The organism is Atlanticothrix silvestris CENA357 (genome assembly GCF_016056295.1).
Classification (GTDB): domain Bacteria; phylum Cyanobacteriota; class Cyanobacteriia; order Cyanobacteriales; family Nostocaceae; genus Atlanticothrix; species Atlanticothrix silvestris.
This window is the reverse complement of the sequence record NZ_JAECZB010000015.1, coordinates 1-57671: the sequence shown is the minus strand read 5'-3', so window position 1 is coordinate 57671 and position 57671 is coordinate 1. Positions and strand designations below refer to the sequence as shown.

General features: G+C 40.7%; 54 protein-coding genes and 1 tRNA gene. 23 read left to right on the top strand and 32 right to left on the bottom strand.

Annotation, left to right across the window (positions count from 1 at the left end; all coding sequences use genetic code 11):
• The first annotated feature begins 11 nt into the window (after positions 1–11).
• Both I8751_RS09160 and menH read left to right on the top strand, forming a co-directional pair.
• Positions 12–350 carry a hypothetical protein gene (locus tag I8751_RS09160; protein ID WP_214438859.1) on the top strand — a complete coding sequence of 113 codons (339 nt, stop codon included), beginning with the start codon at positions 12–14 and terminating at the stop codon, positions 348–350.
• Positions 351–512: 162 nt separating this feature from the next.
• Positions 513–1322, top strand: a complete 810-nt coding sequence (menH, locus tag I8751_RS09155; protein WP_214438858.1) for a 2-succinyl-6-hydroxy-2,4-cyclohexadiene-1-carboxylate synthase — start codon at positions 513–515, stop codon at positions 1320–1322.
• Positions 1323–1545: 223 nt separating this feature from the next.
• On the opposite strand, the gene I8751_RS09150 is transcribed toward menH, so the two are convergent.
• The 3 genes from I8751_RS09150 to ndhC are packed head-to-tail and all read right to left on the bottom strand — an operon-like array spanning position 1546 to position 3156.
• Positions 1546–2073: an NAD(P)H-quinone oxidoreductase subunit J gene (locus I8751_RS09150; RefSeq protein ID WP_214438857.1), complete on the bottom strand. Its 528-nt coding sequence runs from the start codon at positions 2071–2073 to the stop codon at positions 1546–1548.
• The gene (locus I8751_RS09145; RefSeq protein WP_214438856.1) at positions 2066–2803 is read right to left on the bottom strand and encodes an NADH dehydrogenase subunit K; all 738 of its coding nucleotides are present in this window, start codon (positions 2801–2803) and stop codon (positions 2066–2068) included. The genes I8751_RS09150 and I8751_RS09145 overlap by 8 nt, the downstream gene beginning before the upstream one ends.
• Complete coding sequence (gene ndhC / locus I8751_RS09140) at positions 2794–3156, bottom strand: photosynthetic/respiratory NAD(P)H-quinone oxidoreductase subunit C (RefSeq protein ID WP_190702296.1); 363 nt, start codon at positions 3154–3156, stop codon at positions 2794–2796. The genes I8751_RS09145 and ndhC overlap by 10 nt, the downstream gene beginning before the upstream one ends.
• Positions 3157–3352: 196 nt before the next feature.
• Between ndhC and I8751_RS09135 the strand changes: the two genes are divergently transcribed.
• The 6 genes from I8751_RS09135 to I8751_RS09110 all read left to right on the top strand — a co-directional run bounded on the left by I8751_RS09135 (position 3353) and on the right by I8751_RS09110 (position 5656).
• Positions 3353–3688 carry a rubredoxin gene (locus tag I8751_RS09135; protein WP_214438855.1) on the top strand — a complete coding sequence of 112 codons (336 nt, stop codon included), beginning with the start codon at positions 3353–3355 and terminating at the stop codon, positions 3686–3688.
• Positions 3689–3800: 112 nt separating this feature from the next.
• Positions 3801–4820, top strand: coding sequence for a photosynthesis system II assembly factor Ycf48 (locus I8751_RS09130; protein ID WP_214438872.1), 1020 nt, complete (start codon positions 3801–3803; stop codon positions 4818–4820).
• Positions 4821–4939: 119 nt separating this feature from the next.
• On the top strand, positions 4940–5188 hold the full coding sequence (gene psbE / locus I8751_RS09125; RefSeq protein WP_214438854.1) for a cytochrome b559 subunit alpha: 249 nt from the start codon (positions 4940–4942) through the stop codon (positions 5186–5188).
• 9 nt (positions 5189–5197) lie between these two features.
• Positions 5198–5335, top strand: a complete 138-nt coding sequence (gene psbF, locus I8751_RS09120; RefSeq protein WP_015115279.1) for a cytochrome b559 subunit beta — start codon at positions 5198–5200, stop codon at positions 5333–5335.
• A 9-nt stretch (positions 5336–5344) separates the two neighbouring features.
• The gene (locus I8751_RS09115) at positions 5345–5464 is read left to right on the top strand and encodes a photosystem II reaction center protein L (RefSeq protein ID WP_214438853.1); all 120 of its coding nucleotides are present in this window, start codon (positions 5345–5347) and stop codon (positions 5462–5464) included.
• Between the two features lie 69 nt (positions 5465–5533).
• Entirely contained in the window at positions 5534–5656 is a 123-nt protein-coding gene (locus I8751_RS09110) for a photosystem II reaction center protein J (protein WP_190409178.1), read from the top strand.
• Between the two features lie 175 nt (positions 5657–5831).
• Here the strand turns inward: I8751_RS09110 and I8751_RS09105 are convergent, their stop codons facing one another.
• The 5 genes from I8751_RS09105 to I8751_RS09085 form a co-directional block, all read right to left on the bottom strand.
• Positions 5832–5942 carry a photosystem I reaction center subunit VIII gene (locus I8751_RS09105; RefSeq protein ID WP_214438852.1) on the bottom strand — a complete coding sequence of 37 codons (111 nt, stop codon included), beginning with the start codon at positions 5940–5942 and terminating at the stop codon, positions 5832–5834.
• Positions 5943–6050: 108 nt separating this feature from the next.
• Complete coding sequence (locus tag I8751_RS09100) at positions 6051–8618, bottom strand: hypothetical protein (protein ID WP_214438851.1); 2568 nt, start codon at positions 8616–8618, stop codon at positions 6051–6053.
• 253 nt (positions 8619–8871) lie between these two features.
• Positions 8872–9117, bottom strand: a complete 246-nt coding sequence (locus tag I8751_RS09095; RefSeq protein ID WP_214438850.1) for a hypothetical protein — start codon at positions 9115–9117, stop codon at positions 8872–8874.
• Between the two features lie 2 nt (positions 9118–9119).
• Entirely contained in the window at positions 9120–10001 is an 882-nt protein-coding gene (locus I8751_RS09090; protein WP_214438849.1) for a hypothetical protein, read from the bottom strand.
• Between the two features lie 162 nt (positions 10002–10163).
• Entirely contained in the window at positions 10164–10940 is a 777-nt protein-coding gene (locus tag I8751_RS09085; RefSeq protein ID WP_214438848.1) for an RNA polymerase sigma factor SigF, read from the bottom strand.
• A gap of 751 nt (positions 10941–11691) precedes the next feature.
• Here I8751_RS09085 and I8751_RS09080 point away from each other — a divergent pair.
• Entirely contained in the window at positions 11692–11877 is a 186-nt protein-coding gene (locus I8751_RS09080; protein ID WP_214438847.1) for a DDE transposase family protein, read from the top strand.
• A 43-nt stretch (positions 11878–11920) separates the two neighbouring features.
• Here I8751_RS09080 and ctpC read toward each other — a convergent pair whose 3' ends face one another.
• Both ctpC and ispG read right to left on the bottom strand, forming a co-directional pair.
• Entirely contained in the window at positions 11921–13207 is a 1287-nt protein-coding gene (ctpC, locus tag I8751_RS09075) for a carboxyl-terminal processing protease CtpC (protein WP_214438846.1), read from the bottom strand.
• A gap of 273 nt (positions 13208–13480) precedes the next feature.
• Positions 13481–14707, bottom strand: coding sequence for a (E)-4-hydroxy-3-methylbut-2-enyl-diphosphate synthase (gene ispG, locus I8751_RS09070; protein WP_214438845.1), 1227 nt, complete (start codon positions 14705–14707; stop codon positions 13481–13483).
• A 229-nt stretch (positions 14708–14936) separates the two neighbouring features.
• Between ispG and I8751_RS09065 the strand changes: the two genes are divergently transcribed.
• A complete protein-coding gene (locus tag I8751_RS09065) occupies positions 14937–15914 on the top strand; it encodes a phosphotransferase enzyme family protein (protein WP_214438844.1) in 978 nt (325 codons plus the stop codon).
• Between the two features lie 73 nt (positions 15915–15987).
• A complete protein-coding gene (locus I8751_RS09060) occupies positions 15988–17025 on the top strand; it encodes a cysteine hydrolase family protein (protein ID WP_214438843.1) in 1038 nt (345 codons plus the stop codon).
• A 63-nt stretch (positions 17026–17088) separates the two neighbouring features.
• Here the strand turns inward: I8751_RS09060 and I8751_RS09055 are convergent, their stop codons facing one another.
• Positions 17089–17979: a LysM peptidoglycan-binding domain-containing M23 family metallopeptidase gene (locus I8751_RS09055; RefSeq protein WP_214438842.1), complete on the bottom strand. Its 891-nt coding sequence runs from the start codon at positions 17977–17979 to the stop codon at positions 17089–17091.
• 267 nt (positions 17980–18246) lie between these two features.
• On the opposite strand from I8751_RS09055, the gene I8751_RS09050 reads away from it, so the two are divergent.
• Positions 18247–19458 carry an HhoA/HhoB/HtrA family serine endopeptidase gene (locus tag I8751_RS09050; protein WP_214438841.1) on the top strand — a complete coding sequence of 404 codons (1212 nt, stop codon included), beginning with the start codon at positions 18247–18249 and terminating at the stop codon, positions 19456–19458.
• A 72-nt stretch (positions 19459–19530) separates the two neighbouring features.
• On the opposite strand, the gene I8751_RS09045 is transcribed toward I8751_RS09050, so the two are convergent.
• The 4 genes from I8751_RS09045 to ispD form a co-directional block, all read right to left on the bottom strand.
• Entirely contained in the window at positions 19531–19878 is a 348-nt protein-coding gene (locus I8751_RS09045) for a DUF760 domain-containing protein (RefSeq protein WP_214438840.1), read from the bottom strand.
• A gap of 132 nt (positions 19879–20010) precedes the next feature.
• The gene (locus tag I8751_RS09040; RefSeq protein ID WP_214438839.1) at positions 20011–20202 is read right to left on the bottom strand and encodes a hypothetical protein; all 192 of its coding nucleotides are present in this window, start codon (positions 20200–20202) and stop codon (positions 20011–20013) included.
• Positions 20203–20244: 42 nt separating this feature from the next.
• On the bottom strand, positions 20245–20772 hold the full coding sequence (gene scpB, locus I8751_RS09035; protein WP_214438838.1) for an SMC-Scp complex subunit ScpB: 528 nt from the start codon (positions 20770–20772) through the stop codon (positions 20245–20247).
• Positions 20773–20911: 139 nt separating this feature from the next.
• Positions 20912–21595 carry a 2-C-methyl-D-erythritol 4-phosphate cytidylyltransferase gene (gene ispD, locus I8751_RS09030; RefSeq protein ID WP_214438837.1) on the bottom strand — a complete coding sequence of 228 codons (684 nt, stop codon included), beginning with the start codon at positions 21593–21595 and terminating at the stop codon, positions 20912–20914.
• 228 nt (positions 21596–21823) lie between these two features.
• On the opposite strand from ispD, the gene I8751_RS09025 reads away from it, so the two are divergent.
• Entirely contained in the window at positions 21824–22783 is a 960-nt protein-coding gene (locus tag I8751_RS09025) for a glycosyltransferase family 9 protein (RefSeq protein WP_214438836.1), read from the top strand.
• Positions 22776–23009 (top strand): hypothetical protein, encoded by a 234-nt coding sequence (locus I8751_RS09020; RefSeq protein ID WP_214438835.1) that lies wholly within the window; start codon positions 22776–22778, stop codon positions 23007–23009. The genes I8751_RS09025 and I8751_RS09020 overlap by 8 nt, the downstream gene beginning before the upstream one ends.
• A 78-nt stretch (positions 23010–23087) precedes the next feature.
• Here the strand turns inward: I8751_RS09020 and I8751_RS09015 are convergent, their stop codons facing one another.
• Complete coding sequence (locus tag I8751_RS09015) at positions 23088–23588, bottom strand: CRR6 family NdhI maturation factor (RefSeq protein ID WP_214438871.1); 501 nt, start codon at positions 23586–23588, stop codon at positions 23088–23090.
• Positions 23589–23964: 376 nt separating this feature from the next.
• Between I8751_RS09015 and I8751_RS09010 the strand changes: the two genes are divergently transcribed.
• Complete coding sequence (locus I8751_RS09010) at positions 23965–24414, top strand: Fur family transcriptional regulator (protein WP_214438834.1); 450 nt, start codon at positions 23965–23967, stop codon at positions 24412–24414.
• Positions 24415–24452: 38 nt separating this feature from the next.
• Here I8751_RS09010 and I8751_RS09005 read toward each other — a convergent pair whose 3' ends face one another.
• Positions 24453–27491, bottom strand: coding sequence for a pentapeptide repeat-containing protein (locus I8751_RS09005; protein ID WP_214438833.1), 3039 nt, complete (start codon positions 27489–27491; stop codon positions 24453–24455).
• A gap of 144 nt (positions 27492–27635) precedes the next feature.
• Here I8751_RS09005 and I8751_RS09000 point away from each other — a divergent pair, with 144 nt between their 5' ends.
• Both I8751_RS09000 and I8751_RS08995 read left to right on the top strand, forming a co-directional pair.
• Entirely contained in the window at positions 27636–29423 is a 1788-nt protein-coding gene (locus I8751_RS09000; protein ID WP_214438832.1) for a DUF3685 domain-containing protein, read from the top strand.
• 12 nt (positions 29424–29435) lie between these two features.
• Positions 29436–30149 (top strand): diacylglycerol/polyprenol kinase family protein, encoded by a 714-nt coding sequence (locus I8751_RS08995; protein ID WP_214438831.1) that lies wholly within the window; start codon positions 29436–29438, stop codon positions 30147–30149.
• Here the strand turns inward: I8751_RS08995 and I8751_RS08990 are convergent.
• From I8751_RS08990 to I8751_RS08935, 12 genes are all read right to left on the bottom strand, one after another.
• Positions 30144–31598, bottom strand: coding sequence for a dihydrolipoyl dehydrogenase family protein (locus I8751_RS08990; RefSeq protein ID WP_214438830.1), 1455 nt, complete (start codon positions 31596–31598; stop codon positions 30144–30146). The two genes, I8751_RS08995 and I8751_RS08990, sit on opposite strands and share 6 nt — an antisense overlap.
• A gap of 170 nt (positions 31599–31768) precedes the next feature.
• Positions 31769–32839: a threonine-phosphate decarboxylase CobD gene (gene cobD, locus I8751_RS08985; protein ID WP_214438870.1), complete on the bottom strand. Its 1071-nt coding sequence runs from the start codon at positions 32837–32839 to the stop codon at positions 31769–31771.
• A gap of 26 nt (positions 32840–32865) precedes the next feature.
• Positions 32866–33150: an HU family DNA-binding protein gene (locus I8751_RS08980; RefSeq protein WP_169220134.1), complete on the bottom strand. Its 285-nt coding sequence runs from the start codon at positions 33148–33150 to the stop codon at positions 32866–32868.
• A 395-nt stretch (positions 33151–33545) separates the two neighbouring features.
• Positions 33546–35738 carry an AAA-like domain-containing protein gene (locus I8751_RS08975; protein ID WP_214438829.1) on the bottom strand — a complete coding sequence of 731 codons (2193 nt, stop codon included), beginning with the start codon at positions 35736–35738 and terminating at the stop codon, positions 33546–33548.
• A gap of 24 nt (positions 35739–35762) precedes the next feature.
• Entirely contained in the window at positions 35763–36131 is a 369-nt protein-coding gene (locus tag I8751_RS08970; RefSeq protein WP_225894047.1) for a response regulator, read from the bottom strand.
• Positions 36132–36410: 279 nt separating this feature from the next.
• A complete protein-coding gene (locus tag I8751_RS08965; RefSeq protein WP_214438828.1) occupies positions 36411–41843 on the bottom strand; it encodes a trifunctional serine/threonine-protein kinase/ATP-binding protein/sensor histidine kinase in 5433 nt (1810 codons plus the stop codon).
• A 290-nt stretch (positions 41844–42133) separates the two neighbouring features.
• Positions 42134–42397 carry a hypothetical protein gene (locus I8751_RS08960; RefSeq protein WP_214438827.1) on the bottom strand — a complete coding sequence of 88 codons (264 nt, stop codon included), beginning with the start codon at positions 42395–42397 and terminating at the stop codon, positions 42134–42136.
• Between the two features lie 65 nt (positions 42398–42462).
• Positions 42463–43419 carry a tetratricopeptide repeat protein gene (locus tag I8751_RS08955; RefSeq protein WP_214438826.1) on the bottom strand — a complete coding sequence of 319 codons (957 nt, stop codon included), beginning with the start codon at positions 43417–43419 and terminating at the stop codon, positions 42463–42465.
• Positions 43420–43506: 87 nt separating this feature from the next.
• A complete protein-coding gene (locus tag I8751_RS08950) occupies positions 43507–44394 on the bottom strand; it encodes a tetratricopeptide repeat protein (protein ID WP_214438825.1) in 888 nt (295 codons plus the stop codon).
• Positions 44391–45278, bottom strand: coding sequence for a tetratricopeptide repeat protein (locus I8751_RS08945; RefSeq protein WP_214438824.1), 888 nt, complete (start codon positions 45276–45278; stop codon positions 44391–44393). The genes I8751_RS08950 and I8751_RS08945 overlap by 4 nt, the downstream gene beginning before the upstream one ends.
• The gene (locus I8751_RS08940; RefSeq protein ID WP_214438823.1) at positions 45176–46084 is read right to left on the bottom strand and encodes an SAM-dependent methyltransferase; all 909 of its coding nucleotides are present in this window, start codon (positions 46082–46084) and stop codon (positions 45176–45178) included. Before I8751_RS08940 ends, I8751_RS08945 begins: the two co-directional genes overlap by 103 nt.
• A 980-nt stretch (positions 46085–47064) precedes the next feature.
• Positions 47065–48438: an AAA-like domain-containing protein gene (locus tag I8751_RS08935; RefSeq protein ID WP_214438822.1), complete on the bottom strand. Its 1374-nt coding sequence runs from the start codon at positions 48436–48438 to the stop codon at positions 47065–47067.
• Between the two features lie 383 nt (positions 48439–48821).
• Here I8751_RS08935 and I8751_RS08930 point away from each other — a divergent pair, with 383 nt between their 5' ends.
• On the top strand, positions 48822–49313 hold the full coding sequence (locus I8751_RS08930) for a hypothetical protein (RefSeq protein WP_214438821.1): 492 nt from the start codon (positions 48822–48824) through the stop codon (positions 49311–49313).
• A gap of 659 nt (positions 49314–49972) precedes the next feature.
• Positions 49973–50326, top strand: coding sequence for a hypothetical protein (locus tag I8751_RS08925; RefSeq protein WP_214438820.1), 354 nt, complete (start codon positions 49973–49975; stop codon positions 50324–50326).
• Between the two features lie 20 nt (positions 50327–50346).
• On the opposite strand, the gene I8751_RS08920 is transcribed toward I8751_RS08925, so the two are convergent.
• A tRNA-Pro gene (locus I8751_RS08920) sits at positions 50347–50420 on the bottom strand.
• A gap of 119 nt (positions 50421–50539) precedes the next feature.
• Here I8751_RS08920 and lipA point away from each other — a divergent pair.
• The 4 genes from lipA (at position 50540) to I8751_RS08900 (ending at position 54944) form a co-directional block, all read left to right on the top strand.
• Entirely contained in the window at positions 50540–51418 is an 879-nt protein-coding gene (gene lipA / locus I8751_RS08915) for a lipoyl synthase (protein WP_214438819.1), read from the top strand.
• 19 nt (positions 51419–51437) lie between these two features.
• Positions 51438–52367 (top strand): NAD(P)H-dependent glycerol-3-phosphate dehydrogenase, encoded by a 930-nt coding sequence (locus tag I8751_RS08910; protein WP_214438818.1) that lies wholly within the window; start codon positions 51438–51440, stop codon positions 52365–52367.
• 510 nt (positions 52368–52877) lie between these two features.
• Positions 52878–54128 (top strand): RNA polymerase sigma factor SigC, encoded by a 1251-nt coding sequence (gene sigC / locus I8751_RS08905; RefSeq protein ID WP_214438817.1) that lies wholly within the window; start codon positions 52878–52880, stop codon positions 54126–54128.
• A gap of 360 nt (positions 54129–54488) precedes the next feature.
• Complete coding sequence (locus I8751_RS08900) at positions 54489–54944, top strand: Fur family transcriptional regulator (protein WP_214438816.1); 456 nt, start codon at positions 54489–54491, stop codon at positions 54942–54944.
• A gap of 125 nt (positions 54945–55069) precedes the next feature.
• Here the strand turns inward: I8751_RS08900 and I8751_RS08895 are convergent, their stop codons facing one another.
• Together I8751_RS08895 and I8751_RS08890 are read right to left on the bottom strand one after the other, a co-directional pair.
• A complete protein-coding gene (locus I8751_RS08895) occupies positions 55070–56245 on the bottom strand; it encodes a peptidoglycan-binding domain-containing protein (RefSeq protein ID WP_214438815.1) in 1176 nt (391 codons plus the stop codon).
• Positions 56246–56271: 26 nt separating this feature from the next.
• Positions 56272–57671: cobaltochelatase subunit CobN (locus tag I8751_RS08890; RefSeq protein ID WP_214438814.1), on the bottom strand; the 1400-nt coding region annotated here is incomplete at its 5' end.

Here is a 57671-nt window from a genome sequence, read left to right as displayed (position 1 = left end):
CTCTAGTAACAATGTCTCAAGAGCATAATGAATCACTCCGAATTCAGCAAATAGCTAGTCTTAAGCCAAAACACTTTGCTGATTTGATTAGGGCTGCACAATTAATTTTTGATCCTGCTGCGGGGCTTTCTGGAAGACATATCGAAGTTAACTGGCAAGAGTTCGGTATTCCTCATGATGTGGTAGGAAATCTAAAATTACTTGGTCAGCAATATCAGTACGCATCTCCTCACATTCCCAGTGATATTGTTTGGAGTCAATTGACTCCAGAAACTCGTGTTTGGTTTCTCAACAATAAAGATAAATTATGGGAGTTTGAAGAGCTTTTTCCAGCACTGGACGAAGATTAAACCCTAGCTGAAAGAGTAGGGGGGAGCCACTATGTTGCGTGGGTTCCCAAATCCATCCCTTGGCCAGCTTGAAATAAAAACCGCCACTAGCCAAGGATATAAGTTATTTATGGGAGTATGACAGATGTTGTACTCCTTTAATCTGCGATTTTCTACTAAACCATGACCATAGAAAACTATCAATTTCATTCTTCTTTAATTAACAACCCTAAAAAACCATTAATTATGTTTTTACACGGCTTTATGGGTAATATTAATGAATTTGATGAAGCCATAAAATTATTGGATGACGATTTTTCTTATCTAATACTTGATCTCCCTGGACATGGAAAAACTCAAGTAATAGGTGGCGATGAATATTATACTATGGTCAACACTGCCCATGCCTTAATTAATTTATTGGATGAATTGAACATTTCCAAATGTTTCTTAGTTGGCTATTCGATGGGTGGAAGATTAGCTTTATATCTTGCCCTAAATTTTCCAGAGCGTTTTTATAAAGTTGTTCTAGAGTCTGCTTCTCCAGGTTTAGTAACAGCAGCAGAACGATTAGAACGAGTTAAACGTGATGCTCAAATAGCCAGAAAATTAAAACGAAGTTCAGCCAAAAATGATTTTTTTACTTTTTTATTAAATTGGTATAATCAACCAATCTTTGGTTCTATAAAAAATCATCCCCAATTTGATCAGATGTTAGAAATTCGGTTGCAGAATAATCCCATTGAGTTAGCTAAATCTCTACAATTTATGGGTACTGGTAGCCAACCTGCTTTATGGGGAAAATTTACAGAAAATACACAACCTTTACTATTAATTGTTGGAGAATATGATCAAAAATTTATAAAAATTAATACAGAAATGGCTAAAAAATGTGAAGTTGCTAATTTAAAAATAATTGATGATTCTGGACATAATACTCACTTTGAAAATACCTGTAAATTTGTGCAATATATTAAAGACTTTTTTTTATAGTGCATACCTTCAGTTAAACCAAAAAGCCTCATGTAGAGATGCGATTTATCGCGTCTTATAAAATCAATAACCTATAACTGCGTAATCGAACATTATTAAAGTTGCGAAAACCATATTCAAACCTCTTAAAAAGTTTAAGCCTAAAAACAATACCCCCCTCCGCCGCCGGAGAGGGGTTAGAGATGAGATATCAAAATTCTCACCAGATGAAATTCACCACTACCTAATAAGCATCTTGCAATTCGTAGAAATCAGGTGAGATGTAATCCTTTCGCAAAGGCCAGCCTACCCAATCTTCCGGCATCAAAATCCGCTTCAAATTAGGGTGTCCTTCGTAGATAATGCCAAACATGTCGTAAGACTCGCGCTCTTGCCAGTCTGCGGTCTTCCAGATCCAGTATACTGAAGGCACTACGGGATTTTCTCTGGGCAAAAACACCTTCACCCTTACTTCTTCAGGTTTATCAGCATTATCACCAACTTTAATCAAATGATAAACACTAACTAAATCCTGTCCTGGGCCCAGGTCAATGCCAGATTGAAACTGGAGATAATTAAACCCATAGGCATACAGGGCTGTAGCGGTGGGGAGCAAGAAATCTGGCTCCACTTTTATTATCTCTACGCCATTCTTATCTGGTTCTAAAAACTCATGCTCAAAGCCATTTTCCGCCAACCATTGGGAAACTTGGCCGGCTTTAACCAAAGAGTCTTCCGCTGCTGGTACTGGTTTAGATTCTTCTTCAGCCACGGTTTTGCTCCTCCTTTTGAGTTTTTGCTGTCAGCAGTGCAGGTGGTACAGGTAAACCAATTGCTTCTGTCAACTCCTTCGGTGGTGCGGAGCGAGTGTCTGACTGCAAATACTTACCAGTTAAAATTTGTGCCGTAGGCTTGAGATTGTGAGTGGTGCTGTAGAAACGGTGAGTTTGCTTGATTTGACCGCGTTCTTGCATTGAATCATTGGCTATCTTTTTCCGTAGCTTAATGATCGCATCAATAATCGCTTCTGGACGGGGAGGACAACCAGGCAAGTACACATCCACGGGAATTAATTTATCGACCCCACGTACAGCGGTAGGAGAATCCACGCTGAACATCCCGCCAGTGATTGTGCAAGCGCCCATCGCAATTACATACTTAGGTTCGGGCATTTGTTCATAAAGACGCACCAATTGGGGTGCCATCTTCATGGTAATTGTCCCTGCCGTGATAATTAAATCAGCTTGACGGGGGCTAGAACGGGGAATTAACCCGAAACGGTCAAAGTCGAACCGAGAGCCAATTAAAGCTGCAAACTCAATAAAGCAGCAAGCTGTACCAAACAGTAACGGCCACAAACTCGAAAGCCGTGCCCAGTTGTAGAGGTCATCAACCGTTGTCAGAATTACGTTTTCTGAAAGGTCTTGAGTGACTTTAGGACCCTCAATAGGGTTGATGATTCGTTCTTTGTCCTGGGTTGTTAAATCAGAATTCAAGACCATTCCAAAGCTCCTTTACGCCATGCGTAGACTAGGGCAACTACAAGAATTGCAATAAAAATTAGGGCTTCAATGAATGCCAATAGCCCCAGACGATGGAAAGCCACCGCCCAAGGATATAAGAATACAGTCTCCACATCAAAGACGACGAAGACCAGTGCAAACATGTAGTAGCGGATGTTGAATTGAATCCAGGCTCCCCCAATTGGTTCCATGCCAGATTCGTAGGTGGTACGCCGTTCTAGGCTATTACCAGTAGGTCGGAGGAGCTTGGATGCTGAAAGTGCTAAGGCAGGCACTAGGCTACAGATGATGAAAAAGCCTAGAAGGTATTCGTAACCGCTGAGGACAAACACAATGAATATCTACCGCTTATGGTGTAAATTAAGGCTGTTACTTTCTTTTACATTATATCTTTTTGACTTTTCTGAAATCTGGGAAACAAAAGGATTTCAGGTATTTAATTCGTTTTTGCTAGTGATAGAAAAGTCTAACAGTTATGTCATAATTTTTAACGTATATTTAATAATTCCCTTCTGCGAGGCCCTAGCCATGAGCGAACAAGCTGTTGATACTTCGCTGTCAGACCGCTACGAGTGTCGCGCCTGCGGTTATGTTTACGAACCTGAAAAAGGAGATAGTAGCCATGATATTACCCCAGAAACGCCCTTTGCAGAATTACCTGTAAATTGGCGTTGTCCAGTTTGTACTGCTAAGAAGACCGCTTTCGCCAACATTGGCCCTGCGGGTACAGCATCTGGTTTCAAAGAAAATCTAAGTTATGGATTGGGTGTTAATCAACTAACGCCAACGCAAAAAAATATCTTGATTTTTGGTGCTTTGGCTCTTGGTTTTTTGTTCTTTATCAGTCTCTACGGCTTACAATAAGACCCGTTATCTTTTTTACCCAATCCGTAGGGCCACTATTGCCCTAAAGGTCAAAAATTTAGAGAACCACTACACAAATTTAGAAAACAACTAAGAAATACTGATGCATTCAATAGGTATTGTGAAAAATTGGCAAAGAATATTTGCCTTGTTGATAGTAGTTCTACTATGTATAGGTTGTAGCAAAGTACCCTCTACGAGTTACAATCCTTGGGAAATAATTTCTGTGCCCACAGACGCTAAGCTGCTGGATATTGCTTTTACTAATAACCCCCAGCATGGTTTCTTAGTCGGTAGCAATGCCACTCTTTTAGAAACCAATGACGGTGGTAATACTTGGGAACCTTTAACACTGGCACTAGATGATCCTAGGTCTCGCTTTGATTCAGTAAGTTTTGCTGATCAAGAAGGCTGGATTGTTGGAGAGCCTTCTTTACTTTTGCATACCACCGATGAAGGCCGTTCTTGGTCACGCATTCCCTTAAACGAAAAGCTACCAGGTAGCCCGATCGCCATCAAGGCACTAGGAAATAATACCGCTGAAATGGCTACTGATGTAGGAGCAATATATAAGACCACAGACGGTGGTAAAAATTGGAAAGCCCAAGTAGAAGCAGCTGTCGGTGTGGTGCGTAACATGGAACGTTCTGCTGATGGCAAATATGTTGCTGTTTCCGCTAAAGGTAGCTTCTACTCAACTTGGGAACCAGGACAGAATGCTTGGGTACCCCATAACCGTAATAGTTCTCGTCGTGTAGAAAACATGGGCTTTTCTGAGAATGGACAGCTATGGTTATTAGCACGGGGAGGTCAAGTACAGTTTAGCGACCCAACTAAACCTGAAGAGTGGCAAGAAGCACAAAGTCCTGAGTTGGCCACAAGCTGGGGTTTACTGGATTTGGCATATCGTACACCTAACGAAATTTGGATAGGTGGCGGTAGTGGCAACTTACTGCGGAGTGCTGATGGTGGCAAAACTTGGGAAAAAGACCGTGCAGTTGAGAGCGTAGCTGCTAATTTGTATAAGGTAGTCTTTTTTCAGCCAGACCAGGGATTTGTCATTGGCGATCGCGGTGTCTTACTAAAATACCAACCAAACCTCGAAAAAGCCTCCCCCGCAGAGTCCGCTTAATAGCACCTCAGCCATAAGTATTTATCTCTATTTCTGAGAAGAACGTTGCAACTTGTAACTCTTTCTAAACTTTGTAGGATAATAGACTCAATAACATCTTTGTGAAGGCAGGAATCTAGATGTCAGGTACTACTGGAGAACGTCCGTTTTCGGACATTATTACCAGCGTTCGTTACTGGGTAATTCACAGCATCACCATTCCAGCATTATTTATTGCTGGTTGGTTATTTGTCAGCACCGGACTGGCTTATGATGTGTTTGGCACACCCCGTCCGGATCAGTATTACACACAAGCACGGCAGGAAGTGCCGATTGTGAAGAACCGTTTTGAAGCTAAAAAACAAGTTGAACAATTTATCGGAAAGTAGTTTGGGATCATGACTAGCGGCAATAACATTAATCAACCAGTTACCTATCCAATTTTTACAGTTAGATGGCTGGCAGTTCACACTCTAGGTGTACCAACCGTCTTCTTTTTGGGCGCGATCGCCGCAATGCAGTTTATTCAACGCTAGGAGCCAATCATGGAAAAAACGCCCAATCCTAATAATCAGCCGGTTGAATTAAATCGGACTTCCCTATACCTGGGACTACTACTGATTTTTGTCCTAGGGATTCTATTCTCCAGTTATTTCTTTAACTAACTGGAATCGGTGTTGTAAATCTGTGTTTATTTAACCTGTGTTGATTTGTTGTTAAGAGAGGAAAAAGCTGTGTCTGCTGGAAGCGGGAGAATTCCCCTGTGGGTCGTCGCTACGATCGCAGGATTAGGTGTAATTACTGTTGTAGGCATTTTCTTTTATGGAGCCTACGCCGGAATCGGTTCTTCGATGTAAGAATTACCTCAGTTCAATACCATTTAGTCTGGATTTTCTAAAATTTATTTAGAAATCGGCATTAAAAAACCGCCTGTCTCCATGAGATAGGCGGTTTTTCAAAAATTGATTAGTTGCACAATCAAGTCAACAAACAATAGGTAATAAGTGCAGTAACTAATTACCCATTGCTCAACTAGTCTATATCATTGCTTTCAATGTATAAAAACAGAAATGCGAATGTTATAGCTGGCAAAACCCAACCAATTATGGGAACAAAGATAGAAGGCAAAAATGAAGCTGCCATAGTAAATATTCCTGTTCAATCACACTACAATTCAAAATGAGCTTACTGCAAATTCAGCGGCATTTTGTAAAATCTCAAGATTTTTAACACAGCTTCGCTCAAGAGTGTTCATATACCGAACAATTCATCTAGTTGCAAATTTGGCAAGTCTGGAGGAATCACACTCCGCACTACTGTGACTTTGTGACTCTCCTGTTGGGTAGCCACATTTAAAGCGATCGCTTCCAAACGAACTTCCAAACAGCCGAAGGGAACATTTAATTGAGTAATTACTTCTAACCCCCCCCCAGGACTTGGTAACAGATCTTTAAGCAAATGAGGCCCATCCAGCAACCAGCGAGTTTGGCAATCCTCAACCCATAGCTTCACAACAACTTGGTGGCTGACATCAGGCAATTCTACGCGCACTCTGATCAATTTACCGGCGATCAGTTCACCATCTGGTACATGTAACTGCGGAACTGGCAAAGGTTCACTACTTACCTCAGCTATATGTAGAGGAATAGATAAATCTGAGATTGGTTGCGCCTGAGCTTCGTAAGTATGATTACTCAGTGCTTCTACTCCGGTCTCACTATATGTATCATCTACAACAATTTCTTGAGCTAACCAAGCTGGGGGAACCTTGATAGAAGGGGCAGGTAGTAGTTGTGGAACTTGCAGTAGTGACAAGGAAGTTTCTGGCAAAGTACTTTCTACGTCCGGGTTTTCAAGTGTATTATCTTCTATGTTTTCTTGTGTACTGATATCTTCGGCTTCAGGCAACTCCGTATCTGTCTTGATTTCCATTTCATCATCTAAGTTTAATGACAAATCGACATCCACAGCAGGAGTTTGAGCGCTCAACACCAAATCATCAAGAACATCAGGATCATTATCTGGAGATGGTAAATATAGGGGTTCAGACAAGGAGTATCCTTGGCTGTGCATCCATTTTCTAATTAGGGGGGATGAGACTTCCGAATTCGCTGGTACATCTGCCTCTGTGTCAGAGTCATCAATTAATTCCACATTTGTTGAGGCTAGTACTTCTGTTACAGAATCATCTTGGGGTTGGGCATTATCGGCTAAAAGTTCGGGTTTATTTTTATCTTCAACTAAGGTTGTGTCTATTTGTATTGAGTCCTCTACCGGCTGTAACGCCAATACATCTAACTCATCTGGTGCATTACTTTCCACTTTTGGATTGTCAATAGGCAAGGCTTGGAGTCGTTTCAAATAAGGAAAACTATTGCCAAACATCGACACTCGACGATTCTTGATCACCAACTGCTCTAAGTTAATCGGGGCTACAGTAGTGATTGAGTTAACGGAAACAGTAGTATCACCTTTCTCTAAAAGCTGCTCTGGAAACTCTGTAACAGCTGTATCCGTGATATCTGCTTTAGTTTGGTTTTCAGGCAGTTTTGGAAGTTGCGGAGATCGGGAATCCACTAATTTATTGAAGGTAGATTCCTGAAGATTGACTTCTTGTAGAACTCGCAGATTAATAGACGATGTTAGGGGCTGATTTGGCGATAAATCGGTAGGCTGAGACTGATTTGTGGGTAGGGTTCTGACTAGGTTGAACAGTTTTAAATCGATGCTGATTGATGTTTTTGGTTTTTTGGCAGCATCTGATATTGGTGATGGGTTCGAGTCATCACGCAAATCGGCTTGACTAGATTTTGCCGCGCCTGTGATTGCCAGTAATTCTGTCACATCAGCTGTAATTGTAAAAGATTGGCTAGCTAGCAGCGTCACTTCACCAAGGTTAGTGAGTGCGCCATACAAACTCATGTCTGCCAAAATCAGCTTAGATTCACAGTCGGCAGGAATATCAATGGAGGTGTTAATGGTGAAGGGTAGTGACGTGTTAGGTAAGGATTGCCGTACTTGGGTTAAAATTTCCGTTTTTAAAGGCGATCGCAGTTCAATTCGTAGTTCCAATGCATGGAGGTGTTCTGGGTATGGTGTATCACTTTGTAGCTCTACACACCCATTAATAATCAACGCTTGCCCCCAACTAGCAATGTAACTTTCTTGATTTAGGGTTAGCAAAAGTGGAGGCGCTGGCTGTATGGCTGGAGAATCCTCAACTTTTTCATCCTCCAGCAAAGATTCACTAACAGGTAAAGCTAACTCTATTAAATTTTGTAAAATTTGCTCTGCTGTTTCACCTTTGACCCAAACTGGGCTGACAGGCTGATCAATAATAGCCTCTTCTGGCTTTTCCAGAGTATATACTACAAAGTCACTCTCAAAAGTAGCATCTTGATAATGGGGCGAGTTTGCCTCTTCTATACTCTCCCCGCTATCCAAATTTTCTGCTCCCGCCTCACCTACTTCTTGAGGCAAGACTTGCAAATGAATGCTGTATTGCCAGGATTTACCCAAAAGATCCGACATTAAGTCGCCAGAGCATTGCAACTCCCAACTTCCCGGCTTGAGATGAGTAAAGGGAATTACCGCCATTAATCCTTCTGAGTTAGTACGCCGCGATCGCTTTTGAATTCTCCGCTTTGGAGGAACTTCCTGGGTTGAAGAATGAATTACCCGTATTTCCACATCTGTATTAGGAAGGTTAGAACGAGCCAAAACTCGATACCGACCTGCCGAAATTTCTATATTTGGCGATTCCAGGGTATGCCAAGAGCGATCGCCCTGTCTCTGAATCAGAAATTGCCAGTGTTCCATTTTAAGTGATGCCCAGACCGAAGAGCCGCTGAGTAATATTGTGTATTATCTTGCTTGCAAGTTTACCTCAGCAATCTGTAATTGCATCACATAATGTAATGTTTTGATTCAGACATTAGCTGTATTGAATAAATAATTAAGTTGGTTCAAGGCAAGGAATACCCAACAAACGCATGTAGGGTTAGGTTAATAACCTCACCCTTATAAATTTCAACTATGGCTATAGTTGAAAAACTTGATATTTCACACAGTCTTAGACGCTATAGCGGTTTTGATAGTGAGCCAAAATTTGCTGGACACGTTGGCGACTTTCTGAGTTAGAGTTTTGTGTCCAAGAAATCCACAAGCCACCGACTTGGCTTTGATTGTAATCAAATTGTTGGGATGACTGAGGAATCAAACCCACTTTTATCCCTTCGACTTGACGCAAATGAGCTACTATCTCTCGATAGATTGCTAAAGGTAAACCAACAAATTCAATTTTTTCTTTGGTCTCCATGTTTATGAAGCTCCAACACTAAAAGGATTTTGAGGAGGTGTTGTTACTGAGATAGAATTTCCCCCAGTTGTAGCTGATGGCGTGGAACCAGTGGGTGTTTCTCCTACCATTCTGGCAACTTCAATACCATATTGTTCCAGAATCACGATTGGATTGGAACCCTCATTCATTTCAATCCGTTTAATTAGTAGACCATTGGCCAGTCGTTGTCCTGCCTGTACATAGCGACTTGCCTGCTCGTTCGGTACTTTGATAATTGCTTGGGGTTCTCTACCAATTAGAACTACACCAGTCACAATAACTGCTCTTGCTAGTTCAGGTTGGGCTGGTGGTGGTAATACAGATACTAAAGTAGGATTGGCAACAACTTGGGGCAAAACCTTTGGTAAAACTTGAGCTAAGGCAGGGTTGAGTTTTGGTTTGGCAGTTTTTGCTACTGTTGCTTGGGACAAAACAGCACTGCGTTGTCGTCCTGCAATTAACACACCTCGATTAGGGGTATTAGGTAGGGGAGGCAACACAGGAACTTTTTTGGCAACCGTACTTGTGGACATTTCATAAATCGGCGTTCCAATAATTTGGGCAAATGGGTCAGTCCGCCCTTTTGATATTATGGTTACCCGTTCTGTAGCATTAGTAAGCTGAATTAGATTAGAAGTGCCAGAAGCATTTGCGGGAGCCTCCTTGGCAACTATTAGAGGGTTATTAAATGATTGAGTCTTTGATGGTGCTTTAGCTATTAAAGATTGAGCAACTGGTGGCGCTTTTAATGCTGGTGTTGTAGGCGGGGTAGGATTAGTAGCTTGCTGTGTATCTTCTGATGCACATCCAGCGATCGCCAAACTTAAAATAGTTGCAAATGCAATTTTTGATTTTCTGCCCATGAGCTGTTCTCAAAAGCCATAAGAAATTTGCTTGTGGAAGTTAACAATGCCTATTTGTGTTATTGGCAAAGTATGTTCCCTTTATAACCTAATTTTTTACATTTCAAGGGTTATTTTTAGCACTACCAATCAGGGGTAAATGCGGGTTAACCTAACTTGGGCTTAATCTTCTCCTACACACATGAGCTGCTTCAACAAATCTAGACCTTTTTTGACTCTACGAGAAACCGTGACTACACTAATCCCTAAGTGTTCTGCCACTTGCTTTTGTGTCAAATCTTGTAAAAATACACATTCCAAGACTTCACGGGTACGCTTTTCTAACTGAATCAATGCTTGTTGTAGACGAATTTGGTCTTCTTGCACTAGTTGAAAACTGCGGTAATGCGGATCGGGAACCAATTCTCCTAAGCTTGTAGCTCCTTCTTCACCATCTTGGATAGGAACATCTAAGCTTAAAGGAGCGCGGTTGATCCATGCTAATTTAATTTCCTGCCATTCCTCTGTAGAAATTGTTAGTGCTTCAGCTAATTCAGAGTCAGTAGGTTGGCGGTTATATTTTTCGCGCAATGAACGCGAAACTCCTATTGCTTGCTGTTGCAACGCTAAATAGCGCCTGGGAATTCGCACTGTGACACCTTTGTCTCGGAGGTAGTGTTGAATTTCACCACGAATATAGGGCATAGCAAAGGAACTGAAGGCATGTCCTTTAGAAATTTCAAATCTTTCAATCGCCCTAATTAAACCCAAACAACCAACCTGGAGTAAGTCATCGTAGCTTTCATGGCATTGATTCATCCAGTAGTGAGCTTCTTTTCTCACAAGTCCAAAATTAAGTTTCACCAGTTGATTGCGAACAGTTTCAGAGCGAGATTGCTGATATTCTCGCAACAACTGCCAAATTTCGTGCTTCAATTCATTGGTTGCTGTGGTAGGCATAGCACCGGGTTTATTTAGTAAATAAACATCAAATACTCGCTCTTAAACAAAGTTACGATTGTGCGGATTCAAAGCAAATATCATGCTATTTGCCCCAATGAATTTATATGGGACTGACCATTGAGCAAAATTTAAATAAGCGAAATCGGTATTTTGTTTGTTATTTAGAGCTAGTATCAGCTGTAGCTTTTACAAACTACATAGAAACAAAATATGAAATTTTATACTAAATTTAAAACCGGGATTGTACTTAATTTTATGAATGAATTATGAGGGCTATTTCTCATAGCTTTTCTTGACTATCAAGACTTTATTGGTCAGTAAAGTTACTGGAGTGGTTAACTATAATTCATATAAAATAAAGTGCAGATAACTTAAAAATAAGTAAACTGACTGTTCTTGTCTGCGCTTACTGAGGTAAGGTCTAATGCAACTCTAAGAATTCTTGCTAATATCACCTGTATTCTCGTCAGATATAGTACTTAAAGCCATAGAAACAGCACAGTATTCTAAGTACTGAATACTGAAGTTAATACCAAATTTTTTACATATCTAGTAAAACGAAAAGAAACTAGTACGGTGTGGCGGAAGTCAAAAAGTTACAATAATTAATTTTATTCTCGAATTATTCACTATTTTGAATAGCAGCTTTATTTACGCTGTAATTTACTAGTAATTAGCTTGATCGACGCGAAAACGTTTAACCTATGTCGTAAAATTTTGATTGAAAAAACAAATCTTTATTTTCAGTATGGAAAATTCACAAGATTTATATATTGTCAAACGTCCTGCTGGGCATTGCGAAATCGTCCCCAGCGACCAAGTTGGGGACGATAATGCAGAAATTATAGAGCAGTGGGGGCCTTTTACTTCAGAGTCGGAAGCGATCGCCCGCCGTATAGGATTAATTAGGGCTGGTAAATGCCAAGCTATCTAAATGCAAAAGGCAAAAGAAGTATTATCTTTCACCTTTTTTCTTTTTAATTCTTTTCGGAGCTAGTAAGTCCTCTAGCAGCAATTTGTTTACCTATCACTTCCACTGCTTTAGCAAATTGGGGGTCTGCTAGTGTGGCAAGTTTATCACGCTCCCGGAGCCACAAATCTTGCCTCTGGGCATCAGTCAAATCCACCTTGATATCTGGATCAACTCCATGCTTATTAATATCTTTACCACTAGGCGTATGATATTTAGCAATTGTCACCGCCAGTCCTGAACCATCGTCTAAGGGACGTACTGATTGCACCAGTCCCTTGCCAAATGTTTGAGTACCCACCAAAGTAGCACGTTTATTATCTTGTAATGCCCCTGAAAGGATTTCACTGGCACTGGCTGAACCTTTATCCACCAATACCACCAGTGGTTTAGTTGTTAAAGCACGTCCGTTTGCTACTTCTCGCTCTTGTTCACCTTGACGGTCAATGGTAGAGACAATCGTGCCGCTATTTAGCCACATCCGGGCAATTTCAATACTAGAGTATAGTAAACCCCCAGGATTGCCACGGAGATCTAGGATATACCCAGAGACCTTTTTGCTTTCTAAATCTTTGATGGCGTTTTGCATTTCCTTACCAGCATTAGCACTGAACTGGTTAAGGCGAATGTAGCCAAGCTTACCTGCTGGTGTTTGCTTTTGAGAATATTTGACCGGATGAATTTCAATCCGCGCCCGTTTGATTTGAAACTGCTTTGTTTGACCGCTGCGCCTAATTGTCAGGTTTACGGTTGTTCCTGGTTCACCTCGGATTAAAGATACTGCTTGATTAGTATCCATCCCCTTAGTACTTTTACCGTTAATTTGGGTAATTTCATCCTTTGCTAAAATTCCCGCCTTAAATGCGGGTGTATCCTCAATCGGCGCAATTACAACTAACTGCTTAGTTTTTTCATCTTGACTGATTGTGATACCAATGCCTGTGAGTTCTCCAGAGGTATCCACTTGCATGTTTTTGAATTCCTCTGGGTCCATAAACCGGGTGTAGGGATCATCCAGCCTTTTGAGCATTTCCCGAATGGACTTATAAGCTTCTTGCTGACTACTGTAAGACTTGTTCAAGTACTCCTTACGAACAGCCTGCCAATCTACTTGGTTAAAGGTACCATCTACGTATTGGCGGTTAACAATTTGCCAAACTTCGTCTACCGTTTCCTTGGGACTTGCTTTAAATAAAGCCTGACCTCGCGAGTGGATACCAAGACTAGTAACAGCAATCGTGGAGAGTGTCACTGCCGTAGCACCCAAAACAAGTCTACTTTTTGTAATCACCATAATGACAGTTTTGTCAGAGGGAAAAATTATAGTCAGTATGCCCAATCTAACACAGGGTACATCGTACAGGCCAAGCATGTATTTCTAATTCATTAAAATACTTGACAATCCGGCGAACTTAGGAGACTAAGTATAGGGCATGGGGCATGGGTTAAGAAGGGGTAAAGGGGAATGGGTAAGGGGGAAAGGGTTTATTTCTTTGTCCTTTACCCTTTACCCGTTAACCTTTTCCCCTATTGTTGCTTCCCTGCTCCTCTGCTCACGCTAATTCCTTTATGGTTCTACCCAACGTCCATCTGTTTTAATCAGGTTAATCAATTCTTCTACTCCTTGTGCTTCTGGGACTTTTCTAATTTCTTCTCTGCCACGATACAAAGAAATATAACCAGGAGTCTTACCAACATAACCATAGTCGGCATCTGCCATTTCTCCAGGGCCATTAACAATGCAACCCATGACGGCTATATCTAACCCGGTCAAATGTTTGGTGGCTTCCCGGACTTTATGCAGTACTTCCTCCAAATTAAACAAAGTGCGTCCACAGGAAGGACAAGCGACGTACTCCACCATTGTTTTCCGCAACCCTAAAGCTTGCAGAATACTGTAGCAAACAGGAATTTCTTTTTCTGGTGATTCTGTAAGTGAAACGCGGATTGTATCGCCAATGCCATCCGCAAGTAAAGTGGCAATACCAGCCGTAGATTTTATGCGTCCGTATTCGCCATCACCAGCTTCCGTAACGCCTAAATGTAGGGGATAATCCATACCCAATTCATCTAAACGCTTAGCCATTAGTCGATAAGCGGCTACCATCACAGGTACCCGTGAGGCTTTCATCGAAATTACTAAGTTACGGAAGTCTAAAGATTCACAAATGCGAATAAATTCTAAGGCAGATTCCACCATCCCTTCTGGGGTGTCGCCGTAGGTAAATAGCATTCTTTCAGCGAGAGAACCGTGATTTACACCAATTCGCATCGCTTTACCTTGGTCACGCAGAGACACAACTAGCGGTTCTAGAGTTTCGCGGATTTTTTCACCAATGTCATCAAATTCGGCTTTAGTATATTCGCTTCTATTAGAGTTGGGTTTTTCAAATACATACAACCCCGGATTAATTCGCACTTTTTCTATATGTTTAGCGACTTCCAGAGCAATTTTCATGCCGTTGTGATGAACATCGGCAACAATTGGCACGTCTTGATAGGTTTTAATTAATTTTTGTTTAATTTCCGCCATCACTTTGGCGTGAGCCATACTTGGCACTGTGACGCGGACAATTTCACAGCCAATTTCGTGCAAACGACGAATAGCCGCGACAGAACCATCAATATCAAGTGTGTCTTCATTAATCATTGACTGCACCACAACGGGGTAGCCACCTCCAATGGTGACATTTCCCACTTTTACGGGGCGAGTTTTGCGCCGCTTGATAGTGGTCTCAAAAGTGGGTTGTTCTGCTGTGGTATTGGAAGTTGTAAGAGTCGGCAGAGTTTGCATAACCCCATTAGGTAAATTTGCTGTAGCTAAAATATCAGATTGAAAAGTCTCTGTCTCTCAAGATTGCCACAGGACGAGCTTTTTTGGATGATGAGGTAGCAAAAAATAAAATTAAGAGTGAGGTGAAGAAAGTACAGGCGACTTGAAATTGAAAATGAAAGTCTATAAGGTATGGTTAGCGATGCATTTTTACTGAGTTATAAATTATACAAGTAATATCAATGCTTTTATGACGCAATTTGTAATACCTGTAATTCACTCAATTTTTGACGGTGCGGCTTTAATTGCCACAGTACTTGGCGAGTATTCAATTCAACAGCCTTATAGCTGCAAGTTATACAAACGTGGACTTAACGATACTTATCTAGTAGAAACTGAGGGTGAGAATTATATTCTGCGGGTTTATCGGCGTAGTTGGCACAATAAGGAAGAGATTGATTTTGAATTAGAACTCCTAGCATTTTTACATCAACAACAGCAGCCCATAGCTTACCCTATTGCTAGAACAGACGGTAATTTTACTACAGAAGTTTTAGCACCTGAAGGTGTGCGCTATGCCTCTGTATTTTCCTATGCACCAGGATATGCAGTTAATGAAAAGCTTGATCATAAACAAAGTTATACTTTAGGAGAGGTACTGGCAAAAATTCACCAGACGCTAAATAAATTTCAAAGCAGCTTTAGCCGTCCTGTATTGAATAATGAATACTTGCTAGATTGGTCAATATTAAAAATTAAGTCTCTCTATCAAGACCGGGCGAAGGATATCAATTATTTTCAACAACAAATAGAAATAATTAAAAGCCAACTGTTAGAAATTAAACTATCTTTATTAGCACCTGAATATGGAATTTGTGTTGGCGATGTTCATTCCGGTAATGCCCATTTTACTAAACAAAATCAGCCCACATTATTTGATTTTGACCAATGCGGTTATGGTTGGCGTGCATTTGATATTGCCAAGTTTTTACATGCAGCAATGAAGATGAAGATAGATATTACTGTTAGACATAGTTTTATTGAAGGTTATCAAGCTATTCGTCAACTCAATGAAACTGAAATAGCTTCAATTCCTATATTTATTAAAGCTGCTCATATTTGGGTAATGGGAATTAGTGCAAATGCGGTTGATGATGTTTTAGCTTATGGGTGGTTTGATAATGATTGGCTGGATGGACGATTATCTATGTTGAGAGATTTTGAATGACGCAGATAGTTAAGTTAAGAATAAGAAATAAGGATAAATTAACTTTAATAATTAAAAAAAGCGCAAATTTTAGATGAATATACAAACAAAAGCCCAATTCCTCATTCCCCCGCACTTTAATCCTACTAAGGTGGGTGAAGTCTGGCGCGTACCTTACCAAGAACGTGCAACAGAAGCTGAAGTATGGGCAAAACAAGAAAATATCAAACCAGCTTCTTTAGATACAACTCGTATTTGTCTACTATTAATTGATGTTCAAAACACTTTTTGTATTCCTGATTTTGAATTATTTGTAGGAGGAAAATCTGGAACTGGGGCAGTTGATGATAATCGACGGTTGTGTGAATTTATTTATAGTAACTTAGAAATAATTACAACAATTATACCTACACTCGATACTCATACAGCAACGCAAATTTTCCATCCGATTTTTTGGGTGAATGATGCAGGTGAACATCCTACACCAGCAGCGACTAGTATCACTCCGGCAGATATTAAACAAGGTATCTGGAAAGTCAATCCAGCAGTCGCTCACAGTATTACTAACGGAGATTATGAATTATTAGAAAAACACGCCTATTATTACGTTAAAAAACTCACTCAAGATGGTAAGTATCCTCTAACTGTTTGGCCTTATCATTCTATGTTGGGTGGTATTGGTCATGCTTTAGTTTCATCAGTAGAAGAAGCGATATTTTTCCACTGCATTGCTCGTCAGAGTCAGACACAATTTGAAATCAAAGGTGAGAATCCTTTAACCGAAAATTATTCAATTTTACGTCCAGAGGTGTTGGAAGATTTCGAGGAACGTCCACTTGGAAAAAAAAACACGCGTTTGATTCAGCAGCTTTTAGAATTTGATGCTGTAATTATTGGTGGACAAGCTAAAAGTCACTGCGTAGCTTGGACAATTGACGATTTATTAACAGAAATTAAGCTGGTAGATGCTACCCTTGCTCAAAAAGTTTATTTACTAGAAGATTGCACTTCTCCCGTTGTTGTTCCGGATGTTGTGGACTATACAAAACAAGCAGATGAAGCATTTGCTAGGTTTGCAGAGGCAGGAATGCACATTATAAAATCTAGCGAAGTTATCGAATTTGGGAATTGACAATTGGTCAGTTGTTAGTTGTTAGTTGTCAGTTGTCAGAAGACAAGAGACGATAGGCAGTGGTTATTGTTTGAGATAAGTTTTTGGATCTTCTGCTACCCAACCCAAGTCTGAGCTAGCACGCATTTCAAAATGGAGATGGGGTTGTTTGGAAGTAGGTTTTCCAGTTGTACCGACTGTTCCTATTAAGTCTCCTTTGTTGACTTTTTGACCAACGGTAACTTCGATATTATCAAGTTGGGCATAGCGACTTTGCAGCCTGCCACTGTGGTTAATAATAACTAACTTGCCGTAACTACCTTGGTCATTAGCAAAGACTACGGTTCCTGGTGCGATCGCTTGTACAGGAGTTTCTACTGCTGCTAATAAATCTACACCGCTATGGAAGAATACCTCACCAGTAATAGGATTAATTTGCCAGCCATAAGCTAATCCTATAGTTGCCAATTGCTGTAAGGGATATCCAGATATAGAGGCGCGATCGGGCTTTTCTACATCAGCAGGTGTAGTCGATGCAGCAATAGGACGATTTGGCGATCCATTTACTTCTGGAACAAACACGATTCTGGGATCTTGTTGACAGCCATTAATCTCAAACAGTGTATCGGCACGGACTTTATATTTTGCCGCTATTTGTCGCCAAGTTTGTCCACGAGGAACTTCTACAACAATCCCGTTATAGGGAGGAATTTGAAGTTCACTACCAACAGTCACGCTCCCATCCATTAAAGTTGGATTCATGTCGATCAGTGTTGCTGGAATAAGATTGTAGCGTTGCGCTATACTCTCCAAAGTTTCACCACGAACAACTTTATGGCGTTGAAAGCGAGATAAAGCTGGAATTGGGCAACCTGCTACCGTAGCAGTGGCACTTTTTGATTCTGGCAGTATGGATACTAGCCCCAAAGTGCTAACTAGGCTACAGAGCAAAAGTAGACGATAAGGAATAGTCATATTTACACGTCAAAAGAGCGCTAATTTTGAATTTTAGATGGGGAGCAGAAAAAGCAGGGGAGGAAAGAGAATAAAAAGTAGGGGGCAAGAAACAAGACTGCACTTTTCTCCTACTCCGTTCCCCCTTGTCTCTTTTTCCCAATGCCCAATACCCAATCACCTAATTTCTAGCAATTCTTATGAAAATTGATCTGTCCACTTGCCGTTTGCTTGACTACACTTAGAAATTAACTACAGCACTGCTGTTCTGGCTTAAACGTAATGATTATGAATTTATCCTTAAGACAACTGGCTATTTATCTATCTTTACTAACAATTGGCGGCGGTGCAGGCTTGTTAGGCAGTCGCTATTTCTTGCCACAGAATCGCTCGTTTCAAGAGTTAAAAAATGTGACAATGGCTTTACCTCCAGAATCCGTAGTCCCAAGTTATGGAAGCGGGACGAATGGCTCTACTGGAGATGATAATGTGAATTTTATTGCTACAGCAGTACAAAAGGTTGGGCCCGCGGTAGTACGAATTAATGCCATCCGCAAAGTGCCCAATCCCATCTCTGAAGCTTTAAAAAACCCTCTTTTACGTCGGTTTTTTGGTGAAGATGAAGAACCAATTCCTAGAGAACGGATTGAGCGCGGTACAGGTTCAGGATTCATTTTGAGCGAAAATGGCGAGTTACTGACCAATGCTCATGTTGTAGCAGACACAGATACAGTACAAGTAACCCTCAAGGATGGTCGAACTTTTGAGGGTAAAGTAATGGGCGTTGATACCATCACAGATGTGGCGGTAGTGAAAATTCCTGAAAATAAATTGCCCACAGTTAAGTTGGGCAATTCGCAAAATTTAGCACCAGGACAGTGGGCGATCGCCATTGGTAATCCGCTGGGTTTAGATAATACTGTCACCATTGGCATCATCAGTGCGACCGATCGCACTAGCGCTCAAGTCGGTGTCCCAGATAAACGAGTCAGTTTTATCCAAACCGATGCAGCCATTAACCCTGGCAACTCTGGTGGGCCTTTGTTAAATGCCCAAGGTGAGGTAATTGGTGTGAACACTGCTATTCGTGCCGATGCTCAAGGACTCGGTTTTGCCATTCCTATTGAAACCGCAGCTCGTGTTGCTAACGATTTATTTACCAAAGGGCGGGCGGAGCATCCCTTTTTGGGGATTGAAATGGCAGATCTGTCTCCGACAAAAAAACAGCAGATTAACCAAGAAAACAACCTCAACATTCAGCAGGACATCGGCGTTGTAATTAAGGGAGTTATGGATGACTCCCCAGCAAACCGGGCGGGACTGCTTCCTGGAGACTTGATTCAAAAAATTAATGGTAAACCAGTCAAAACAGCAGCCCAAGTCCAAAAGCTGGTAGAGTCCAGTTCAGTTGGAGATATCTTGGCCATTGAAGTCAACCGCAGTGGAAAAATTCAAACTTTGAAAGTGCAGTCAGGAAGTTATCCTGATGCAAAAAAGTAGTCAATAGTCATGAGTCTACAGTCCATAGTTTTAGAATTGTCAATTATTCACTATTGACTATTGACTATTTGACTATTGGTTGTTGGATAAATGCTCTAATTGCATTCTTTGTTCCATCTGACGCAGGAAATAACCCGTCATCATGGCTGATGCTAGTAGCCCAGCGAGATTATCCCTATCTGTCGTGATTTGCACGTTGAAGTTTTCTGCGGGGAGCATTCCCACTAGCCCTTGGACGTTTTGCGAAATGATTTGTTTAATTTCGGGACTAACGGACTGGGCTACACGAGCTAAAACATCAGGAGACTGATGCTGTAGATATTTGAGTAGCTGATTGGGGTATTCGTCAGAGTGGTCGTTCAGAAGCTGGTTGGGGTGTTCTTCAGAGTTGTCATTCAAAAAGTCAGGATCAAACACCATGGGCAGTTTTTTTTAGCTTAGTTGCTAATTCTACTTTAAACCATAGTACAAGGGTAGTGCATTCTCCACAGGTATAACCAAACAGGGCATAGGGCATGGGGCATGGATAAGAAGGGCAAAGAGTTTATTTCTTCATCCTTTACCCTTTAACCCCTTCAGAGTTTGCCAGTCGCTCATGGGGAGCCACTGCGATGGACGGGTTCCCAAGGCACTCCGTTGGGCGGCTATGCCGACTTGAAGGAAGTGCCGCCGGCATAAAGCAAGTGGCGTGGAAACCCCCTTGGCGCTAGCCTCTCCCTTTGGGAGAAGACCGCGCTGGCTCACCTTTTCCCAAGATTGTTGCTCCTCTGCTCCCCTGCTCCCTACTTATTCCTGGAGTGTTAAATCTAGTTCTAATTGTTCTTCCTTCTGATTGTTGGACAATATTTGAGGAAGCTGCTCGATTTGGAAATATTGATGAAATTTTGGCGTTACTTGCAATGAGTAGGAGCGAGACTCATTGTCTCGACGTTTACGGACAAAACCGAGTTCGACTAGTTCTGGAACATGCTGATATACTCCTGAACCGCGCAGGTCAATTAAATCACTTTGGAGTATAGGATTATTAAGAGCGATCGCTGCTAAAGTCCGCAATGCGCCTAATCCCAACTCTACGGGGATTAATGTTTGCACTAAGTCATGAAAATCAGACCGCAGTTGTAGACTGTAACCAGCTGGGGTCTCTATCACTTCTAGGGCGCTATCTCGGCGGGCATAGCTGTCAATTAGTTCAATTATGCCTTCTTCAACGGTGGCGCGATCGCACGCAGCATACTCGGCGATTTCACCGAGCAACAAGGGTTTACCCTTTAAATAGAGAATTGCTTCTATCTTCGTCGCTGTGGCTGTATTCATTTACTCATTGGTCATTAGTCATTGGTCATTAGCAATTGACGCTTGACAAAGGACATTAACTGGTGTGTGGGATTATACTTGATATTACGAAAAAAGTCAAGATATGTTTTGCTAAGCCTGAATGTTTACCTGTTTATCTTCACCAGTTTCGGTTACTGAGGATGAATTCTGCGATCGCTAAATCTTGGGGAGTGGTCACTTTTAAATTTGTCTCTTCTCCCTCAACAATTCGCACTTCAATGCCGCACCTTTCAAATAAAGCAGCATCGTCAGTTACTTCCCAACCTTGTCTGATACCTTCGGCGTGGCACTGTTTCAACAACTTGACATTAAATCCTTGAGGAGTTTGTGCTGCCCAAAGTTGCTGTCGATCGGGTGTACTTTCAATTATGCCATTTTCATTCACAACTTTGATTGTGTCTTTCACAGGCACGGCAGCAATCAAGCCAGGACATTGGCGAATAGCTTGGGCGCAGGAGTTGAATAAATCTGGTGTTACCAGACATCTAGCACCATCATGAATCAATACTTGCTCTGCGGCGGCTGGTAGTGCTTGCAAACCGTTGTAAACAGATTCTTGGCGGGTAGAGCCGCCGATAATCAGTTCTACTGGTTTAGTGAGCTTTAGGTCAGCGAGAATTTTCTTGAAATCTGGCCAATCACTGGGCTGGGAAATAATTCCTATCCATTGGATTGTACTTGCCGCTGCCGCAGCTTTGAGAGTCCAAGCAATAATTGGTTGCGATCGCACTTCGAGTAGGAGTTTATTGCGGTTACTCCCCATTCTTTTGCCGATTCCTGCGGCTGGAATTAGTAAATACACAGAATTTAGGGGCTAGGGGCTAGGGGAGCAGGGGAGCAGAGGAGCAGAGGAGCAACAATCTTGGGAAAAAGTTAAAGGTTAAAGGATGAAGAAACAAACCCTTTCCCCTTACCCCTTTCCCTTTACCCTTCTTCCCCATGCCCCATGCTCAATGCCCAATAATAAATCCCTGATACCCAATACCTATATTCCCCTAAAATAGGGAGCGAGTACGCGTCAATAAATATTATGCGAGTAGTAGCCCTTGTACCTGGCGGAATTGGCGACCAAATCCTCTTCTTTCCGACTCTAGATGATCTAAAGCGCTATTACCCCAACGCTCAGTTAGATGTCATTGTTGAACCCCGGTCAAAGGCTGCCTACCGGGTGAGCAAGTCAGTTAATGAAGTACTGACCTTTGATTTCAAAGACCGTAACAGTCTGGCAGATTGGGGTAATCTGGTGGGTACGATTCGCGATCGCGAATATGATGCTGCCATTGCTGTAGGGCAAAGCTGGTTGGTGGGTCTTTTTCTCTGGTTGACAGGAATTCCCACACGTATTGGCTACCAAGGCAAAGGATCGATTTTTTTCACCAACTCTGTGCCGTTCAAACCATCCCAATATGGGGCAGCGGTGTACCATGACTTGTTGCAATCATTGAATATCAATACTGCTTGTCCAGAGTTAGCAGTAAACGTGCCAAAACCAGATATTGAGTGGGCACAGAAGGAACAAATACGCTTAAAACTGCATGAAACAGGCTATGTCTTGATTAATGACTGTTTGAACCAGGAATCCCAGGCTAAAAGTCTGGATACCAGTTATCCTGTGGCAAATTGGCAGCAAATTATTCAAGACTTTCAATCTAAGCAACCAGATTTGCCTGTGGTGGTCGTTAAAGGAGTTGACAACGAGCAGTTTGTGCGATCACTATTGGAGTATTGTCCACAGATAAAGGTGACTGCCCCTAGTGATATTGGCAAGCTGGCTGCGATAATTGCCGGGGCAAATTTAATGTTGTCTACAGATAGTGCGCCACTACATTTGGGTGTGGCAGTACAAACTTATACCATTGCCTTATTTGGCCCTACAGAAGCAGCCAAAGTGTTACCCAAAAACGAAAAATTTCTTGCCATTAAATCTCCCACAGGTCGAACGGCAGATATTTCGCCCAAAACAGTTTTAGAAAAAATCTGGGGTGGCTAAAAAGAGAGCAGAGGAGCAACAATCTTGGGAAAAGGTGAGCCAGCGCGGTCTTCTCCCAAAGGGAGAGGCTAGCGCCAAGGGGGTTTCCACGCCACTTGCTTTATGCCGGCGGCACTTCCTTCAAGTCGGCATAGCCGCCCAACGGAGTGCCTTGGGAACCCGTCCACCGCAGTGGCTCCCCATGAGCGACTGGCGAACTCTGAAGGGGTTAAAGGGTAAAGGATGAAGAAATAAACCCTTTCCCCCTTACCCATTCCCCTATGCCCTTCTTATCCATGCCCTATGCCCTATGCCCTGTTCTCTTTTAAAATCTTTCAAATAAAGCATCATCCAATTCGTAACCAAACATTTGCGCCATATATTTTAGCCGCGATAAGCTGGGCAAATTTTGTTGTTTGAGCCAATCGCTTAAAATAAAAATTTTGTGCATCAAAAAGATCTCTAAGGCTTCAGGATTGTACTGGATGCCTTCTTTGGAACTGAACTGGTGGGGTACTAACATCGCAGTATAACGGGCTAATTCCCCAGCTTTCCAATCTAACAAAAACGGAAACCAAGGATACTTGGCATCTAAACGGATAAACCACAGCCGCAACTCTGGAATTTCTGAAAGTTCACGGGGGTCGCCAGGTTCTAGGGGATAGTCGATATCAAAGCGCAGTTGCTGCTCATAAGAGGCGTAGACGCTCTGCGTCTTGTCATCAGACATCTTTTCTTTTTGCAACAGTTCGTCAATCACCGTTAATGCGGGTGAAAGATCCAAATTGTTAATGGAGTCAGCATCCAGTGCGATCGTGATTGTCATTGACTCAGCAGCCACTTTCTTTCTACCCAACAGTAGGATCGAGTATCCACAGTACCAGCTTTCAGGGATTGATGCTACCTATCTAAATCACTCCACTTTAGATCACCCCACTTGAGCAGGAAAAGCACCTAGTCCCAAGGTGGACATTTACAGTAATTTTAAGCTAAAGTTGTAATGAGTTTGTTTTAGATTAGGGTGTGGCAAAGCAACCGTCAGCAAACAACCGAAATCATTACCTCAAACTGTGAATTTCGCAGCAATCATAAGCAACAACACAGGTAGAGGTGAAATGGCGGTGTGTATTATCCTTGCATATAATCAAGAACCAATAAACATTAAACATGGGAAATTTTCCCAATAGTTAACAAACTTAACTATGCAAAAACAAGCAATATCTACAAAACCAATTCGTTCCTTAGAAGATGCTCTAGAGCGCTGTCAAATACTGGGTATGCGTGTCAGCCGCCAGCGTCGCTTTATTCTAGAACTGCTATGGCAAGCTAATGAACATCTTTCTGCTAGAGAGATTTACGATCGCCTCAATCATCAAGGTAAAGACATTGGTCATACTTCTGTCTATCAAAACCTAGAAGCTCTATCCAGTCAAGGTATTATTGAATGTATTGAACGTTGTGACGGGCGTTTATATGGCAATATCAGTGATTCTCACAGTCATGTTAACTGTATTGATACCAATCAAATTCTTGATGTTCATATAGAACTACCAGAGGAAGTCATCCGTCAAGTTGAACAAAAAACAGGAGTGCAGATTACCGAATACACTATTAACTTTTATGGCTATCGCAACCCCCAAGAGCAGCTATAAAAAAACGTTGGTAATGAAGTTTTTGGTTAGTGGTCAAATTACTCATGACCATAATAATCACCAGGATTAACGCCAAAAACTGTCTCATCCTCAGAATCATCATCGTATAAATCTATTGGAGAAATTGGTTCACCATCTAAGCTTTCAATTAGCCTCATATTTGCAGTCTTCTGAAACCAAACATCTGTGTTAGTTGGGGTGTTAGAGAAATTCAGGAGAGATTGCTCTGATAATAAACTTTTTAGAGTTTGAAATTTCTCTAGGGAGAATAAAGCGCCATTTAAGGTAGCAGTTTCTTTATCAGCATCAGAGAGGATGGTCTGAAATAAGCAAGCATTAGTGAGATTAGCACCTGTAAGATTTATATGAGTAAGGTTAGCGCCTGTAAGATTAGCACCTGTAAGATTTACATGAGTAAGGTTAGCGCCTGCGAGGTTAGCGCCTGTGAGGTCAGCACCTGTGAAGTCAGCACCTGTGAGATTAGCATCTGCTAAATTTGCCCCTATAAGCACTGCATCTGATAAATTGGTATGCTCAAGATTTATACCCACTAGCATTACTTGCAATAGATATGCACCTGAGGGGTTGAGTCTAGCTAGAGAGTGTATTCGCTTCGTAAAAGTGCTATTAGATAAAATTGCGGCTCTACCAATCAAAACTAGCAGCGCTTCTGGATAGAACTCCGTCATATTGGCTGGATTACCGCAAGGGCAAAAGGAAATTTTTATTTCTTGGTAGCCAGCGTTAAGTAATAAAAACACATTCAGTCCCACATTGGCATTTATTTGTTCAACATTGACTGGATTTTGTAACGTATGAAAATAAGTCAAGACTTGGTGTGCTATCCCTTCATCTAACCAACGACCTTGACAGTAAGCACGCCAAAAAGACTCAAGGCGTGGTAATAAAACTTCCCAAGAAAAATTGCTTTTTTGCTGGCGCTGTAAGCTTTTAATTACTAGTTCTGCAATTTTTGGAGTAAGAATGCCATAACCGAGTAATTGATAGAGATGCTGGGCAACACTACTGGCAGAATCAAGGATAAAACGAAATGTGCCGTAAGTGTCTTTTTGGCATTGAGTCAGGATTTGCAGTTGTGCAGCCATCGCTTCAGCACAAAGATACTCTCCTAATTTTGGGTGAGAAAATTCTGTGGTAATTATTTGTGGCACTTGAGGATTGACAAAAGAGCGAAAATAAAAAATTGGTAAAGTATTGGTGCTTAATTCCCCAGACAAGGTGACTTGATGACGATCGCTGTGTAGAATTTGTAGAGCGATCGCTTGCATTTGAGCGAGTAAATCTTGAGGATAACGACCAGAAAGTAGGTTGGCTAAGGCTTCTTGTGTTCTGTGAATATGAGCTGAGCCTGAGCGCAGTAACATTGTCTTGATCTCTCCAGTTAGAGGATAACCCAATAGCCATTGGCTCAGGCGATGGTAAATTTCCGACAATAAACCAGCATTATTGGCTTTTTGGCTATTAGCAGCTAATTGCAATACCTCATCATCAAAAAGTCCATCACGGTGCAAAACGCCCAATAAATACAACATCAAAGGTTGGCGAACAAGGTTAGAGAGTTCTGGTGACAAAGATTTACTGGCGAATAACCCTGTCTGCTTTAAGAATGTAAAATAATTTTGAGCAATAGGTAAAGATTGCACTGTTGCCCATTGCTGAAACCATCGTTTCAGTTCTTCGGCTTCTAAAGGCTGGATAGCAATTCGCTGCCATTGCAAAGACATTTCTGGGGAAGTTTCCTGCAAGGCCGCTGTTCGACTAGTCAACAAAATTTTGTGTCGGTGTTCAGACTGAAATTTTAGTAACTGCTGAATAAAAATTGTCTTTGTTCTTTTACCCTGAGGAGAAGGAGGTAGTTCATCTAGACCATCAAGCAGCAACAGACACCGAGGATAATCTTGCTCTAGCCAAGTGGCAAGGTTTATGTGAAAATTAGCACAAAAAGCAGAACTGAGAGTTTCGGTTAAAGTACTGCCATACTTGACATCCCGCAGCCTAATAATGATTGGCATCCAAGTGGGGTAGAATTCCTGGGCTACTTGCGCCGCCCAAATTTGACAGAAACTGGTTTTACCACAACCAGATTCCGACTCAATTACAGCAATAGTTGCTAAATCAGCTAATTGTTGTTGTGCCCATGTTTTTAAATCAATTTGTGAAGTAGTCTTTTTCTCCATCGGTAAACCGACAAGAGGAACATAGATATCTTTGAGGGCAAAGGATTCTATCAGCAACGGTGTACTAAGGCTTTGCAGCAAACTAGCCCGGTAATTTTCTCGGTGCAAATCAATTTTGTCACCCACTGTAGAGGCGGAAGATATTCCTAAACTTCCAGAAGCTAAGTTTTGGGTATCGCTAGCAGTTCCCAAGCGGAAAAACTTTTGTAGTTGGGCTAAAGGTGGGGCATTTTGGGCAATAACTCTTAATAAATGTCCAGGTAAAGCGTGTGTTAAACGGTGCGTTAATAATTTAGCTTCCAATTCCTCTGCACCATTAGCGACAAACCAAGCTACGGCGGCATTATTCATCTGTTGCACCAGAAATGAGTCTGCCACCAAAAAAAGGGCTTGTTCAGCTTGAGTATCACTCAATTTTCCAGGGCTAAGGGTTTTTAATAGCCCTTGCAGTTGAGCATCTTGGAGAAGGGGTTTAGCAATTCCCTCTTTAACTAGGGGTTGGGAAGGTATCATCGCCCGATTTAGCCAAGGTCTTTGCAGACTTTCTTCTTGGTCTAAAATCTGTCGCAATGCTCTTAAATAAGCAATCTGAAACGTCAGCCATGTACCTTCATTGCGTTTTAAAGCTTTTTTTTGGCTCAGACTCCGTAACAAGCTTTCACTCAACAAAGCAATGACAGTGATTTCTTCCCCAACAGCGCCTAAGGGCAGTTCTAAGACCTCTGCTAGTGTACAAATGTCAAACGGCATCAGGCTTTTGACTTCCATATCCTGAACAATCCGGTAGGCAATACCTGCTAATTGTCCAAATGAAAACTCTCTGATGTGATTGATTTCGATATGGCGTTCTGCCAGCCAGTGCCGAATATTGAAGTTCATTTAATTACATAGTTAATAGCTGCCTATGGCAATTATCATCCATTTATCAGGTGACGAAAACAGGTAACAATGAGGAAGACTAAGCTTTGCATCAAAACTGTTTTCTGACTGTGAAAAAATGGTGCTTGTGTATTTGAGCAAAATATGAGCGATCGCCCTCTAAAATTATTGTTAGTTGACCAAGATCCTATCTTCCAACTGGGACTACGGGTAGCCTTGGAAGAAATCTATAACATCCAAGTGGTATCGACAGTAGAAACCGATACCGCCGCCTTGCAGGTATTAGCAGAACTCGCCCAACAAGACCCCAACCAAGTAAATTTGGTCATTCTAGAGTTAGGTAACGGTCGCTCCACTGACAGCCAGCAGCAAGGTTTACAACTCTGTCGGCAACTAAAAACTCAGTATCCCAATTTACCTATTTTACTTTTTAGTTCTATCCAAGAACCAGAACTACTTTTGGCAGCAAAATCTGCTGGTGTAGATGGTTACTGCCCTAAAGGTACTCCCGTTGCCGAATTAGTTGCTGCGATGGAAGAAGTAGCAGTTGGCGGTTCCTATTGGTTGAATGAAAGAGCAACAGATGGAAATATCGGTAAATGGGTAGCTGAGGGAAATCAAAACTCCTCACTTCTCCTTCCTCTTTCTTCACTTCCTTTTGCTAAACTACGCCATAATTGGCATTTGTCAGGAATTGGCTACATTAATGCCACATTAAAAGAAGTTACATCCCAATTACGCATCCCCGGCTTACCACTAGTAGATAAAGCAGTTCTGGCTGGACAACGGCGAGAATTACTGGCGGCTCGTTGGCTGCTCAATCGTTTATTGATTTCACCACAAGAAAGACAACAAAAACAGCAGCAACAATTTATTTTCTCTACTCAGCAACAGCCCACTATCTCCCCACTAAGTAGCACCATTGTCCCGCAAACTTCACCACCTCTACTTAGCCCTAGAGCGCTACAAGCTGCTTTATTTTCATCTTGCGTCACTAAACTGCAATTTTCTTTACAAAATGTGACCGATGTTGCTTTAGAAATTGATATTTTTCGAGAAGAGAAAAAGCGAGAATTACTTTATCTCATTCTGCAAAAACTGGCTCAACAGTTAGATGAGTTGCGGATTGCTGAAATTACAATAAATCAGTTAGGAGATTTAAAAAATACTATATTACTTGATTTATGGCAATCAACAATTACAGATTTTTTTGGTAAATTCTCACGAGTGCAATTAGGTAAGCAAAATATAGAAATTGTGAATTTATTGCTGCAAAATCCTGGGGTTGTACAAGCAGAAATTTTTAATAAAGTTCCTTTATTTGTTGAGTTGTTTTCTTATCTAATATTTCAAGTAGATTTGTACATTGATAATACCTCTTACCCGGCGGGAAGTTCCGAAGCTAAGTCTCAAGCCGAAATGATTTTAGAGAATTTGTTGATTCAGGTAGCGAACGGTGTAGTGCAGCCGCTGCTGAACTCTCTCGCAGATGTAGAAGTAATTAAGCAGAATTTTTACGACCGAAAATTAATTTCTACGCGGGATATTGAACGTTTTAGAAATGATTTGTCATGGAAATATCGTTTGAATAATTATGTCAAAGATGCCCAAAGAATTTTTGAGAGCCGCTATGAGCTATTTGTTTTAGCGCCTCGTGGTATTGCCAAGATTTCAATTTATGCTCCCCGTAGTCAGGAATTAGCGCAACTTTCGGGAATCCCCTTAGTGGTGACATTGATACTGGAATTTCGAGATGCGATCGCTCCACGTTTGCAATCATTGTTATCTTTTTTAGGCAGTGGTTTTGTCTTCATTCTTACCAAAATTATTGGTCGGGGTCTAGGTTTAATTGGTCGTGGTATTCTGCAAGGTATTGGTAGTGTATCGTTACAAGAAAAAAACTTTAAACGCAACAGCGATCGGCAAAAATGAGACAAAGGGCAAATGACTTATAGCAATTTAATTGGGTTAGTACTCTCCTATATCTACGCGATTTCTCTACTAATTTTGGGTGAGGGGCTACGTAGATTGTTTGATGTGCAGCCAAATTTAACCCGCAAGATTATCCACGTTGGTGCAGGAATGTGGGTCTTCGGCGTACTATTGCTGTTTAATAACTGGAAAATCGGTATTCTGCCTTTTGCCACATTTATCGGACTTAATTACCTGTTTTACCGCTACCGGATTATCGGCGCGATGGATAGTGAAGACAGTTCACCCGGTACGATTTATTTTGCTATTTCCGTAACACTATTATTTGGGTTGCTGTGGCGACCAGATGGCGTAGTGGATAACGTTCCCGTTGCTGTGGCTGGGGTGATGGCGATGACTTGGGGAGATGCCTTAGCAGCGTTAATTGGTAGGCGTTTCGGACAACATAAATACCAAGTTGGTAATTCTGTGCGTTCCTGGGAGGGTTCTACAGCGATGTTACTAACGAGTACGTTGGTAATATTCTTGGTGCTGCTTTTATTACCTGGTTCATCACTTAGTCCTCTAGCAACACCTATAAGCGCGGGAAAGGCTTTTTTGATAGCGTTAGTTAGTGCTGTTTTTGCTACCCTAGCTGAGGCAGTTTCGCCCCACGGTACAGATAATCTTAGCGTGCCGCTAGTGGCGGCAAGTGTCGTATGGATAATGATGCAGGGTTTATCATAAATTCCAATTGCGGCGGAAATGGAAAAAGCTTTCTAAAAAGTCTTGCAAAGGAATATTGCTATTTAATTTATAGTTACTCCACTCTCTGGCAGCTTGTTCGAGAATTTCTGAGAAACTGGGATAGACAGAAGCTAAGTTTGCTAAATGTTTAACTGGAATTTTTTGAGACATAGCAAAAGCAATCAAATTAATTAACTCTCCGGCTTCTGCACCTAAAATAGAAGCTCCCAAAATTTCCCCATTTTTTAATACTATTAATTTACAAATACCTGTGGTTTCATCCCGTAGTTGGGCTGCTGCTACTGATTTATAATGCTGGCGTAAAATTAAAACTTTATTTCGTCCAAATTGGTGTTTTGCTTGCGCCTCTGTCAAACCTACTTCTGCCAACGTGGGGTGAGGAAATATCGCCCAAGGAATACACCGATAATTGACTCGAAATCTGGGAAAAAACAGGGCATTTTTCAGGGCGATTCTGGCTTCGTAGTTAGCAACATTGGCGAAGTCATAACCACCAATGACATCACCACAAGCGTAAATTCGGCGGTTGGTAGTTTGCAGTTTCTCATTTACAACCAAGCGATGTCGCCGCCATTTCACTCCTACCGCAGCCAAATTGAGAAATTCTACATTTGGCTGCTGTCCAGTCGCTACTAAAATTTCATCAGCTTCAATTGCCTTATCTCCTGCTTGAATCCACTTTTTATGCTCAATTCGCATCACTTGAGTTACTACAGTTTGGGTGAGGACGCGCACACCATCAACTTCTAACTGCGCCTGAAGTAGCAGGGCTATCTCTGGATCAGCATAAGGCAAAATATGAGAAGATTCGACTACCAACGTTACCTTACAATCCAATCGCGCTAAGATTTGGGCTATTTCAATGGTTTGGGGAACACCACCAATAATCACCCAATTTTTAGGCAATGTTGGTTCTTTTAAAGACTGCCAAATATTAGATAGGGTCAAGTAACCAGTGGTTGACAATCCTGCAATATCTGGAATTGCTGGACGAGAACCACTCGCGAGTAAATAAGTTCTTGCTTTGAGTAGACGGTCATTAACGGTAAATGCCAGATGGGGTGAAGATTGAAATTGACCACTACCAAAAATTACATCAACTCCTAGCGCCGCTAAGGTAGCAGGAGAACTTTGTTGTTGAATATTTGAAACGACGCTGCGGGTATACAGCATAGCTTCTTGCCATGTTACAGATATTTGACATTTGTCTGAGGTATTAGGGCATGTGGCATTGATACCAAAATCAATTGCATTATTTAGATTGTGTGCAAGTTGACCAATTTCGTTTATGGCTTGGCGATGAATAAATACGTGATTTACTTGAGATTCCACCAAGGCAACTGTGGCGTGTAGTTGGGTTGCAACTAAAGCAGCGTAACGTCCGGCTAGACTACCGCCAATAATCACGACATCGTAATCAATAGTCATATTAGTCAATGGTCAGTAGTCAGTGGTCAGTGGTTAGTGGTTAGTGGTCAGTGGTTAGTGGTTAGTGGTCAGTGGTTAGTGGTTAGTGGTTAGGAGTAAGAGGCAGGGAGTAGGGAGTAGGGGTTATAAGAAAGAACAAAGACAACTAACAACTGACAACTGACAAAAATTCAGCACTTAACATTTAGCAATGAGTGTAGCGCGCTTAATAAGCGCTGGTTATCAGACTCGGAACGTACAGCAATCCGGAAAAAGCGATCGCCTAGTTCTTTAAAGCTAAGGCAATCACGAATTAAAATTCGGTAATGCTGAAGTAATTGTTGCTGCAACTGCAAACTCGACTGTTGTGACTCAACCAGTAAGAAGTTAGCAGCACTTGGTTGGGGTTGCAATCCGGGAATTGAGGCTAAACCCGCAAACAGTTGATTTCGTGCAGGTGGTAGCCATTTCCAGGTTTGTTCTTGAAATTTTTGATCTTGGATGGCGGCAATTGCTGCTGCTGCCGCTAGGGTGTTTACAGGCCAAGGATCACGCCACATCTGCCATTTAGTAAGGCGTTTGGGGTTAGCGATCGCATATCCTAATCTCAGTCCAGGCAGACTGTAAAATTTCGTCAGCGATCGCAATACCACTAAATTCTCATATTCCTGCACCATCGCAATCAGGCTTTGTTCCTCATCGGGATGCAGAAAATCCATAAACGCTTCATCCACCACTACCAGAGCAAACTGCTCTAAATAGGGCAAAATTGCCTCCCGCGAAAACAGCTTTCCCGTTGGGTTATGGGGATTATTCAGGAGTAGTCCTTTGTCCTTGGTATTTTGTCCTTTGTCAAATGACAAATGATCCTCATACCCCAAATTTAAGGGAAACTCCAGTACTTTAGCGTTGTACGCTGCCAGGGTACGGTAATAATCGCCAAAGGCTGGAGTTATTAGCGCTGTTGCGGCTAATTCTGCTAATTCCCTACCTACTAGAGTCAGTAATTCTGCTGAACCATTACCAGGCAAAATCCACTCAGGCGGTAATTGATGAAAGTGACTGAGAGCAAGTCTCAGTTCACTGTAATCTGGGTCTGGATAGTGCCTAAGATTACCAATTTGGGACGTAATAGCAGCGATCGCGCTGTTTGGTGGCCCCAAAGGGCTGATGCTGGCAGAAAAATCCAGAATAGCGTCAGGGGGACAGTCAGCCAGTGCTGCTGCCCAAGCTAAATTTCCCCCGTGAGCTGGTTGCCGCATCAAAAAAAGGTCTCCGGAAACAGAACCTATGATTTTGGGGGTGCAACTCTTTCTCTAAAGAGCTTACCAGCGGAGAAGGCGGGAACCTTAGTTGCTGGAATTTCCATCTTTTCATTGGTTTTGGGGTTACGACCTTCACGAGCTTTACGTTCCCGTGATTCAAATGAACCGAATCCTACTAGCGTGACTTTATCGCCAGAAGAAACAGCTTCGATAATCGTTTCCAAAGCGGCGGTTAAGACTGCATCCGCTTGTTTTTTGGTAACACTAGCCTTTTCAGATACGGCATCAACCAATTCACCTTTGTTCATGTCAAACTCCTTGTGGTTTACTTGAGATTTTTTACGGAAATCTCTGTTGGGAGAAATATAAAAATCGTCCTTTGGGAGTATTTCTACTCAAAATGCCTGTAAATCCCATCGGCTCGACTTTTCAATGAATCATTCTAAGGTGTTGTAGCCTGAAGTGGATATATGAAACCATTAATTTATATGGATTTCAGGATTTTTTATGTTTTTTGGGTAGTTGTTTCACTAAAAACCACCCCTAAAGTAGGAAAAAATACTTACCCAACACCCCTATTGACAGAAAATGGCGCAAGAAGAGTTAATAATTCAAAAGTCAAATTTCTTTATTTCCTATGTATTAAAAGTAAATATTTATACAATTAATCTGCTTATATCAAAAACCTCTTCCCCATGCTCATTTATGCAGTTTTTGCAATCCAAATTTCAATCCAACTGCTGTTAAAAATCAATTCATATATCCGATTATGAACTTTCAAATATCCTTGTTCTTTGATTACTAGCCCCGACAACAGCAATTCTCTTGCTTCTAAACTATCCACTGCGGGAATCTTCCCTTGATGCCAAATTTGTCGATATAGTTCTAGTAACCCAACAGGGTGATGAGTATTTTTGAGGATGCGATCGCTAATTGTTCGTAAATGCTCCGGCTCATCTTGGGATTCCCAGTTATTGATGACATTTGTGATTACTAAATTCTCAATCCATTTTGCTTCACTATTTGTAGGAATAGCAGCAGTCGAACTGCGGATCAGCTTACAGAGTTTCTGGGTAAGAAAAGGTTGACCACTAGTCCAAGTTAATACTTCTTTGAGTACTAATTGAGGATTACTAACTTTTTGTGTCAATCCTTGTAGCAAAGGTTGAGCTTCATGTACCTGAAAACCATTTAATTGAATTGCTTGACCAATATTAAAAGGTGTTCTCTGATAATCAGTAATCAAATCTGAAGGAGTAGCAACACCAAATAAAGCAAAAGTTAAACGCCGATATTTGGGATTAATACTGCGTTGATTATAGCAAAAACGAATCAGAGCAAAAAAATCATTTACTGGAAAATCTAAAGATAAAACACTATCAATTTCATCAATAAAAATAAAAATGTTTTCACCTTGAACTTGATTTAATAAAATATCTTCTATAAATCGACTTAAACACTGAATAGGTGATAAATCTTTTTGCTCATACCACCAATTTTTCAGATTCACCTTTTCTAACAAATTAAAATTCTGGCACAACTCCACCACTAATCCCTTATACCATTGAGCAGGAGTGATATTTTCGCAGCCCAGGCGAGTTATATCAATGGCTGCACAGCTAAAACCTTGTTGCTGGAGATGATGTATTATCCTTACCATCAAACTGGATTTGCCTATTTGCCGTGCATTGAGAATATAACAAAATTCTCCATTTTTTAATGCTTTATATAGATAACGGTCTGCTGAACGTACCACATAAGTAGGAGCATCCATAGGCAAACTTCCTCCTACCTGATAATCAAAAATGGAGGATTGCTCTGCATTTCTAAGCAAGGCATTTTCAAAGACAAGTTCAGCTTTAGTAGCTTTGAGAATTTCTAGGGTTTGTGATAATTCTTGAGTACGTTCTTTAACTTTTTGTTCTAAAGTTGAATTAGACTTAGCTAACGCTTCTTTAGCTTCTTGTAAGGCAAGATTCTTAACTCCTAGCTCCAAAATTAACCGCAGACGTTCAGTTTCTGAGCGTTTGCGTTGTGTAATATCTTGAAAAGCCGCTATGGCATAAACAATTTCACCTTGCTCATCAAAAATTGGGGTCGCAGACACCTCTAAAGGAATAATCTTTTCTGCTTGGTGAATTTCCATGTTATCGACAATAACACTTTTGCCGTTTAATGCTTGCACAATAGGCTGTTGTTCTGTAGGGTACAACTGCCTTTTCCCTGCCAAATAAACTTGATAAATCTCAGCCAATTGAGCAGGTGTTGCTGCGGCAACGATTCCCTTGCCAAGTATCTGCTGGGCAGTTTGATTGGCGTAGTAAGGTTGACCATCCTTATCAACTACGAATATGCCAACTGGTAAAGCCTCTAAGAATTGAGTCAATCTCGCTTGGCTTTCACGCAATGCTGATTCTGCTTGTTGGCGCACTGTAACTTCTTGTTGCAAACGGATTAATAATTCTGCTTGAGCTGCTTGTGCTAAAAATTCTTGCTCTTTAGCTGCTTTCATGTATTGCACATGTTGCAGAGTTTTATTGGTTGTAATTTCTAAATCTTGAAAATTTATTGGTTTAGTTAAAAAGTCAAAAGCACCACGATTCATCGCGGCTCTAATATTTTCAATATCACTATATGCAGAAATAATGACGGCTTTAATAATGGGATATAACTCATTAAGTTTGGTAACTAAAGTTAATCCATCCATTTCCGGCATATAGATATCGGTTAATACTATATCTATATCTGGTTCCACTTCTAGTTTTTCTAATGCCTCAACACCATTACGGGCAAAAATTAACTGAAATTGTTTTTCCCGAATTTTTTTTCTAAATTTCTGGCGGAGTAAGAGTTCTAAGTCAGGCTCATCATCCACAACCAGTATTTTAGCTGGCATAGTTTATTACCTGATATTGATTATTTATAAATTAAGTATTTTTTCTTTCAACTTGTCAAATTCAATCGGTTTTGTAATATAGCCATCAGCTCCATATTGTTTAGCCGTTAAATAATTAAATTCATCATCATAAGCAGTAATAATAAATACTTTGAGATTGGGATAATTATTTTTAACAACTTTGAGCATTTCTAACCCGTTCATCCCAGGCATATTAATATCTGTTACGAGCAAAGTTAAACGATTAATCAACTGACTTTGTAAATATTCCAAGGCTTCTTCTGCTGAAAAAGCAAAATATAATTTGATTTGGTCTTGTTTTAGTTCTCTTCTAAATTTCTGTCTAAACAACAATTGCACATCTTGTTCGTCATCTACAACCATTATTTTCATTTAAGATTTTTGTCTTGACAAAACTAACTGACTATGATAAATGAAATTAGTTAAGTACATCTTTTATAATTTTATAGTCAGTGAAATCAAAATTTATTATGCAAACATTAGGCCAAGATTAGTTAAACCATGCAGATGCTCATAGCATAGCGGCACGTGTGACTAAGTAGTTAGTCGTATTTTGTATTCAGTCGTGATAAATATATACTATTGATGAGCGCTAAAGCACCCACTACAAAATGTAAGTATGTTTGGTTTTAAACTTAGCACAAGAAAGTTTTATACTTTTTGAAATCTTTTTCTCTGAGAAATAAGCTTAGGTAAACTAATAATAAAACTTGTATAAAAATTAACTTTTGTTTCGATTTTAATTTCTCCTTGATGCTGCTGAACAATAATATCATGAGTAATAGATAGACCTAAACCAGTTCCTTCACCAGTGGGTTTAGTTGTAAAAAAGGGATTAAAAATCTTATCCAGTGCTTCTTGTGGAATACCTTCGCCGTTATCGCGGATATGAATTTCTATTCGCTGATCCAAATCTTTAGTTGTTACCGAAAGCATAGGTGAAAATTCTTCGCCGTTGCCTTCTGAATTTGCTATGAAACGCATTTTCTTTTTATATGCTGTATAGCAAGCGTTATTAATTACATTTATAAAAGCACGACTAATATTTTGTGGTACGACATTTAATTGACCAAGATTATCAGCATAATCTGTCTTGATGCTGATATTGAAGGAGGGGATTTTAGCACGCATTCCGTGATAAGCTAAATCGATCGCTTCTGCAAGCAAAGCGTTAATATTTGTCATTTGCCGATCGCCAACTTGTCCCCGCGAGTGCATCAGCATTGCATGTACAATATTATCTGCCCTTTTGCCATGCTCATTGATTTTTTCAGCGTTTTGCTTGATATCGTTTAAAGTTTCTGCAATATATTCTCTGGTTTGTGGATCTAAATGGTCTTGTTGATTTTCAATTTCTTCGCAGAGTTCCTGAGTTAACTCTATAGAAAGCTCGGCAAAGTTGTTAACAAAGTTTAAGGGATTTTTAATCTCATGAGCAATGCCAGTAGTCAAAGCTCCTAGAGAAGCCAACTTTTCTTGGGCAATAATCTGAGCTTGTGTATTTGTTAATGTTTGCAGGGCACTGGCTAACTCCAGATTTGTTTGTTGGAGTTCTTGAGTTCTGATTTCTACTTTCTGCTCTAAAGTCCGGCTGTAACCTTCTAGTTGATCGTAAAGACGGGAATTTTCAATAGAAATGGCGGCTTGAGCCGAAAGGATTCTTAAAACTTCGACGCGATCGCTTGTAAAAGCACCTGTAGTTAAATTATTTTCTAAATATAAAATACCGCTGAGTTTCCCTTGATGAATTAAGGGAGTACAGAGGATAGATTTAGGTTGAGTGGCAACAATGTAAGGATCGAGGGTAAATTGTGCTTCGTGGGTAGCATCATTTAAGACCACATCTCTATGAGTGTGAGCTACATAGTTAATAATAGCTGTTGACAAAATAGGAATTTCAGTTCCAGTAGCTACTGAATCTACTGGCAAGGATTGCAGTAGAGTTAAATTGTCAGCATCTACAATACCTTGGGCTTCAATTACCAATTTTTTTTGTTTATAAAGAATTAAAAAACCTTTTTCCGCGCCAGCATTTTCAATAACAATTTTCATTAACTTTGCTAGCAATTTATCTAAAACAATTTCACCAGAAATTGTTTGTGAGGCTTTCAATACGCTGGAAAAATCTAATACACCTGATGTAGTTTGATCTGAGTTGGTAGTTGAGGGATTTAAACGATTTAGAAAGTTGTCTGTTGAAGTTTTGGTCAAAAATTGTGGGTATCTCGCTTCTAAATCTTTAACCTTAGCCACAGCCCCCCAACGCTGATAAGCATAGTGAGCATCTTGCAGGTAATGGCGAGCTAGATGATTTTGGTTCTTAGCTAAATAAAATCGCCCTGCTAGTTCGTAAGCTAGAGCTTCTTCGTGGAGATATTTGTGTTTATGAGCTAAGGTAATGGCGCGATCGTAATATTCTCTAGCATCTTGATCTTTACCTAATACATAAAAACGCTCAGCTTCTACTAGATAAAACTTGTGCAGATAATTCATAGGAGCATGGTTTGCCCACGTTTTCATCTTTTCTTGATTGACAGCAACTTTTTCGAGAATGCGATTTTGTTCCATTGTGTCAGCATCATGAAACATTACCAACCGAGTCAGCGAATCATAAAAATAAGCCGGGGGTGCAAAGCAAGTTGTTGCCGCATTCACTAAATATTCTTCCAATTTAACTGCATTTTCAATTGCTTGATCAAATTTATAAAAGTGATAACATAGGGTCAGTTTATTTGTATATAAATGCAGCATTGCAGTTCGATCTTGAATTTCTAAATGTAGCGGCAACATTTTGCTCTCATCGTAGACTTCACCATTGAAACAACAGGGATTTTCTGTCTTGCCAATCAAGTTGAGAACTGCCTGCCAAAATATACGATGCCAATTGAGAAATGCTTCTTGCTTAAGTTGAGCGATCGCTTGATAATAAGTTGCTTGTTCTTGTTCAAGTTTTACCAGTTCTCTGCCACTTAAATATGACATCATACAGTAACCCATTGCCCCACCAGCAGCAAATTCAAAATCTCCGCTTTCTAGCCCACTTTGATAAGCTTCTAACTCGTATAGCAACACTTTTCTCAGATGCTCTTTTAAATGCCTGACAAAGTTACAAAACACATATATTTTGGCTTGAAGTTTTGTGGCGTTGAATTTTTCTAAAAGGTATAAAGCCAATTGACTAAATTGATATGCAGTATCAATCTGCCCCTGACCGCATAAAATTAATCCGTAATTTGCATAAGCAAAAGCTGATTCGGGGGCGTTACCTTCAGTAACCGAAAGATTTACTTGTTGACAGGCTATTAACGGAATCAGTTCATTTACTGTTAAGTAGGCAGGACTCCAGACAATGGTCATGATTTGCATAGCAGCCAGTTTGACTGGATCGGTCATTATGGGCAAGTCAATCAAATCCGAGGGTGATTTTTTTGCTAAAACTAAATCTGTCTGTTTCAAAGCCAGGATGATATCTGCCGGGCTTGGCTGTTCTGGAAAAACTACGTTTAATAACTTCAGTACTTGTAACGCCGTTTTGACAGCTTCTAAATGTTTGTTTTCTGCCCAATATGCTTGGATACGAATTTCGTAAACTTTTACTTTTTCTAATAGTGTCTGGGCTTGTTGCAGGACTATCTCTGTTAATAGCTCCATTGGTGCAAAATTAGTGCTGAGATAGGCTGCCTCGGCTGCTTCTACATGAAGTTTCAAAGTCAGGTTATATTGAGTTTGCCAACTGTCTTTTTGTAATAGCCCTAAACCAATTTGTAAGTAGTTAAATGCCGATTGATAAGCTGTTGAGGCTTTGGCTTTCTTTCCCGCTTGTAAATTTAATTGAGCTAATTGATATTTTTTTAATTGGCAATTAATTAAATCTTGCCCTAGATTTAACTGATTCACAATATCAAATAAGTTTTCATCTTGTTTTTGTGGCAGCGTATTTTGTAGTAATAGTTGACCCACGTGCAGATGCAGGGCTTTTTTATCTGCTTTAGGAATTAGTAAATAGACTGCTTGCTGGATTTTGTCATGTGCAAATTTATATTCTGCTGTCAACCCATCTAACAAGCCTTCCACATCCAGATTTGTCAACTTATAAGTATTGCTCAGTGGTAATATAAATCCTTCGGCGATCGCTGACCAAAGAGCAGATGCTGTTTCTTGTGATGTTTTTTCAGAGATAGTTGATAGTCTTTCTAAGTTAAATTGGTTGCCTAGACAAGCGGCTAACTTCAAAACAGTTTGTGTTGGTGGCGGTAACTTCTGTACCTTATCCGCCATCAATTTCACTACATTATCAGTGATTTGTTGAGATTTGATTTGCTCTAAATTCCATTGCCAACAGTTTTGTTCATAGTTAAAAGTGACTAAGGCTTCTCCATATAAAGACTTCAAAAATTCAGTCATAAAAAAGGGATTACCACCTGTTTTGTTTAAGACTAATTCGGCTAGGGGAATCGCGGTTGTTGACTCACAGTGGCAGATATCGCTCACTAATTGAATCATTTGTGGTAAAGCTAAAGGCGATAATAAAATCTGATTCACTGTTGTTTGGGCTTTCTTGATTTCAGCCAAAGTCAACATTAAAGGATGCGCTGCACTTACTTCGTTTTCTCGATAGGCTCCAATTAAAAAGAGATATTTATTGTCTGCTACTGTCATTAACATCTCAATTAACTTCAACGAAGCTCCATCGATCCATTGCAAATCATCTAAGAAAATAACTAGTGGATGTTCTTGACAGGTAAATACTTTAATAAAATTTTGTAAGACTAAGTTAAAACGATTTTTGGCTTCTGCGGGTGGTAAATTAACTACAGTAGGTTGCAAACCGATAATGAGTTCTACTTCGGGAATGACCTCAATCATTACCTGTCCATTGCCACCTAAAGCCGTGAGCAGTTTTTCTCGCCAAAGAGCGATCGCCATCTCACTTTCTGTAAGTATTTGTAGTACCAATGACCGAAATGCTTGGATAATCGACGTGTAGGGAATATTGCGTTGAAACTGATCAAATTTCCCAGCAATAAAATAGCCGCGCTGGCGGGTAATTGGCTTATAGACTTCTTGCACTAAGGCTGACTTACCAATTCCTGAAAACCCCGACACCAACATCAGTTCGTTTGCACCCAGGCTGACCCGTTCAAAGGCAGCCATTAAAGTTGTAATTTCCTCTTCTCGGCCATATAGTTTTTGCGGAATTTGAAATTTATCTGAGATATCTTGCTGTCCTAATAAAAAAGGTTCAATTCGTTGTTTGGTTTGCCACTGCTGTAAACATACTTCCAAGTCTGCTTTTAATCCATGTACTGATTGGTAACGATCTTCGGCATTTTTATTCATCAATTTCAGCACTATCTCTGAAATTACTTGAGGAATATCTGGCTTATGTTCATGTAGAGGTATAGATTGTTTAGCAATATGACAATGTACTAATTCCAGGGCATCATCTATAGGAAAAGGCAATTGACCTGTCAGTAATTCGTAAAAGGTTACTCCTAGCGAATAAAAATCTGTTCGATAATCAATCGCTCGATTCATTCGTCCAGTTTGTTCTGGGGAGATATAGGCTAGGGTTCCTTCTAACAAATTCGGATTGCGAAACGTGGAGTTTTCTCGTGAAAGTACTGTCGAAATGCCAAAATCAATAAGTTTAACTTGTCCAGTTTGATGATTCCAAACAATATTAGCTGGATTAATATTCTTGTGAATTACTTGACATTGATGTACTTGTCCTATAACTTCCACAATTTGAATGGCAAGGTGAAGAAACTCAGCGAAAGTAAATTCTCTTTTTTTAATGAAGCGATTGAGAGATTCACCGCCAAAATCTTCTAACACCATTACCCATTGATGTAAATAGCTTTCTAAGCTATAAGCTTTTACTACTCCTTGTAGCAGCAAAGATTGGGTAGTTTCATACTCCTGTTTAAACCAAGCTATTTTTTCCGGTGATGGATAAGTTGGTTTGAGAATTTTGAGAATGACTGGTTGAGAGTCTTCTATCCGATATCCGCGATAGACAAGCGAGTTAGGGCTATCATGCAGTTCTTCAATGATTTGGTAGCCTGGAAAAGATGCTGGCATTCATTTACCCTCCCAATTGTTTGAATTGTTGCATAATCTATATATAAATCAATTCTCCCAGTGGTAATAAATCCGCATTAAGAAGAAGTTCTATTTAATATTTTTTAGAAAATTTTTGTATTAAAAATATACTAAAAGCTCTGTTATAACAGAGCTTTTAGTATATTGGTTAGATTCAAGATTGTGGGATGTAATCAAATATATTTTCTAGACCAAACATGCAACTAGAAAATGAGGTTTTTCTAAATTGAGTGTTGGCAATGGCGAAGCTGATAGAAATAAAACCAAAGCTAATCTTCTTTAGAAGGCTCAGGTTCGGGGTCGGGATCGGGAAAAGGATCTTCTGGATTGGGATCATTGCAAATCTCTGCCAATGGAGTCGTTTCATCAGCAAACAAAGCTGCAATTTTGTTACTACTCTTACTTTCAAAAACTGCCTGTTCTATTTCAGATAATCCGAGCATATCTGTCAGAATAATAGGCTGTTGGGCAAATGCTATCTGTTGCTTAGGATTAATAGCAATATCGGTCAGAAAATCGAATAAGCTGCTCATAGTGGAATCTCTCCTAACTATTGGAAAATAAGTTTAATACAACCTCCAAGAGTGAATCTATTTTATCAGTCAACGCTAGCCCACTCTTGGGCGATCGCAGTTAAAACTTGATTGATCTCTTCGGGATTAATTTTCTCGTATCCTTCTTCGTAAACGCGATGTGCCAACTTAGCATATCTTTCAGAAGGAGACAGATTCAAATTAGCAGCTAAAGTCGGCTGATTGAGATTAGCAGCTAAAAAACTTGCTGATGGAGGCAGAAAAACTTCACCAATATCTAAAACGACAGGCCGTTTAAAAACGTTGAGATAAGTCTTTAAACTCTTTTCGAGATCAAGATAAGTTAGTTTCCATTGTTCCAAGGCACTTGCTTGGTTCCCATTGATTTCTAATGCTCTGGCTTTTTGCCGATGAATTGCGGCTCGAAAGGCTATAGCCCAGGCATATTTGCTATTCAACTCGATCGCTCTACTGAAATCTTTGATTGCTTCGTCGTAATTGGGCTGTTCTGGTGTATTATCCTCTCCTTTGAGATGCCCAAGAAATCTATACACAGAGCCTCTGCGGGCAAAAGCCCAAGTATAGCTGGGGTCGATATCGATAGCTTTATCTAAATAGGTTTTGGCGTTAGATAAAAGTATTTTGACTTTTTGTTGATCGTTCCTGGGTCTTTCTGCGATCGCCCACCAAGTATTATTTTCTCCTCGATGTGCCAAAGCCCAAGCATAATTGGGATTTCGTTGGAGTGCTTGGTCAAATTTCTCGTCTGCTTGTTGGTAATACTCAAATTTTTGGTCGTTTAGGCGTTTGAGAGTCCCACCCCGGTATGAGAGCGTTGCGCCCCAATGAGACCAAGCCCATGCATAGTTATCATCTTCTTTAATTGCTTCTTCAAAATACCGACCTGCTCGTTCAAGTAGGCTATCGATATTATCTTTAATAAATTCGTCTTGGTTGTACCTAGCCAACAGACGAAAATTTTCTCCTTCTCTGGCTTTGGCTATGGCTTCTTTCCTGCCCATTTTTATGTCTCCTTGATAGATAAATGCTTTTGTAGTAAAAACTTCACTCTTCAAGTCAGCACTCAAGTACTGACTACGAACAGAGTATTAATCGGGTTCAGCAATTAACATTAAAAACTTCGGTGAGTTTCGTAGTTCTAGCCACGCTACGTCATGACGTGCAAACTCAATCGCCTCTTGATCTAGTAAGATCGCTTCTCGGAGATAGTTCAACGCTATCTCTGGCTGATTCTCAATCGCAGCTAGTCCTCCCAATCGATAAAGAACCATCCCGCGCTCTTGAGTGTCTCGCAAAGTTAACAATAGTGCCCGTGCTTTTTCTATATCTGTACTAGCCTCAGCTAATCCTTGCCAACGAGCTTGAAATATAGCAATGTTATACAGAGCAAAATGATTCTTTGGATCTTCTTGCAAAGCTAACTGACAACAGTCGATCGCCTCAGCGTATTGCCCACAATAACTCAGCAGCGAGCCGCGCTCACTCAGCCAATTGTCAAATACTGTTTGATCAAGGACAATTGCTCTGTCGAAATCAACTAATGCTTCCTCATACCGTCTAAGCAGATCGTAGAGGCGCGCTCGATAGGCAAGTGCCCAAGCATAATTAGGGTTAAGGTCAATTGCTTGGCTAAAATCTGCCAAGGCTTTTTCGTAATAGTGCTTTCCCATCAAGCGGTAGGTTACACCCCGATGAGCAAGCGCCCAAACATAGTCAGGTTTTAATTCTAGGGATTGGTTAAAATCGGCTAGCGCTTGTGGATAGCGTTTCATCAGTCGATAAACTTCTCCTCGGTGGGCAATTGCCCAGGCGTAGGTAGAATTTTGGGCGATCGCTTGGTTAAAGTATATTAAAGCCTCTTCATACTGTTTACCCAAACGGTAGGCTTCCCCTTGATGAGCGATCGCCTCGGTGTTATTGGGATTATGTTTGATTGATTGATTAAGGCTAGCGATCGCTTCCCCGTAACTTTTCAAGTTAATCCTCCTTCGTAGATTAATGATTGAAAACGTGGATAATCACGTAAATTTAGCCAAGCTAAGTCGCGGCGAGCTAATTCCAGTGGCTCATTGTCCAACAAAATAGCTTGTTGAAGATAGTTCAAAGCTTGTTCTATATCACCTTCAAGAGCAGCTAAGCCCCCCAATCTGTAAATAACGCCAGCATTTCTCGAACGTTTAGTTACTGCTTGTAAAATATTTTGTGTTGTTTTTATTTCTAGTTGTGCTGCTGCCAGACCCTGCAATTGGGCTTTAATGACAGCAAGAGTATATGAGGTAACATAATCGTTTGGGTTTTGCTGCAATCCTTGCTCACAACTAGAAATTGCCTCAGAGTATCGCCCTAAATAACTGAGCAGTAGCCCACGCTCACCAGGCCAATGAGGAATGATAGTCTCGTCAAGAGCGATCGCGCGATCAAAATCGACTAATGCTGCTTCATAACGCTCCATTATGATATGAAGGTTAATTCGATAAACAAGGGCCCAAGGATAGTTAGGTTGTAAGTTGATGGCTTGATTAATATCAGCTAAGGCATCATGGTAATACTTTAATTTATAGTGGCTTGCTCCTCTGTGTGCTAACGTCCAGGGGTGTCCTGGTTTAAGGGTAAGAGAACGGCTAAAATCAACTAAGGCTTTTTCGTAGCGTTTCATTTGCCGATATGTTTCCCCTCGGTGAGCGATCGCCCAAGCGTAGTTGGGGTTAAGATCAATGGCGCGGTTAAAATTATCTAAGGCTGCTTCTAAATACCCCATCAACCGACAGGCTTCTCCTTCATCAGCCAGAACTTTAGCATCATTGAGTTTCTGTTCAATCGCTCGGTCGATGTCAGCCAAAGTTTTTTGATAGTAATCCATCCGTTGACTTGCTCTGTTGTAGTTTCTTTGGCAAAAGACATACCCAAACGGGTCATCATTTCACAATCTAAAGTGATTGGGGGTTGAGGCGGGACATAAAGAGTTGAAATCGGTGTAACATCGGCTTCTGGCAGTCTGAACAAAGGAATCCGTTGGATTGTCGGCTCGCAAACTGGGTAATAAACTGCTGCTTGGTAAACAATCACCTCATGGTCAAAACTATAGTGTGTTGCCAAAACTTCAGCTAACACTGTTAGTCCATGTAAATGTTCCCCTTCTTTGTAAAAACCAAGATTACCGACCATTGCAATCTGCCACAAAATCAACGCGCTAGTGGGATCAAATCTGCGATGTCGGATTAAAAAGTCTGTGGCTTCAAAACTCTGACAACCATTACGTCCGGGATCAAGACCAAGATCAGCGTATAGGCAATCTTCGGCAGAAATTCCAGGGAGCATTTGTGCTGTGAAACCTTCACTACGCGCCTGTTTGATTGCTTGATGTGCTGGATCAGCAAAGACACCAGGATGTCCGTAGAAAACAACACAAACGTTTAACCCCTGACGAACTCCAATCAGCATTCTCTCGACCATTTCACTGTAGGTCTTTTTACGCCGCTTAAGATTTTTGTTGTAAGGCAGTGCTTCTGCCGTAGCATTAAGCGATCGCAGCCATTTTGCGGTGATTGGGTCAGCTACTGCAAACAAAACCTTATCAGCCTGCTCAATCCAGGCTTTTGCAGCTAAAGTTAAATGACCTACTAATTGAATACCCGTACCAACAATAATTAAAGAACCAACTTTCAAATTTAAATTCCTCCTCACTTTAAGAAGGTTTTACTCAGTTATGGGTTGTTTGAAAAGTAATTGGTTGTGACTTTATGTACTTATTGATCCCCCCAGTCCACGCCACTTGCTCCACTTGCTGAGGAAGCTCAAGTCTTGGCGGTTCCCTTCGAGTTGAAACTTCTGTTAGCGTAGCGCTAGCGAGCTTGCGTTCGCTTTTAGCGTCTCTTAGAGAGCGTCACCCGGAGGGAGAGACCCTAGACACTCACGGACTCGTGCTTCACTGTGCGATCGCTTTCTTGAAAAGTTTCGCGCCGGCTCCCCTTAAAAAGGAGAATTTAGGGGGATATAAAAGTATTCGATACATCACTAAAGACATTTAAAACATCATTTTAATTTCCATCATAAATCTACGAACATATCACTTATTTCTGAATTAGCAACATGTAGTTGTTGTTTTAATTCATTAATTATTCCTAATATTTAGAGTGTCCGGATCGCTAAACTCAAACTAGCACGAATATTAAAATGCATACTTAAAATACACCTTTCCTAAAAGGTTTGGTCAATATTTATCTAGTTTACAGATATCAATCTCTGCTAATTACGTAAAAAAATACAAATTTAAGTTGACTTAACCACAGATTATTATATCGTTTTTTTATTATTGCACAATACGAAAATATGCAAAAGATACATTTTTTTATATTTGATTGAATATGAGCTTTTTGGAATTTTAAATAACTTAAATATGAGGTTTTATATGAGGTTTTATATGAGGTTTTTATAGTTAAAAAGATAAATAACGTGATATCAACAAATGGACGGTGGTAGTGATACTGAGGATTGCTTAGTATATTTGTTGCTATACTTGTGCAACAAACAGTATAAGTATGAACAGATAAAACTTGGAATGATTATCTATAATTGGCAAATAGCAAGACAAGAAAATATTGAAACGAATTAACAAGCTCATTAAGACAACGATTTTATTAGAAAATTTATACTAATATTTGTCTCTCTTCAGGAAGGAAATCCCGCTGAAAATAGTGCCGATATAACTGACAACTAAATGTAGCTTTATTATTAGCTAATTTAATTAGTCCCATACTACTCAACTTATATGCGGTGATGGGTTCTAACAATACAGGTTCACGAGTACTCATCACAGCACTAAGAGCGATCGCTAATTCCGGCTGTTTTTGCAAAGTCGCCCAATGACGCTGTAAGTGATGCACATAAATTCCTGTAGATGTTGGTGCAGTTTTTAGTAATTGTGGGAGTGTTATTTCCCCGCGGTTCAGGTGGTATAGTGCTATATTTACCAATGCAGGATGTCCCCCAACCATATCCATAAGTTGTTTAGCTTCTTTTCCATCAGTCCATTCCAGTCCATAGCGCTGGGCCAACTGCTGTACTTGCTTTAAAGTGAAGCAGGTTAACTGAACTGGTAAACCAACATTAAAGGGAGATTGCTGTAGTTGCAGCGGCACATAAATTTCAGTCGAGTGAACTATAATCAAACGAAGTTTTTGCCAGATAGCCAATCTCTTAGCTTCTTCATACCAAGAACGCAGCAGGGGTAAAAAATCCTTTGCCACTTGAGGATACTCAAAAATGTGGTGCGCTTCATCCAATACTAAAACCAAAGGAGAATCAATCCGTTCTAGTAGACAATTGCGAAAGTATAAACTACAGCTGACTTTGCTACCAATATCTTCATCCCAGTAATCATCAAGTTTGGCATCAAAATCAAGCTGACTAGTGACGTTCGCACATAGCCAGCGCAAAAAACGATTCAGATTGCTCAATATAGCTTGGTCAGTTTGCTCCAGATTTAGGCTAACAGTACAATAGCCCTGACGTTCCGCATAGTCTAGAGCCCTGAGGATGAGTGAAGTTTTACCCATTTCTCTAGGAGCCTTAATACGCACCAAAGCTCCTGGCTTTCTAATTTCTGCATATACCTGCTCATCAATAAAAGAGCGTTCCAGATAAAAGGAGGAATTGAGTGGAACTGAACCACTGGGATAGCGAGGTGAATACTCTTGGTTAGTATCTGAGGGAAATTCTATGGATTGCTTTTGAATGCTGATGACTGACACTGTTTGAGAAGCACCATAAGATTCCAGCAACAGACGACAGTTTTTTTTAGTAATGCGCTGGCCAATTAGTGCAGATAGGCGTTGAAACAATTCTGGAGCAACTACATTGGTCAAGTATCCAGTACTATAGCCACCCTCCTCAGCAATTCTACTATAGGTCTGATAATGCCAGATACCTCGAATAATTAAAATTTCTGCGGAATTGAGAGAGCGATTTTGATTTTCCCGCAGCTTGTGATTCACAATCCGAATGAGAGAATCAAGGTTCATAGAGGCTCAAAGCTCATCTTGTACCTGTAAATTGACCTGTCCATAACCAAAATACCGTTTTTTGGCATGAATCTATATGTAGGGAATATTCTTCTTTATACTTCTGAGAAATATTAATTATATTTATTAACCCTCAGCCCTCAAACTAAAAGCCTGGGGGGTATTTAGACACATTTTATACAGATATATTATCAGTAACCTATCGAAGTTCGGATGGTATAATTTCACCGTGAGCTACAGTAACTTCATTTACTTAACTAAAAGCTACCAAAGCTATCACATTAAACAAGCCTAAATTGAAGTTTATCGCTACTAATCTTGTATAAAGAGGCAGTAACCTCATACAGTTACCATCGGTCAGATACATTCACTACATTTAAACCATGAAAGTCAAAAAAATTATTGCTGCTTTATGCGTTGGTTTAATGTTAATTGTTTCCTCTCCTAAGTCCGTAAAAGCTGAACCAGTTACTATTTGGGGAATTATTAAGATTATCGGGTTCATCACTACGGTAGCTGGGTTTTGGCTTGCTGTGCAACGAGCTACAGTAGCACAACATGATTCTGCTACTAACTCTATTCTAAAACACTTAGAAGATAATGCCGAGTTTCCTGTAAATGATCTGTGTGTAAGCCCTGACATCAAAAATGGAACAATCAAAAAAGGCTGGCTTGTTTCTATTGATGACAAAAAATACCTACATCATGTAGTTAAGTCTGAATTTTGTAAAGGAGGTAGAACATCTGAAAATGGTAAATATATCATTGGTGTTTTTACCAGTGAGTATCATGCGAAAAACTTTGCTACAGTAGTCAAATATAGGACAGAAAATGAAATTGATGTATATGTCAGTACGAAAGCAGTAGAATACTAGTCTAGGAACTGACAAAAAACAAAATATACACTCTTAAATATCGGGTATGAGGTGCTATTGCAGACACCAGATAATCTTAATGTTTTTTACTTTTCTCTGTCTATAGTGATTGAAGAGGGATATAAGTTTGAAGCAAACATTGAGATCAAATTTGTTGTTTTCAGAAATAAAAAAACAAGTCTAGCTTTTACCGAAATAGTCCAACACAAGAGCATACTTGGTTCTTAAGCAAAATGTAAAACCTTGTTTAGACGTACACAATAGTATGTATTCCTTACACAGACATCATACAGAATTTTCTTGGTTCAGTTTTTTTCCATAAGGCAAAAACAAGCGCATATTATCTAACAATACTTTTGCCAAAATAAGAGCCTAAAAAAATTTTGCCAGTTTTGCCAAAATACCCATACATAAGCGTTTCACTTGAAAGGTAGTTTGTTATCTCAAACACCTATACTGCGGTAAATACATTAAAAAAAACCTTGTGGGAAATATTAAAGGAATTTTTAGAACTTATTGTTTTTGCCAAACCTCAGAGAACAGTGAGTTAATAATGAAACCATCATCAACTCAGCCTCGTAAATTGGCGAAGTATTACCCGGTTGCAACTCCTATTCCAGTAATATAGGTAATTATCAAGAAGTTTTAATAGATAGCTCATGTCTTCAACTCCTTTGACACTGAATTTAATTGAGGGTTCTGTCTCCTTTAGTTTTTCACCCCAAGCAGCACGGGAATTAAAAACAGCTACAGATCAACTGATGGAGCGTCTTAAAGCTGTTGCTTCTAAACCAACACTTGGTAGTGGTAAAGTTACTCCTCAGCCTCCCTTAGAATACCGCTACACTGGTGGAGTGTTTTTAGAAATTTTCTGCAATCCTAATATCTGGCCTACTCCCTTTGCAGCCAAAGTCTTACTCACCATCCGCGATGTCAGCATTCGTTTGACTACAGAAGCTGAACTTACCAGGATTATTGAAGACATTAATCAGTATTTAGAGCAAGTAGGATAAAAAGTTGTAAAAAAATAAAATCGGGATGACTGGATTCGAACCAGCGGCCCCTTCGTCCCGAACGAAGTGCGCTACCAAGCTGCGCCACATCCCGCCATCAATATGGCATTGCTTTACCAAGATATCACAAATTTATATCTATACATAGTAGAACTCAACAAAGGCTTTGCTTGCTACGATTAGATTTGTATAACTTTCAGCGGTAAGCGGATTGTGACTGTTAAACCAGACTGGCTGCGGGTAAAAGCGCCTCAGTGGGAGCGCGTAGGTAACGTTAAAGAAGTTTTGCGGGATTTAGCGCTCAATACGGTTTGTGAAGAAGCATCATGTCCAAATATTGGTGAGTGCTTCAAAGCTGGTACTGCCACATTTTTGATTATGGGCCCAGCCTGTACCCGTGCTTGCCCCTATTGTGATATTGACTTTGAGAAAAAACCTCAAGCTTTAGACCCTACAGAACCAGAACGACTAGCGCAAGCTGTCCATCGCATGAGACTTAATCATGTAGTAATAACTTCTGTTAACCGAGATGATTTACCTGATGGTGGGGCATCCCAGTTTGTAAAGTGTATTGCGGCAGTGCGTAAAATTTCACCTCAAACGACAATTGAGGTACTAATTCCTGACTTGTGCGGCAATTGGAATGCTTTAGAAATGATTTTGCAAGCTGCACCGGAAGTCTTAAACCACAACACAGAGACTGTTCCACGTTTATACCGACGGGTGCGTCCCCAAGGAAACTACGATCGCACATTGGAATTATTGCAGCAAACACGCCAAATTGCTCCAAAAACATATACCAAATCCGGTATCATGGTGGGACTTGGCGAAACTGATGCAGAAATTCGTCAGGTGATGCAAGACTTGCGAACAGCAGATTGCGATATCTTGACAATTGGGCAATATCTCCAACCCAGTCAAAAGCACTTGCAAGTAAATGAATTTGTCCATCCAGAACAATTTGCTGCTTGGAAAGTATTCGGTGAAGAAATAGGATTTTTACAAGTTGTTTCTTCACCCTTGACTCGAAGTTCATACCATGCAGAACAAGTAAGAGAATTAATGAAACGCTATCCCCGCAATCGAGGATAAAAAACAAGGAAACTGACCAATGACTAATCCACAATCGGTTGCAATTTTGGGTGCAGGTGCTTGGGGTGCATCTTTAGCAAATCTAGCAGCAGCAAATGGTCATAATGTGCGCTTGTGGTCACGTCAGGGGTCAGAAACTTTAGAAGCAGTAGTACGAGATGCCCAATTAGTTCTGTCTGCTATATCAATGAAAGGTGTTAGGGATGTTGCTTCTCAAGTACAGTCTTTTCCCATATCTCCAAAGGCAATTTTTGTCACCGCAACCAAAGGCTTAGATCCTCAAACTACCTACACACCTTCGCAAATTTGGCAAACAGCATTTCCTAACCATGCAGTAGTTGTTTTATCAGGTCCCAATTTATCTCAAGAAATTCAACAATCATTGCCAGCTGCAACGGTAGTTGCTAGCAGTGTAACTACTGCGTCTGTACTAGTACAACTGGTATTTTCTTCTTCTCATTTCCGCGTTTATACCAATCCTGACCCCGTAGGTGTGGAACTGGGAGGAACACTGAAGAATGTAATTGCGATCGCAGCTGGTGTATGTGATGGCTTACAATTAGGAACTAATGCCAAAGCTGCTTTAGTCACCCGTGGACTTACAGAAATGGTTCGGATCGGCAACTTTTGGGGAGCGAAGACGGAAACATTTTACGGTTTATCGGGTCTAGGAGATTTGTTAGCTACCTGCAATAGTCCTCTCAGTCGCAACTACCAAGTTGGCTACCAAATGGCCCGTGGTCAAACACTTACAGAAACTCTGGCAAATTTGCCAGGAACCGCTGAGGGAGTTAATACTTGTGAGGTTTTGGTGCAAGTAGCTAAGCAGCAAAAGATTAATATCCCGATTACCGAGGAAGTTTATCGATTACTTAAAGGTGAAGTCACACCCCGACAAGCACTTGAAGAACTGATGCTGCGAGACATCAAGCCAGAATACGATTATTAACCAGTCGTTAAAGTTAATTAGTTATTAGCTAGTAGTTGCGTTGTTTTGCGTAACTACTAACTTATCCATCACATCTAATGATTCCCAAATAATCCTTAGAGAAAAATTAGTAAATCGTCAGGATATTACTTTCCTAGTCGTGTAGATATGACTATGCCAATGATAAACATAATTTTTACTGAAAGATGTTTATACCCGTTACAAGAGTAACAGTCCACATATATCAAAGTTGAAATGCTGACTAGGTAGTTTGAAATTATTAGCCTAGCCGTGATTTGAATAGCTATTGGTTCAATCAGACACTCAGATGTCTGAAAATAACCAGTGCAGTTTTTTTCAAAAAAACCGTACTGAAATTCTCAACCGTGTTAGTTCATCTTGAATCACGGGAACAATAGCAACAGTTGATTAGCTGACCCTTCGGGTTTGCAGTTGCCTAGGTCGGGCTAACCTTCCTGCAGCGCTGACTCACCGTAATCTATTGTTACCTGGAGCCATTGAGACGATTTTATGCCAGCAACATCTTTTTACGCAGATGCCGCCTACAATACCCCAAAATCTCGCCAGGTTTTGGACTCAGATCTCACGATTGATGACAGTGAGTTGTCGGCAGATGATCTACAGGAGCTAGAAATAGCTGCTGCTGATCCTGCTAACTTTGGTGCTAACACTAACCGTCGCAGTACAGATCTGGTACGTCTATATCTTCAGGAAATTGGTCGAGTTAGGTTATTAGGGCGTGATGAAGAAGTTTCAGAAGCTCAAAAAGTCCAGCGCTACTTGCGGATGCGTATAGTACTTGCCAATGCTGCCAAGCAAGGGGATGAAGTAGTTTCACCTTATCTAAGGTTAATTGAAGTTCAGGAGCGTTTAACTTCTGAATTGGGACATCGTCCGTCTTTAGAAAGGTGGGCTACTACAGCTGGTGTAAATTTGTCGGATCTCAAACCGATTTTGGCAGATGGTAAGCGTCGTTGGGCAGAAATTGCCAAGTTGACCGTAGAAGAATTGGAGAAAGTCCAGACTCAAGGACTCCAGGCAAAAGAACACATGATCAAGGCTAATCTTCGCTTGGTTGTGTCTGTTGCCAAGAAGTATCAAAATCGTGGTTTGGAATTATTGGATTTAGTCCAAGAAGGCACACTAGGTTTGGAGCGTGCAGTAGAAAAATTTGACCCTACTAAAGGATATCGCTTTAGCACCTACGCTTACTGGTGGATTCGTCAAGGAATTACAAGAGCGATCGCTACTTCTAGTCGCACGATCCGCTTACCTGTACATATTACAGAAAAACTTAACAAAATTAAAAAAGCTCAGCGTAAAATTGCTCAAGAAAAAGGTCGTACTCCAACATTAGAAGACTTGGCAATTGAGTTAGACATGACTCCTACCCAAGTCCGGGAAGTTTTGTTAAGAGTACCTCGTTCTGTTTCTTTAGAAACTAAGGTAGGTAAGGATAAGGACACTGAGTTAGGCGAATTACTCGAAACCGACAGTGTGACTCCTGAAGAAATGCTAATGCGAGAATCTTTACAAAAAGACTTGCATAATTTGTTAGCTGATTTAACTAGCCGCGAGCGTGATGTGATTTTGATGCGGTTTGGTTTAGCAGATGGTCATCCTTACTCTCTTGCAGAAATTGGCCGCGCTCTTGATTTATCGCGGGAACGGGTACGCCAAATTGAATCAAAAGCTTTGCAGAAACTACGTCAACCCAAACGACGCAACCTTATCCGCGACTATTTGGAATCCCTCAGCTAGTTACTGGCGGGGCCATGAACGCTCCGCCTCCTAATTTATAATTAATAGTCTATAGTAAACAAAGCTTTTACTAGGGACTTTTTATCCTTAACTATTTCTAGCTAACTAACTTGATCTTTGCTACTAAAATGTCTTTCTAGCTTATAGAAAACTTTTTGCACTTAAGTACAGGTAATATTTACCAATCATGTTTTTGATAATCCCTTGAGAATAGGGATCATAATCACTATATGGCTGACTTATATTTCGTTAATTATTTTTGAGACTTTAATAAATATTCTCAATAAGTCATAATTGTTGCAAACAGCTCAAAACATTTGTTATATTCTCAATTAACAGGCTTTATTGAGAAAAATTAGTATGACTGTCTATACAACTACTTCACTCAAGGCAGAATTAAACGAACGAGGCTGGCGTTTAACTCCCCAGCGCGAAACAATTTTACACATTTTTCAAGAACTTCCGCAAGGTCAACATCTCAGTGCCGAGGATCTTTATCATCGATTAGAAGGTGAAGGTGAAGGTATCAGTCTTTCAACTATCTACCGGACACTAAAGTTGATGGCACGGATGGGGCTTTTACGAGAGCTAGAACTGGGAGAAGGTCATAAACATTATGAAATTAATCAGCCTTATCCCCATCATCACCACCACTTGATTTGTGTGAAGTGTAACGCGACTATTGAGTTTAAAAACGACTCCATTTTAAAAATAGGTGCAAAAACTGCCCAAAAAGAAGGTTTTCACCTGCTTGATTGCCAAATGACCATTCATGCAGTGTGCCCCAAGTGCCAACGGGCACTGATGCCACTTTAGCACTTGGGTGAGATAACAAAGCGGAGTTACTCAGGTCAACTAATAACTTTGAGCAATTTCCTATTAATTGTTATCGGAGGTAAGCAACCCGTTGAGTACTTGTATTGATAGAACCTAAGCGGATGCTAAAAGCTTCCGCTTCTAATATCACTAAGGCTGATACCGTAGTATTCCTGGGCTTGCTTAATCGCTTTTTTCGTGTCATCTGCCATTACACCGTTGAGTTGGCCTTTATAAAAGCCCTTGTCCCGTAGCCGTCTTTGAATTTCTAGGACACTAAAATCACTTTTGGAAGCGGTCTTAACTAAGCTATATAACTTACCTCTGGTAGTGGGGCCAGCTACACCACTAGCTGCCAAGTAATTAGCTCCTTGAAATCGACGTACAGCATCCGCAGTATAAGGGCCAAAGTAGCCATTTGGTTCTCCCTCTAAATATCCTGCTCGGATCAAATGTTCTTGCAAAACTCTCACTGCTTCGCCGCGATCGCCTATAGTGAGTTTATCTTTGTCAACAACTGCTTTGGGAGCATCTTCTCCACCAACACCAACTGGTGGTAATTTGCTCAGTGTAGCTGGGCCGACAATACCATCAACATCTAATTTGTAAGTCTTTTGGAACTTTTTGACAGCCTCTTCAGTGATTGGGCCAAATATCCCAGTGGCGTTACCGTAGTAAAAACCTGCAACTCGCAAACGTTGTTGTAGAGTTCTCACATCTTCACCTTCATCACCTTTGACAAGTAAACCAGAATTACGGCGTTTGTTGGTTACGGAACTAGCAGTACTAGTATTTTTAGCTGCGGTACTAGTGGCAATGGGTTTTTTAGCTGCTGTACTAGTATTGGTTGTTCTAACTTGTGTACTGGTAGTATTAGTTTTTTGAATTTGGTTACTTATCGGTTGCGTGCGCCAAGCTTCTAATTTTTGCAGGGTAGTTGTTCCTACAATGCCGTTAACTGTTATGCCATTAGCTTTTTGAAAGCGCCTGACAGCATCTTCTGTGGGAAAATCATAGACTTGGGTAATAGGAGCTTGATAAAAACCTGCTTGTTGCAACTTTTGTTGCAAATTTTTGACAGAAGGGCCTTGATCACCTCTTTCCAGTGCCAAGGCGCTACCGACAGAACTGAGAACAGACAAAGTGAGGGCAAGGGGTAGCATACAACTCCAAGCCTTACTAGAAAGTCGTTTCCAGTCTGGCGCATCTTCCTGACTTAATAAAGCTTTTAAAGATATGAGTTCATTGGATTCGCTGTTTTCATGGGCGAAAGCTAAGTGCAAATACGCAATGCTGTCCATACTTGTTTCCTAAATCACTTGTTTTGTTATTTTTCTTCGATCACTGCTTCAGCTTGATGTACTAAGTTCCGCAAAGTTTCTAACATCAGTATATTTACATTTTCCCATAAACCGCGCTGAGATGCTTCTAATAATCTTTCTGCAATATCACGCAAAGCATAGGGATTCTTTCGATGAATAAATTCCGAGACTATTGGATCAAGCAGATAAGCTTGTGCTATGCCCTGATACATGTAGTCTTCCACACATTTGGCTGTGGCATCGTAGGCGAATAAATAATCTACAGTTGCGGACATTTCAAATGCACCCTTGTAGCCATGACGCATCATACCAGCAATCCATTTGGGATTGACTACGCGAGAACGATACACCCGTGCGATTTCTTCTTTGAGTTTGCGGATGCGTGGTTGAGCAGGAATGGAATTATCACCAAAATAGGTTTGGGGATTTTTGCCTTGGAGAGAACGTACCGCAGCCGTTAAGCCTCCTTGAAATTGGTAATAATCATCAGAATCGAGCAAGTCGTGTTCACGGTTGTCTTGATTGTGTAAAACAACTTGCATCTGCTTTAAGCGTTGTTCAAATGCTTCCGGTGCAGCATTTCCTACTAAACCCCCAATGCTTTGATTAGTATCAGCGCTCGTGTAAGCGTAACAACTCCAGTTGATGTAGGCACGAGCTAAATCCTCATCATCTGTCCAATTTTGCGATTCAATTAAGCCTTGGAGTCCCGCGCCGTAAGCACCTGGTTGAGAACCAAAAACCCGGTAGCGCGATCGTACCTGAGCATTTTCTGAAGTTAAACCTTGTTGCATCCAAAAATCAGTATCTTGACGAACTTGCTCCGCGAGGGGATTATACTCTGAAAGTTCATCTAAAGCTGCTACTGCTGTTACTGCTTGCTCGAATAAATCAATTAAATTGGGAAAAGCATCCCGGAAAAAGCCAGAAATTCGCAAGGTTACGTCTACACGGGGACGTGCCAAAATCGATAATGGCAAGATTTCAATATCTACTACCCGTCGTGCTGCACCATCCCACACAGGACGCACGCCCAACAAAGCCAAAGCTTCAGCAATATCATCACCACCAGTTCGCATCGTGGCGGTTCCCCATAATGATAATCCCAGTGTTTTGGGATACTCACCATGTTCCTGTGTATAACATTCAATTAAATTCTCAGCAGCTTTTCTGCCTACATCCCAAGCTGTTTCTGTGGGGATAGCACGGATATCAACTGAGTAAAAATTCCTTCCAGTTGGCAAGACTTCCGGTCGCCCGCGCGTAGGTGCGCCAGATGGAGCGCTCTGGATATATTTACCATCCAGTCCATGCAAAAGATTGGTAATTTCTTGGTGGGTTTGTTGGAGAGCAGGGAGGAGTTTGGAGCTTATCCAGTCGAGGGAAAGAGGCAGGGGGGCAGGGG

Coding starts and splice junctions, on each gene's coding strand:
- I8751_RS09160 (WP_214438859.1), top strand. CDS start 12: ATGTCTCAAGAGCATAATGAATCACTCCGAATTCAGCAAATAGCTAGT.
- menH (WP_214438858.1), top strand. CDS start 513: ATGACCATAGAAAACTATCAATTTCATTCTTCTTTAATTAACAACCCT.
- I8751_RS09145 (WP_214438856.1), bottom strand. CDS start 2,803: ATGGTCTTGAATTCTGATTTAACAACCCAGGACAAAGAACGAATCATC.
- I8751_RS09135 (WP_214438855.1), top strand. CDS start 3,353: ATGAGCGAACAAGCTGTTGATACTTCGCTGTCAGACCGCTACGAGTGT.
- psbE (WP_214438854.1), top strand. CDS start 4,940: ATGTCAGGTACTACTGGAGAACGTCCGTTTTCGGACATTATTACCAGC.
- psbF (WP_015115279.1), top strand. CDS start 5,198: ATGACTAGCGGCAATAACATTAATCAACCAGTTACCTATCCAATTTTT.
- I8751_RS09115 (WP_214438853.1), top strand. CDS start 5,345: ATGGAAAAAACGCCCAATCCTAATAATCAGCCGGTTGAATTAAATCGG.
- I8751_RS09105 (WP_214438852.1), bottom strand. CDS start 5,942: ATGGCAGCTTCATTTTTGCCTTCTATCTTTGTTCCCATAATTGGTTGG.
- I8751_RS09100 (WP_214438851.1), bottom strand. CDS start 8,618: ATGGAACACTGGCAATTTCTGATTCAGAGACAGGGCGATCGCTCTTGG.
- I8751_RS09095 (WP_214438850.1), bottom strand. CDS start 9,117: ATGGAGACCAAAGAAAAAATTGAATTTGTTGGTTTACCTTTAGCAATC.
- I8751_RS09090 (WP_214438849.1), bottom strand. CDS start 10,001: ATGGGCAGAAAATCAAAAATTGCATTTGCAACTATTTTAAGTTTGGCG.
- I8751_RS09085 (WP_214438848.1), bottom strand. CDS start 10,940: ATGCCTACCACAGCAACCAATGAATTGAAGCACGAAATTTGGCAGTTG.
- I8751_RS09080 (WP_214438847.1), top strand. CDS start 11,692: ATGGAAAATTCACAAGATTTATATATTGTCAAACGTCCTGCTGGGCAT.
- ctpC (WP_214438846.1), bottom strand. CDS start 13,207: ATGGTGATTACAAAAAGTAGACTTGTTTTGGGTGCTACGGCAGTGACA.
- ispG (WP_214438845.1), bottom strand. CDS start 14,707: ATGCAAACTCTGCCGACTCTTACAACTTCCAATACCACAGCAGAACAA.
- I8751_RS09065 (WP_214438844.1), top strand. CDS start 14,937: ATGACGCAATTTGTAATACCTGTAATTCACTCAATTTTTGACGGTGCG.
- I8751_RS09060 (WP_214438843.1), top strand. CDS start 15,988: ATGAATATACAAACAAAAGCCCAATTCCTCATTCCCCCGCACTTTAAT.
- I8751_RS09055 (WP_214438842.1), bottom strand. CDS start 17,979: ATGACTATTCCTTATCGTCTACTTTTGCTCTGTAGCCTAGTTAGCACT.
- I8751_RS09050 (WP_214438841.1), top strand. CDS start 18,247: ATGAATTTATCCTTAAGACAACTGGCTATTTATCTATCTTTACTAACA.
- I8751_RS09045 (WP_214438840.1), bottom strand. CDS start 19,878: ATGGTGTTTGATCCTGACTTTTTGAATGACAACTCTGAAGAACACCCC.
- scpB (WP_214438838.1), bottom strand. CDS start 20,772: ATGAATACAGCCACAGCGACGAAGATAGAAGCAATTCTCTATTTAAAG.
- I8751_RS09025 (WP_214438836.1), top strand. CDS start 21,824: ATGCGAGTAGTAGCCCTTGTACCTGGCGGAATTGGCGACCAAATCCTC.
- I8751_RS09015 (WP_214438871.1), bottom strand. CDS start 23,588: ATGACAATCACGATCGCACTGGATGCTGACTCCATTAACAATTTGGAT.
- I8751_RS09010 (WP_214438834.1), top strand. CDS start 23,965: ATGCAAAAACAAGCAATATCTACAAAACCAATTCGTTCCTTAGAAGAT.
- I8751_RS09005 (WP_214438833.1), bottom strand. CDS start 27,491: ATGAACTTCAATATTCGGCACTGGCTGGCAGAACGCCATATCGAAATC.
- I8751_RS09000 (WP_214438832.1), top strand. CDS start 27,636: ATGAGCGATCGCCCTCTAAAATTATTGTTAGTTGACCAAGATCCTATC.
- I8751_RS08995 (WP_214438831.1), top strand. CDS start 29,436: ATGACTTATAGCAATTTAATTGGGTTAGTACTCTCCTATATCTACGCG.
- I8751_RS08990 (WP_214438830.1), bottom strand. CDS start 31,598: ATGACTATTGATTACGATGTCGTGATTATTGGCGGTAGTCTAGCCGGA.
- cobD (WP_214438870.1), bottom strand. CDS start 32,839: ATGCGGCAACCAGCTCACGGGGGAAATTTAGCTTGGGCAGCAGCACTG.
- I8751_RS08980 (WP_169220134.1), bottom strand. CDS start 33,150: ATGAACAAAGGTGAATTGGTTGATGCCGTATCTGAAAAGGCTAGTGTT.
- I8751_RS08975 (WP_214438829.1), bottom strand. CDS start 35,738: ATGCCAGCTAAAATACTGGTTGTGGATGATGAGCCTGACTTAGAACTC.
- I8751_RS08970 (WP_225894047.1), bottom strand. CDS start 36,131: ATGAAAATAATGGTTGTAGATGACGAACAAGATGTGCAATTGTTGTTT.
- I8751_RS08965 (WP_214438828.1), bottom strand. CDS start 41,843: ATGCCAGCATCTTTTCCAGGCTACCAAATCATTGAAGAACTGCATGAT.
- I8751_RS08960 (WP_214438827.1), bottom strand. CDS start 42,397: ATGAGCAGCTTATTCGATTTTCTGACCGATATTGCTATTAATCCTAAG.
- I8751_RS08955 (WP_214438826.1), bottom strand. CDS start 43,419: ATGGGCAGGAAAGAAGCCATAGCCAAAGCCAGAGAAGGAGAAAATTTT.
- I8751_RS08945 (WP_214438824.1), bottom strand. CDS start 45,278: ATGGATTACTATCAAAAAACTTTGGCTGACATCGACCGAGCGATTGAA.
- I8751_RS08935 (WP_214438822.1), bottom strand. CDS start 48,438: ATGAACCTTGATTCTCTCATTCGGATTGTGAATCACAAGCTGCGGGAA.
- I8751_RS08930 (WP_214438821.1), top strand. CDS start 48,822: ATGAAAGTCAAAAAAATTATTGCTGCTTTATGCGTTGGTTTAATGTTA.
- I8751_RS08925 (WP_214438820.1), top strand. CDS start 49,973: ATGTCTTCAACTCCTTTGACACTGAATTTAATTGAGGGTTCTGTCTCC.
- I8751_RS08910 (WP_214438818.1), top strand. CDS start 51,438: ATGACTAATCCACAATCGGTTGCAATTTTGGGTGCAGGTGCTTGGGGT.
- sigC (WP_214438817.1), top strand. CDS start 52,878: ATGCCAGCAACATCTTTTTACGCAGATGCCGCCTACAATACCCCAAAA.
- I8751_RS08900 (WP_214438816.1), top strand. CDS start 54,489: ATGACTGTCTATACAACTACTTCACTCAAGGCAGAATTAAACGAACGA.
- I8751_RS08895 (WP_214438815.1), bottom strand. CDS start 56,245: ATGGACAGCATTGCGTATTTGCACTTAGCTTTCGCCCATGAAAACAGC.